The sequence below is a fragment of the Streptomyces sp. SUK 48 genome, assembly GCF_009650765.1.
GTDB lineage: Bacteria > Actinomycetota > Actinomycetes > Streptomycetales > Streptomycetaceae > Streptomyces.
The window spans coordinates 5981114-6038260 of sequence record NZ_CP045740.1 but is presented as its reverse complement, the minus strand read 5'-3'; the positions used below and the strand labels follow the sequence as shown (position 1 = coordinate 6038260).

Below are 57147 nucleotides of genomic sequence, written 5' to 3'. Positions count from 1 at the left end.
CCGGCACCCGGCCGCCCTCGGAGGACGTGATGTGCAGCGCCCAGGGGAGGTGCGTCTCCCTGCCGTACAGCTCCTGGTTGAACCAGTTGCCCCAGCGCCCCATGGCCTGTGCGAGGGCGATACCGGGCGCCACCGCGTCGGCGTACGCGGGCATCGGGATGCCCCGGCGCCGCGCCCCGATCCACGCGCCCAGCGCGCCGAGCGCGATCGCGCCCCAGATGCCCAGACCGCCCTGCCACACCTTGAAGGCGTCCACCCAGTCACGGCCGGGGCTGAAGTACAGCTCGTAGTCCGTGATCACGTGGTAGAGCCGGCCGCCGACCAGGCCGAACGGCACGGCCCACACCGCGATGTCGGCGACCGTGCCGGACTGCCCGCCACGGGCGACCCAGCGCCGGTTGCCGAGCCAGACGGCGATGAAGACGCCGATGATGATGCAGAAGGCATAGCCGCGCAGCGGAATGGGGCCGAGGTACAGCACCCCGCGGGACGGACTGGGAATGTAGGCAAGTTCCATGGCAAGTCCGACGCTACCGTGCCGGGCCCCGGCGACACCAAGCCGCCTGGCTACGGGTGCGTAACAGGGACAGGGGATTCGCCGGCCCGCGGCCCGCTACCCCTGGTCCGCCGACTCCACCATCTGCTTCAGCTTGGCCGGGGACATCGACTGGTCCTGGTAGATGTTCTTGCCGCCGAGCAGCACCGTGGGCGTGCCGCTGAAGCCGCCGCCCTGGAACGCCTTCTGCGAGCGGTCCACCCAGCTGTCGTGCGTCCCCGCCTTCACACACTTCTGGAAGGCCGGGGTGTCCAGGCCGCCGACCTTGCCCGCCAGCGTGATCAGCTTGGCGTTGCTCGCGAAGGCGTCGTCGGTCTCCTTGGGCTGGTTCGCGTACAGCGTGTCGTGGTAGTCGCGGAACTTCCCGGCGTCCTGGGCGCACGCCGCCGCGTTGGCCGCGCGCAGCGAGCCGGTGCCGCCGAGATTGCCGTCGATCAGCCGGACGAGGTGGTACTCGACGCGCAGCTTGCCCGCGTCGACCAGCTCATGGAGGGTGGGCCGGTACGCCACCTCGAACGCCTGGCAGGCGGGGCAGCGGAAGTCCTCCCAGACGGTGAGCGTCGACTTCGCGCCGTCCTTGCCGACCGGGATCGCGAGGCTGTCCTTGCCCAGCGCGCCGGAGGGCGCCACGACCGGGCCCGCGCTGCCGCTCGCCTTGTTCTTGCCCGCGTTCGCGGCGATCACGCCGATCACCGCCGCGAGGGCCAGGACGCAGACGACGCTGGCGCCCACGATCAGCGCCCGCCGCCGCTTCTCCGCGGACTTCTGCTTCTCGCGCTCGACCGCCAGCCGCTGGCGGGCGGTCCGCTTTCCGTCACCGTTCTTCTCGCTCACACCCCCAGAACGAACCGGGGAGGCGCAGCGCGCCTCCCCGACCCGAGGTCCACCCGTTCGAGTGACCGGAATGCCCGATACATGACGACCGGCGCCCGCCGGGCCGCCCTGTGGCGGGCCCGCGCGTCACGCCTGGCCGCGCACGCCCTTCGCCAGATCCCCGGCCAGCTCGCGCACCGCCGCCAGGCCGGACGCGTGGTCCGGGGCGTCCAGCATCCGCTTGACGAAGGCCGAGCCGACGATCACACCGTCGGCGAAGGTGGCGACCTCGGCGGCCTGGACCGCGTTGGAGACGCCGAGACCGACGCAGACGGGCAGCTCGGCACGGGTGACGCGGGTGCGCTGCACCAGGTCCTGGGCCTGCGCGCCGACGGACTCCCGGGTGCCGGTGACGCCCATGAGCGAGGCGGCGTAGACGAAGCCGCTGCCCACCGCGGTGATCTCGGCGAGCCGGGCGTCCCTGCTGCTCGGCGCCACCACGAAGACCGTGGCGAGGCCGTGCTTGTCGGCGTGCTCCCGCCACAGCGCGGACTCCTGCACCGGCAGGTCGGGCAGGATGCAGCCCGCGCCGCCCGCCTCGGCCAGCTCGGCGGTGAACCGCTCGACGCCGTAGCGGTCGATGGGGTTCCAGTACGTCATCACGAGCACCGGCTTGCCGGTGGCCGCGTGCGCCTCGCGCACCGTGCGCATCACGTCCGCGATCTTGACGCCGCCGCGCAGGGCGATGTCGTCGGCGGTCTGGATGACCGGGCCGTCCAGGACCGGGTCGCTGTGCGGCAGGCCCACCTCGACCACGTCGGCGCCGCCGTCGAACACGTTCTTGATCGCCTCGATGCCGCCGTCCACGGTCGGGAACCCGGCCGGGAGGTAGGCGATGAGCGCGGCCCGGCCCTCGGCCTTGGCGGCGGCGAGGGTGTCCGTCAACAGCCGGATGTTCCCGCTCACTTGGCGTCCCCCTCGATCTCGGCGGTGGCGGCGGCGTCCGCGGCCACCTCGGCGTCGGTGTCGTACAGCCCGAAGTAGCGGGCCGCGGTGTCCATGTCCTTGTCGCCGCGACCGGAGAGGTTGACGACGATCAGCCCGTCCGGGCCCAGCTCCTTGCCGACCTCCAGGGCGCCCGCGAGGGCGTGGGCGCTCTCGATGGCCGGGATGATGCCCTCGGTGCGCGACAGCAGGCGCAGGGCCTGCATGGCGGCGTCGTCGGTGACCGCGCGGTACTCGCCGCGGCCCGAGTCCTTGAGGTAGGCGTGCTCGGGTCCGATGCCCGGGTAGTCCAGACCGGCCGAGATCGAGTACGGCTCGGTGATCTGGCCCTCCTCGTCCTGGAGGACGTAGGAGCGGGAGCCGTGCAGGATGCCGGGCTCGCCCGCGGTCAGGGTGGCCGCGTGCTCACCGGTGTCGATGCCGTGGCCCGCCGGCTCGCAGCCGATGAGGCGGACGCCCTCGTCCGGGACGAAGGCGTGGAAGAGGCCGATGGCGTTGGAGCCGCCGCCGACGCAGGCGACGGCCGCGTCGGGCAGGCGGCCCGCGCGCTCCAGGATCTGGCGGCGGGCCTCGACGCCGATGACCCGGTGGAAGTCGCGGACCATGGCCGGGAAGGGGTGGGGACCCGCGACGGTGCCGAACAGGTAGTGGGTGCGGTCGACGTTGGCGACCCAGTCCCGGAACGCCTCGTTGATGGCGTCCTTGAGGGTGCGGCTGCCGGACTTCACGGCGACCACCTCGGCGCCGAGCATGCGCATCCGGGCCACGTTCAGGGCCTGGCGCTCGGTGTCGATCTCGCCCATGTAGATGGTGCAGTCGAGGCCGAACAGCGCGCAGGCGGTGGCGGTGGCCACGCCGTGCTGGCCCGCGCCGGTCTCGGCGATGACCCGGGTCTTGCCCATGCGCTTGGTGAGCAGCGCCTGGCCGAGCACGTTGTTGATCTTGTGCGAGCCGGTGTGGTTCAGGTCCTCGCGCTTGAGGAACACCCGTGCGCCACCGGCGTGTTCGGCGAACCGGGGCACCTCGGTGAGCGCCGAGGGGCGGCCGGTGTAGTGGACCATCAGGTCGTCCAGTTCGCGGGCGAACTCGGGGTCCTGCTTGGCCTTGTCGTACTCGACGGCGACCTCGTCCACGGCGGCGACGAGGGCCTCCGGGATGAACTTGCCGCCGAACGCCCCGAAGTAGCCCTCGGAGCTGGGGACCTGACCCTCCGGGTCGGGGAAGAAGTAGTTGCTGGGCATGCCGGTACCTCACGGTGAGTGCGTGTGAAAAGACACGGTGCGCCGTGGGGCGGCGGGTCGGCTGTCAGCTGTCGGCCGTCAGTGGCCGCTCGCGCAGCCCCCCGCGCCCCTTCGGACGCGGTGCCATCGCATGCCGTTGACCTGACCCGGTTCGTCCCCGATGACGTAGCGGACCCGGCGGCCGTGGACGCGGCGCGCGGGCGCGCGGCAGCCGCGGGGGCGGCAGCCGCGGGCGAGGCGCGCGTAGCGGTCCGCGGTCGTCAGGGTCGCAGTCATCGGGGTCAGCCTAGCGGGAGCTCAGTCGCGGCCGTGGCGCAGCGCGGGGTGCTCGCCCGCGGCCACCATGTCGGAGACGGCGGTGCGCGGGTCGCGGCCGGTGACCAGGGACTCGCCCACCAGGACGGCGTCGGCGCCGGCGTTGGCGTAGGCGATCAGGTCGTGCGGGCCGCGGACGCCGGACTCGGCGACCTTGACGATGCCCTCGGGAATCTCGGGGGCGATCCGCTCGAAGGTGCCGCGGTCGACCTCGAGGGTCTTGAGGTTGCGCGCGTTGACGCCGATGATCCGGGCGCCCGCGGCCACGGCGCGCTCGGCCTCGTCCTCGTCGTGCACCTCGACCAGCGGGGTGAGACCGATGGAGACGGCGCGCTCGATCAGGGACTCCAGGGCCGGCTGCTCCAGGGCGGCCACGATCAGCAGGGCGAGGTCGGCGCCGTACGCGCGGGCCTCCCACAGCTGGTACGAGGTGACGATGAAGTCCTTGCGCAGCACCGGGATGTCCACGCGGGCGCGGACGGCCTCGAGGTCGGCGAGGGAGCCGCCGAAGCGGCGCTGTTCGGTGAGGACGGAGATGACGGCGGCACCGCCCGCCTCGTAGTCGGCGGCGAGGCCCGCCGGGTCGGCGATCGCGGCCAGCGCGCCCTTGGAGGGGCTGGAGCGCTTGACCTCGCAGATCACCTTGACGCCGTCGCCCCGGAGCGCGGCCACCCCGTCCTTGGCGGCGGGTGCTTTGGCCGCGCGCTCCTTGAGCTCGTCGAGGCTGACGCGTGCCTGCCGCTCCGCGAGGTCGGCACGGACTCCGTCGATGATCTCGTCGAGCACACTCACGCGAGCGGCCCCCTTTCAGACGGTTGGTTCCTTCAGGTTCCTTCAGGTCGTGAAAACCCTTGGTCACTCGATGGTATCCGGAGCAGGGCAATGGCCTCGCATCCGGTGGATGCCGGTTTCACTCCTTGGACGTCGGCGCCGCAGGTCAGGGGTGCAGCCAGGCGCCGAACGGCAGATTGCGGACCACGGTGAACACCAGCAGCAGCGCGCCGACGACCCACATCTGGGCGTTGCCGAGCGCGAGCCGCATGGGGCGGCCGCGCCAGGCTCGGGCGGCCCAGACCGCCCACAGCACCGCGAAGAGGAGGTAGCCGGCCACGGCGGGCGCGTTGTCGTGCAGCGCCGCCGCCAGGTCCCCGTGCGCGAACGCGTGGGCGCTGCGCAGCCCGCCGCAGCCCGGGCAGTACAGGCCGGTGAACCGGTAGAGGGGGCAGACCGGGTAGTGACCGGGGTGGTTCGGGTCGACGATCCCGACGTAGGTGAAGGCACCGGCGACGGCCGCGAGCACACCGGCGGGGGTGGCGAGGCGCCGCCACCGGGGGGCCGGCGGGGCGGCGGGGGCTCCGGACCAGGAGAGGGACCCGGACCAGGGAGGGGCGGCGGGGAAGGACGCGGCGGGCGGGGCCGGTCGGTCGGCGGCGGTCACGTCAGGCATTCTCGCCGACGCGGCGGCCGTGCGCGCGGGAAGGCGGCCCTGCCGGGACCCCGGGGGACGCCGAAGGGCGGCCCGGGTCCGTCAGGGACACCGGGCCGCCCTTCGCGCAGAGGTGCCGTGCTCGGCGGCTCAGCTCTCCACCGCGACGGGCTCGCGCGCGGCGATGGGAGCGCCGCCGACCATCGCGAGGGGCTTCTGGTGGTCGCCGAGGCCCATGGCCTTCATGATGCCGCCGACGATCGCGCCGCCGATGATGAGGGCCATGCCGACCCAGAAGCCGATGGTGTTGGCCATCACCATGAAGGCGCCGGCGACCAGGAAGCCGACGAAGGAAATGATGACGCCGGTCCAGGCGGCCGGGGTGTGACCGTGGCCGTGGCTGCTGCCCGCCATGTCTGTGCTCCTCGTTGCTGTGTACGTGTCCCAGAAGAGCGACGTACGTGTCGTACGGCTCCGAGCCCGCCCGTCAAGCCGGACGCTCGCCGTCCATTGTCCCGTACGCGCACACGCGCCGGACGCGGGGGTGGCGTCTGGTTCGCCACATCCGCGCGGGGTCAGGCGCCGGTGGGGTCCTCGCCCCGGTCCAGGGCCTTCCAGATCTCCTCGGGCCGCTCCGGATCGAGGGGCCTGGCGGCCTTGCGGGGGCGGTCGGTGCCGCGCTCGTAGCGCCCGGACATGGCGGGCCAGCCGCTGCCGAAGCGCAGCGCGAGCAGCCCCGCGAGCAGGATCAGCAGGCCGCCGGCGGCCGCCACGTACGGCCAGCCGGTATGGCTCAGCGCCGCGACCGTGGCGGTGGTGTCACCGCTGGCCTGGGCGGCCTTCTCGTCCAGCGCGCTGCTGTCGGTGGCGGCGACCAGGGCGGCGGCGATGATGCCCGCGCCGGACAGCGCGAGCAGCCCGGAGACGAGGAAGCGGCCGGCCCGGCGGACGGCGAAGACGGCGACGAGCGCGGCGAGACCCACTATGGCGAGGGCCGCGGGCACGCCCGTGACATCGCTGCCCTTCGCGGTGAGCGGGAACGCGCCGCCGGCCACCGACGCGGTGCCCTCCGCCCAGCGCTGCCGGCTGGCGAGCAGCGCCACGGCCGCGCCGAGCGCGCCGAACAGGAGGGCCACGGCGAGGCTCCGGCGGCCGGACCGTGAGGGCGCGGCGGCTTCGGAACGGGGGTGAGGAACGGCAGTCACGTACTCCACTATCGCCTGAACCCCGGGCGAACCGTCACCCGGGGTTCCGTGAGAAGCGCCCTATGCGCCGAGCCGGTTGGCCGTGTGCACCGCGCGCAGCACCGCCGCGGCCTTGTTGCGGCACTCCTGGTCCTCGGCGACCGGATCGGAGTCGGCGACGATGCCCGCTCCGGCCTGCACATATGCCGTGCCGTCGCGCAGCAGGGCGGTACGGATGGCGATCGCGGTGTCGGAGTCGCCCGCGAAGTCGAGGTAGCCGACGCAGCCGCCGTACAGACCGCGCCGGGACGGTTCGAGTTCGTCGATGATCTGCATCGCGCGGGGCTTGGGGGCGCCGGAGAGGGTGCCGGCCGGGAAGCAGGCGGTGAGCACGTCGAAGGCGGTGCGGCCGTCGGCGACCCGTCCGGTGACGGTGGAGACGATGTGCATCACGTGCGAGTAGCGCTCGACGGACATGAAGTCGACCACCTCGACCGAGCCGGGCCGGCAGACCCGCCCGAGGTCGTTGCGCCCGAGGTCGACCAGCATGAGGTGCTCGGCGCGCTCCTTGGGGTCGGCGAGCAGTTCCTCGGCGAGCGCCTGGTCCTCCTGCGGGGTGGCGCCGCGGTGCCGGGTGCCGGCGATGGGGTGCACCATGGCCCGGCCGTCCTCGACCTTGACCAGGGCCTCGGGGGACGAGCCGACGACGTCGAACACGCCTGCGTCCCCGTCGGGGAACCGGAACAGGTACATGTACGGCGAGGGGTTGGTGGCCCGCAGCACCCGGTAGACGTCCAGGGCGCTCGCCGTGCACGGCGTCTCGAAGCGCTGGGAGGGCACGACCTGGAACGCCTCGCCTGCGCGGATGCGCTCCTTGACGTCCTCGACGGCGCGCCGGAAGTCGGGGCCGCCCCACAGCGCGGTGTACTCGGGCAGTTCGGAGGGCGGCAGCACGGCCGGGGGCTGGGCCACGGCGCGACTGAGGTCGGCCTCCATCGCGTCGAGGCGGGCCACCGCGTCGTGGTACGCCTCGTCCACGCCGGTGTCCAGGTCGTTGTGGTTGATCGCGTTGGCGATCAGCAGGACCGAACCCTCCCAGTGGTCCATCACGGCGAGGTCGCTGGTCAGGAGCATGGTCAGCTCGGGCAGCCGCAGATCGTCGCGCTCGCCGGGGCCGATCTTCTCCAGGCGGCGCACGATGTCGTAGCCGAGGTAGCCGACCATGCCGCCGGTGAAGGGGGCAGGCCCTCGGTGTGCGGGGTGTGCAGGGTCTCGAGGGTGGCGCGCAGGGCCTGGAGGGGGTCGCCGTCGACGGGGACGCCGACCGGCGGGGTGCCGAGCCAGTGGGCCGCGCCGTCGCGGGCGGTGAGGGTGGCGGCGCTGCGCACGCCCACGAAGGAGTAGCGGGACCAGGAGCGGCCGTTCTCCGCGGACTCCAGCAGGAAGGTGCCGGGGCGTTCGCCGGCCAGCTTGCGGTAGAGGGCCACCGGGGTGTCGCCGTCGGCGAGCAGCTTGCGGGTGACCGGGATGACACGCCGGTCGGCGGCGAGCTTGCGGAAGGTCTCCAGGTCCATGGCGGCGGGCCTCACTGGTCCGCGCCGGACGGGAGACCGGCGTCCTTGAGCAGCACGTCCTCGTCGAAGCAGGTGCGCGCGCCGGTGTGGCAGGCGGCGCCCTCCTGGTCGACCTGGACCAGCACGGTGTCCGCGTCGCAGTCCAGCGCGACCGACTTCACCCACTGGACGTGGCCGGAGGTGTCGCCCTTGACCCAGTACTCCTGGCGGCTGCGCGACCAGTAGGTGCAGCGGCCGGTGGTCAGGGTCCGGTGCAGCGCCTCGTCGTCCATCCAGCCGAGCATGAGCACCTCTCCGGTGTCGTGCTGCTGGGCGATGGCGGGCAGGAGGCCGTCGGCGCCGCGCTTGAGGCGGGCGGCGATCTCCGGGTCGAGGCTGCTGGGCCGGGGGGTGCCGGGCGTACTGGTCATGGGTGCCATTGTGCCGCGCGCCACGGACGACACCGGGCGGGTGTCCACTGCGCGGACCGGCGGCGGGCCGTAGGCTGACCCCATGTCGACCTTCGCCAAGCGTGAACGGCTCCTGTTCGCCGACCTCTTGGAAACCGTGGGCCCGGACGCGCCGACTCTGTGCGAGGGCTGGCGGACCCGGGATCTGGCCGCGCATGTGATCGTGCGCGAGCGCCGCCCGGACGCGGCCGGGGGCGCGCTGGTCAAGCGGCTCGCCCCGCGCCTGGAGAAGGTGATGGCGGAGTACACCGCGAGGCCGTACGAGGAGCTGATCCGGCTGATCCGCACGGGTCCGCCGCGGTTCTCGCCGTTCCAGGTCAAGCAGGTGGACGAGGCCGCGAACACGGTGGAGTTCTACGTGCACACCGAGGACGTGCGCCGGGCGCAGCGGGACTGGAGCGCGCGGGAGCTGGACCCGGTGTTCCAGGACGCGCTGTGGTCGCGCCTGGAGCGCACGGCGCGGCTGCTGGGGCGCGGGGTGCCGACGGGGCTGGTGCTGCGCCGGCCCGACGGGCAGACCGTGGTGGCGCACAAGGGCGCCCCGGTGGTCACGGCGACCGGCGAGCCGTCCGAACTGCTGCTGTTCGCGTTCGGCCGGGACCGGGCGGCGCGGGTGGAGCTTGAGGGCGAGGCGGACGCGATCGACAAGCTGCACTCCTCCAAGCAGCTGGGGTTCTGACCAGGGAGGCCGTCCGTGATCAAGGTCGCGATGACCGGGGTGTACGTGGACGACGTGGTGCGGGCGCACGCCTTCTACACGGAGGTCCTCGGCTTCGAGACGCGCACCCGTATGGATCTCGGGGACGGCGTCCTGTTCGTCACGGTCGGCGCGCCCGGGGGCGCCCAGCCGGACCTCCAGCTCCTCCTGGAACCCGGCGAGGGCCCCATCGCGGAGTCCTACCGCCGCGCGCTGTACGAGGCGGGCATCCCCTGCATCGTCTTCTCCGTGGACGACCTCGCCGCCGAGCACCGGCGGCTGCGCGGCCTGGGTGTCCGCTTCCCGCACGGTCCGCGGGAGCAGGGCCCGGTGCTGGCGGCGGTGTTCGACGACACGTGCGGCAATCTGGTGCAGCTGGTTCAGCCGAAGGGATGAACGCCGGGGGGCGTGGACCCCGGGCGGCCGGTCAGGGGCCTCGGGCGGGCCGTCCTGGGCGTCAGGCGGGCAGTTCGGCGCGCCGCAGGGCCGGTACGACGAGGGCGACGACCCCGCCGAGGGCGCACACGAAGGCGCTGACCAGGTAGACCGGGCCGAGTCCCCAGACGCCGATCGCGGCGGCGGCGAGGGGCATGCTCAGCGGGGTGAAGCCGAGGCTGATCAGGCTGGAGACGGCGGTGACCCGGCCGAGGTAGGCGGGGTCGGCCTGGGTCTGGAGCAGGGCGCCGCACATGGCGCCGCTGAGCCCGGTCAGCAGGCCGACGAGCAGGGCGGTGCCGACGGCCGTCCAGAGTCCTGGCGCGTAGGCGAGGGCGCCGACGGCCAGGGAGCCGACGACGATGGTGACCCCGGCGACCAGTCCGGCGCGCGGCAGCCGGCCCCGCAGGGTGAGCAGCAGCGAGGCGGCGCCGGCGCCCACGCCGAACCCGGCGAGCACCCAGCCCATCCCGGAGGCTCCCCAGCCGCGGTGGTCCGCGAGCAGGGTCAGACCGACGTTGAGCGGGCCGACGAAGCCCAGGTCGCCGAGGGCGATGGCGAGCATCAGCGGGGCGAGGACGCGATGGCCGCGGATGTAGCGCAGCCCGGCCGCGAGGTCGGCCCGGGCGGTGGCGCGGGGGCCGGCCGCCCGGTCGCCGGGCAGCTCCCGTATCCGCACGCAGAGCAGCAGCGGCACGGACACGGCGATCAGCAGACCGGCGAGGGCGAAGGCCGCGGAGGCGCCGCCGACGGCCACGCCGAGTCCGCCGAGCGGGGCGCCGACGACGCTCGCGAAGCGGATGGCCAGGCCGCGCATGCCCTGGACGCGGGCCAGCTGGTCCTTGCCGGTGACCCGGGCGGGCAGGGCGCCCACGGCGGGCACGAACACGGCGTCCACGGTGCCGAAGACCAGCGCGAGCAGGGCGAGCGGCCACAGTCCGGGGCTGGTGAGGTACAGCAGGGCGGCCACCGCGAGGACGGCCGCGCAGCGCAGCGCGTCGCTGCCGATCACGACCCGCCGGGGCCCGAGCCGGTCGGCGATCACTCCCCCGCCGAGCATCAGCACGGCCCGGGGCAGCGCGCTCGCCGACATCACCAGACCGGCCTGCGCCGCGGTCCCGGCCCGTACGGCCGCCCAGGACAGCGCCAGGTAGTACACGCTGTCGCCGAGCATGGAGCACGTGTAGGCGCTCAGCCAGCGCCGCACGTTGGGGTCCCGGTGGGCCGGTACGGCGGCCGGGGTGAGGAGGGTCGAGCTCAAGGCGGGCTCCTTGCGAGGCCGGGGCGGAGGGGCGGGGAGGCGTCGGCGGGGCTCAGGCACGGAAGGGGAAGGCGTAGGTGTGCACCGCGACGTTCTCGCGGCCCTCGCTCTCCCCCCGCGGCCTCCGCCGCCCGCCCGCGCTCGTCGTACCGGCGCACGAGGGCGCGCATCTCCCCGGTCAGCTCGGTGAGTTCGGCGGGCGTGAGCCGCAGCATGGCCTCTGCGGAGACCGCGCGGCTTCTCTTTCGTATCCGGGGCGTGCGAAGGCCCCGGCGGCTCAGCCACCGGGGCCCGGGGAACGCGCGCGTCAGCGGACGGGGTGTCCCGCCTCCCGCAGGGTCTCCTTCACCTCGCCGATCCGCAGGTCGCCGAAGTGGAAGACGGAGGCCGCGAGGACCGCGTCCGCGCCGGCGGTGACGGCCGGCGGGAAGTGGGCCAGGCTGCCCGCGCCGCCGGAGGCGATCACCGGCACCGAGACGTGCCCCCGGACGGCCGCGATCATCTCCAGGTCGTAGCCGTCCTTGGTGCCGTCGGCGTCCATGGAGTTCAGCAGGATCTCGCCCGCGCCCAGTTCGGCGGCCCGGTGTGCCCACTCGACGGCGTCGATGCCGGTGCCCCGGCGGCCGCCGTGCGTGGTCACCTCGAAGGACCCCGACTCCGTGCGCCGGGCGTCCACCGACAGGACCAGCACCTGCCGGCCGAAGCGCTCGGCGATCTCGCGGATCAGCTCGGGCCGGGCGATCGCCGCGGTGTTGACGCCCACCTTGTCGGCGCCGGCCCGCAGCAGCTTGTCCACGTCCTCGGCCGTGCGCACGCCGCCGCCGACGGTGAGCGGGATGAACACCTGCTCGGCGGTGCGGCGCACCACGTCGTACGTCGTCTCCCGGTCGCCCGAGGACGCGGTGATGTCCAGGAACGTCAGCTCGTCGGCGCCCTCGGCGTCGTACACCTTGGCCATCTCGACGGGGTCCCCCGCGTCCCGCAGGTTCTGGAAGTTGACGCCCTTGACGACCCGGCCGTTGTCCACGTCCAGGCAGGGGATGACTCGGACCGCCAGGGTCATGACTGCTCAGGCTCCTCTGAATGCTTCAAGCTCTACTTCGACCAGGATGCGCGGGTCCACGAAGCCCTCGACCACCAGCAGGGTCGAGGCGGGACGCACGGAGTCGAACAGCTCCTTGTGGGCCCGCCCGGCCTCGTCGACGTCGCGCACATGGCTCAGGTACATACGGGTGCGGATCACGGACTCGACGCCGAGCCCGAACTCCTTGAGCGCCTCCAGGGCGTTGCCGAAGGCGACCCTGGTCTGCTCGTACGGATCGCCCTCGCCGTACAGGACCGTGCCCTTGAAGGACGTGGTGCCGCCCACCGACACCCGGTCCCCCGCCGCGACGGCGCGCGCGAAACCGAAGCTCTCCTCCCAGGGACTCCCGCTCTGCACCCGCCGTACGGATTCCGATGTCATGACGCCACAGCCTCCAGGGCCTCTTCCAGGGTGAACGCCTTCGCGTAGAGGGCCTTCCCGACGATGGAGCCTTCGACACCGAGCGGCACCAGTTCGGCGATGGCGCGCAGGTCGTCCAGGGACGACACGCCGCCGGACGCCACGACCGGCCGGTCGGTGGCCGCGCACACATTGCGCAGCAGCTCCAGGTTGGGGCCCTGGAGGGTGCCGTCCTTGGCGATGTCGGTGACGACGTAGCGCGCGCAGCCCTCCTTGTCCAGGCGGTCCAGGGTCTCGTAGAGGTCGCCGCCGTCGCGGGTCCAGCCGCGGCCGCGCAGGGTGGTGCCGCGCACGTCCAGGCCCACCGCGATCTGGTCGCCGTGCTCGGCGATCACCCGGGCCACCCACTCGGGGGTCTCCAGGGCGGCGGTGCCGAGGTTGACGCGGGTGCAGCCGGTGGCGAGGGCGGCGGCGAGGGTGTCGTCGTCGCGGATGCCGCCGGACAGCTCCACCTTGATGTCCATGGCCTTGGCCACCTCGGCGATCAGCGCGCGGTTGTCACCGGTGCCGAAGGCCGCGTCCAGGTCGACCAGGTGCAGCCACTCGGCGCCGGACCGCTGCCAGGCGAGGGCGGCCTCCAACGGGGAGCCGTAGGAGGTCTCGGTCCCGGACTCGCCGTGGACGAGGCGGACGGCCTGGCCGTCGCGGACGTCGACGGCGGGGAGGAGTTCGAGCTTGGCCATGGTCTACAGGGTTCCGATCCAGTTGGTGAGGAGCTGGGCGCCGGCGTCGCCGGACTTCTCGGGGTGGAACTGGGTGGCCCACAGGGCGCCGTTCTCCACCGCCGCGACGAAGGGCTTGCCGTGCGTGGCCCAGGTGACCTTGGGCGCGGCGATCAGCGGGTTGTGGGTCTCCTGCGTCCAGTCGTGGACGGCGTAGGAGTGCACGAAGTAGAAGCGGGCGTCGGCGTCCAGGTGCGCGAACAGCTCGGAGTCGGCCGGGGCGTCCACGGTGTTCCAGCCCATGTGGGGCACGACATCGGCCTCCAGGGGGCCGACGGTGCCGGGCCATTCCTCCAGGCCCTCGGCCTCGACGCCGTGCTCGATGCCGCGCGAGAACAGGACCTGCATGCCGACGCAGATGCCCATCACCGGGCGCCCGCCGGACAGCCGCCGGTCGATGACCCAGTCACCGCGGGCGCCGAGCAGGCCCCGCATGCAGGCGGCGAAGGCGCCGACGCCCGGCACCAGCAGGCCGTCCGCGTTCATCGCCGCGTCGAAGTCGCGGGTGATCTCCACCTCGGCGCCGACGCGCGCGAGGGCGCGCTCGGCCGAGCGGACGTTGCCGAAGCCGTAGTCGAAGACGACGACCTTCTTGGCGGCCGCGGTCAACTCCACACCGCCAGTCGCATGACGCCGGCGACCAGGCACATCCCGGCCGCGATGGAGAGCAGCACGATCAGGCTCGTGGGCATCTTCTGCTTGACGAAGGAGATGATGCCGCCGACCAGGAAGAGGCCGACGACGATCAGGATGGTCGACAGACCGGTCATGGGTTACAGCGCGCCCTTCGTCGACGGGAGGATGCCGGCCGCGCGCGGGTCGCGCTCGGAGGCGTAACGCAGCGCCCTGGCGAGCGCCTTGAACTGGCACTCCACGATGTGGTGGGCGTTGCGTCCGTACGGTACGTGAACGTGCAGCGCGATCTGCGCCTGGGCCACGAAGGACTCCAGGATGTGCCGGGTCATCGTGGTGTCGTACTCGCCGATCATCGGCGCCATGCGCTCGGGCTCGGTGTGCACGAGGTAGGGGCGGCCGGACAGGTCGACGGTGACCTGGGCGAGCGACTCGTCCAGCGGGACCGTGCAGTTGCCGAAGCGGTAGATGCCCACCTTGTCGCCGAGCGCCTGCTTGAAGGCGGCGCCGAGCGCGAGGGCGGTGTCCTCGATGGTGTGGTGGGAGTCGATGTGCAGATCGCCGTCGGTCTTCACGGTCAGGTCGAACAGACCGTGCCGGCCGAGCTGGTCGAGCATGTGGTCGTAGAAGCCGACGCCGGTGGCGATGTCGGTCCGCCCGGTGCCGTCGAGGTCTATCTCGACCAGGACCGAGGTCTCCTTGGTGGTGCGCTCGACGCGCCCTACGCGGCTCATGCCTCAAGCTCCTTCTTGACTTCACGTGCGGCGTCGAGGAACGCGTCGTTCTCCTCGGGCGTGCCCGCGGAGACCCGCAGCCATCCCGGTACGCCGTTGTCCCGGACCAGGACGCCCCGGTCGAGGATCTTCTGCCAGGCCCCGTGGGCGTCGGCGAACCGGCCGAACTGCACGAAGTTGGCGTCGGACTCGACGACGTCGTAGCCGATCGCGCGCAGCTCGGCGACCAGCCGGTCGCGCTCGGACTTCAGCTGCTCGACATAGCCGAGCAGGGTGGCGGTGTGCTCCAGCGCGGCCAGCGCGGTCGCCTGGGTGATCGCCGACAGGTGGTACGGCAGCCGGACCAGCTGTACGGCGTCCACCACGGCCGGGTCGGCCGCGAGGTAGCCGAGGCGCAGGCCCGCCGCGCCGAACGCCTTGGACATGGTGCGCGAGATCACCAGGTGCGGGCGGCCTTCGAGCAGCGGCAGCAGCGAGGCGCCGTGGCTGAACTCGACGTACGCCTCGTCCACGACCACCATCGACGGCTTGGCCACCTGCGCCGCGTCGTACAGCGCGCGGACCGTCTCGGGCGGCACCGCGTTGCCCGTGGGGTTGTTGGGGGTGGTGAGGAAGACGACGTCCGGCCGGTGCTCGGCGATGGCACGCGCGGCGGAGTCCGGGTCGATCGTGAAGTCCGCCGCGCGCGGACCGGGGATCCAGCCGGTGCCGGTGCCGCGGGCGATGAGCGCGTGCATCGAGTACGACGGCTCGAAGCCGATCGCGGTACGGCCGGGCCCGCCGAAGGTCTGGAGCAGCTGCTGGATGACCTCGTTGGAGCCGTTGGCCGCCCAGACGTTCTCCCGGGCCAGCGGGAGCCCGCCGGTGTCGGTGAGGTACTTGGCCAGCTCGGTGCGCAGCTGGACCGCGTCCCGGTCGGGGTAGCGGTTCAGGTCGCGGGCGGCCTGCCGGACCCGCTCCGCGATCCGCTCGACCAGCGGCTCGGGCAGCGGGTACGGGTTCTCGTTGGTGTTCAGCCGGACCGGCACGTCCAACTGGGGCGCGCCGTAGGGGGACTTGCCGCGCAGCTCGTCCCGGATGGGGAGGTCGTCGATCCTTACGTCGCTCACTTGCTCTCCGGTACCTTCCAGCCGAACCTCGCCTTGACCGCCGCGCCGTGCGCCGGCAGGTCCTCCGCCTCCGCCAGCGTCACCACGTGGTGCGCGACCTCGGCCAGCGCGTCCTCGGTGTAGTCGACGATGTGGATGCCGCGCAGGAAGGACTGCACGGACAGGCCCGAGGAGTGGCAGGCGCAGCCGCCGGTGGGCAGCACGTGGTTGGATCCGGCGGCGTAGTCGCCGAGGGAGACGGGGGCCCAGGGGCCGATGAAGATCGCGCCCGCGTTGCGCACCCGGTCGGCCACGGCGGCGGCGTCGGCGGTCTGGATCTCCAGGTGCTCGGCGCCGTACGCGTCGACCACCCGCAGGCCCTCCTCGACGCCGTCCACCAGGACGATCGCGGACTGCCTGCCCGCGAGGGCCGGGCGGATCCGGTCCTCGACGTGCTTGGTGGCCGCGACCTGCGGCTCCAGCTCCTTCTCCACCGCGTCCGCGAGGTCCGGGGAGTCGGTGACGAGGACGGCGGCCGCGAGCGGGTCGTGCTCGGCCTGGCTGATCAGGTCGGCGGCCACGTGCGCCGGGTCGGCGGTGTCGTCGGCGAGGATCGCGATCTCGGTGGGTCCGGCCTCGGTGTCGATGCCGATCCGGCCGGTGAAGTAGCGCTTGGCGGCGGCCACCCAGATGTTGCCGGGCCCGGTGACCATGTTGGCGGGCGGGCAGGACTCGGTGCCGTACGCGAACATCGCGACGGCGGTGGCGCCGCCGGCCGCGTACACCTCGTCCACGCCGAGCAGGGCGCAGGCGGCCAGGATCGTCGGGTGCGGGAGGCCCCCGAACTCGGCCTGCGGCGGGGAGGCGAGCGCGATGGACTCGACGCCGGCCTCCTGGGCCGGGACCGCGTTCATGATCACGGAGGAGGGGTAGACCGAGCGGCCGCCCGGCGCGTACAGCCCGACGCGCTCGACCGGAACCCATTTCTCGGTCACCGCGCCGCCCGGGACGACCTGGGTGGTGTGGGCGGTGCGGCGCTGGGCGCGGTGCACCAGGCGGGCGCGCCGGATGGACTCCTCCAGGGCGGCGCGCACCTCCGCGTCGAGGCCGGCCAGCGCGTCGGCGAGCGCCTGGGCCGGGACACGGACGGATTCCAGCCGTACTCCGTCGAACCTCTCCGCGAAGTCGATCAGCGCCGCGTCGCCACGATGATGCACGTCCTCGCAGATCGGACGCACCTTCTCGAGGGCGGCCTGAACGTCGAAGTCGGCTCGGGGCAGCAGGTCACGCAGGGCGGGTCCCTCGGGGAGGGCGTCGCCGCGCAGATCGATTCGGGAAATCACGGTTCCAATTCTCTCAGACCGCCGTCCGTAGTCGTCCGCACGTATCAATGGCTGATACAGGCCGTGGACCAATGTCTGGTACAGACGCTGGCCGGAACGCGGAAGATCCCCTTCACCCCGGGTGTTCCAGGCGTCACTCAGCGGGCATCAACCGCAGGACGAACCACCCGAACAGCGGAGAAAGCCCGATCAGCGGAGAAAGAAGGAACAGCGGTGACCGAGGGGACCGGCTTCGCCGCCGGGGACCTGCCGGACGACCTGACCGCGGCCGAGGCGGGCATGTGGCAGGCATTCCGCAACGGCAGTGTGTACGACCTGAGCAGCGGCGACTCCGTCGTGGACGATCCGCACGGCGGCCACCCCTGGGGGCCCGAGCGGTCCGTGCGGGCGCGCATCATCGCCTGGCTGCTGCTGGACGGACCGCCGGCGCTCGCCGGGCGGGTGTCCGCGCTCAAGCTCGCCGGGGTGCGGGTGACGGGCGCGCTGGACCTGGCGGGCGGGACCGTGCGGCCGTACGTGGAGCTGCGCGACTGCCGCTTCGACGAGCAGGTGCTGGTGCCGGAGGCACGGTTCAGCACGCTGCGCCTGGTGAACTGCTCGGCGCCGCGCCTGGAGGCGGCCCGGCTGCACACCGAGGGCGATCTGCATCTGCCGCGCTGCCGCTTCCAGAACGGGGTCCGGCTGACCGACGCGCACATCGGCACCGATCTGCTGCTCAACCAGGCGATCGTCTACCGGGACCGCGGCGGGCGCTCGATCTCCGCGGACGGGCTCAATGTCGGCCAGGACCTCCAGGCGGAGCTGCTGGAGTCGCACGGCGAGCTGCGGCTGCGCGGCGCCCAGATCGGGGTCTCGCTGAGCCTGCGCGGGGCGCGCCTGTCCAACCCGTACTCCCGGCTGGCCCTGAACGCGCCCCAGCTCAGCGTGGAGCGCACCCTGTACCTGACCCCGGCCGGGGTGGGGAACCCGCTGCTCAGCGGGACCACACCGGCGCGCGGGACCCGGATCCAGCGGTTCGAGTGCCAGGGCGGGATGCGCCTGGACGACGGGCGGTTCGGGGACGCGGTGGACCTGGAGCGGGCCCGGTTCACCCTCACCGACGACCAGGAGCTGTCGCTGCGCCGGGTGCACGCGCCCGAGCTGCGCTTCCTCGGGGACGGTCCGCAGCGCGGCCGGGTGGTGCTGTCGGGGGCGCAGACCATGAACCTGGTGGACCGCGCGGGCGCCTGGCCGGGCGCCGGGCGGCTGCACATGGGCGGCTTCACCTACGAGAACCTGGTGCCGCAGGGCCCGTTCCCGCTGGAGCGGCGCCTGGACTGGGTCGCCGCGGCCACCGCCGAGTACGCCCCGGAGCCGTACGAACGCCTGGCCTCGGTGCTGCGGGAGGCCGGGGAGGACGAGGACGCCCGGGAGGTGCTGCTCGCCAAGCAGCGCAGGCGCCGGGAGACCCTGCCGCTGGCCGGCAAGCTCTGGGGCTACGTACAGGACCTGACGGTCGCGTACGGCTACCGGCCCGGCCGCGCCGCGGTGTGGATGGCGGTGCTCTGGGCGGCCGGCACCCTGGCCTTCTCGCATGCCGCGCATCCCCCGACGAACCACGACGAGCACCCGTACTGGAGCCCGGCCCTGTTCACCCTGGACCTGCTGCTGCCGGTGATCGACCTCGGGCAGGTCGGCGAGTGGCAGCTGCGCGGCCCCTGGGTGTGGCTGTCGGCCGCGATGATCATGCTGGGCTGGATCCTGGCGACGACGGTGGCGGCGGGGGCGACCCGGCTGCTGCGGCGCAGCTGAGTGCGCGGACCCAACGCGGACACGGACCGGGTGCGCGGTCATGTGCGGGCATGTGTGGTCATGTGCGTAAAGACCGCCCTTGGGCCTCGCGTCGTACAAAAGTCGAACAGTCGCCCTTTACTGCTCCTTGACCCTCGGCCGTACAACCTTCCATGACTTCCCCCCAGCCTCTGGCGCAGCCCCGACCTGCGGACTTTCAATGGTCCGCACCATGGTTCCGCTGCCCTCGTTCATCCGCCGCCCCTGGATGTCCCGACGTTCCGCGCTCCCGGCCGGGGGAATTCCCGCCGGGGACGAGGCCGTGCTCGACGCGCCCGACGACCGGCTCTCGCCCGCGCTGGTCGCCGCCGGGCGGGGCGAGTACCGGGCCGCGGCCGAGCTGCTGACCGGCACCCGGGCCGCGGCCGAGTGGGAGAGCCACGACCGGTACGCCCGGCGGCTGGCCGCGTTCGCCCGGATGCGCTCCGAGTGGTTCGAGGACTGGCGGGCGGCCGAGCCGGACGACCCCGGCGCCCTGCTGGTCGCGGCCCAGCTGGCGGTGGACCGGGTGTGGTCCTCGCCGGCCCGCGCCGAGCTGCTGCGCGAGGTCAGCCCGCTGATCACGGCCGCCGCGCGGGCCGACGACCGGGACCCGGTGCCCTGGCGGATCGCGCTGGACCACGCGCGCGGCTCGCGGGCCGGGCACCGCTACTTCGAGGAGCTGTGGGAGGCGGCGCTGCGCCGCGCCCCGCACCACTACGGCTGCCATGTGGCCGCCCTGCGCTATCTGGGCGCGTTCTGCTGCGTCCGCTTTGGGGACACCCCGCACGTGCCGAGCGCCGCGGACCGCGCGTGCTTCGACTTCGCCGAGCTGGCCGCGCAGGACGCGCCGGCCGGCTCGCTGGTGCAGGCGCTGCCCGCGTGGGCCGCGTACGGCTATCTGACCGAGGGCGGCGGGCCCGGGGTGCCCCGGCAGCGGCTGGACTCGGCGGCCGACCGCGCGATAGCCCTGTCCGCGCGGTTCGCGGCGGCCGATCCAGGGCCCGCCGCGGTGCGCAACAAGCTGCTCTACGTGCTGCTGCGCCTGGACCGCCCCGAGGACGCCCGCGCCCTGGTGCGGCTGATCGGCCCCTATGTGACCTCCTGCCCCTGGGACCGCTTCTCGGACGACCCGCTCGGCCACTTCCTGCGGCTGCGCGAGCACCTGCTGTCGGGGGGCGGCGCACCCGCTCCGGCCGGGCTGCTGCCGGCGCCGGAGGACCTTCTGCCCGGGCACCGCGGACACGCGCGCCCCGCCGACCATTAGGCTGGGGCGCCGTGACCACCGTCCGTCTGCCGCTCTTCCCGCTGAACACGGTCCTCTTCCCAGGACTCGTGCTGCCGCTGAACGTCTTCGAGGAGCGTTATCGCGCCATGATGCGCGAACTGCTGAAGACTCCCGAGGAGGAGCCGCGGCGGTTCGCCGTCGTGGCCATCCGCGACGGGTACGAGGTGGCGCCCAGCGCCCCCGGAATGCCCGACCCCACGGCGGAGCCCGAGCGGGGCCCGGCCGCGGGCTTCGGCCCGGACCCGCTCAAAGCCTTCCACCAGATGGGCTGTATCGCGGACGCGGCGACGATCCGCGAACGCACCGGCGGCACCTTCGAGGTGCTCGCGACGGGTACGACCCGGGTGCGGCTGCTGTCCGTGGACGCCTCGGGGCCCTTCCTGACGGCCGAGCTGGAGGAGCTGCCGGAGGAGCCGGGCGAGGAGGCCGGGGCGCTCGCCGAGGGCGTGCTGCGGGCCTTCCGGCAGTACCAGAAGCGGCTGGCCGGGGCGCGGGAGCGGTCGCTCGCCACGAGCGCGGAGCTGCCGGACGACCCGAGCGTGGTGTCGTACCTGGTGGCGGCCGCGATGGTGCACGACACGCCGACCAAGCAGCGGCTGCTCCAGGCGCCGGACACCGCGTCCCGGCTGCGCGACGAGCTGAAGCTGCTGCGCGGCGAGACCGCCATCATCCGTAACCTGCCGTCGCTGCCCGCGTTCGAGCTGACGCGGACCCCGACCAGTCTGAACTGAGTCCACCTCCCCATGGCGAAGAAGTCCAAGAAGCAGCAGCAGTCCGGGGGCACCCCGGCGACCGTGGCGCTGAGCGCTGCGAGCGTGGAGTTCACGGTCCACGCCTACGACCACGACCCCTCCCACCCCTCCTACGGCGAGGAGGCGGCGCAGGCGATGGGCGTCTGCCCGGAGCGCGTCTTCAAGACCCTGGTGGCCGACGTGGACGGCAAGCTCGTCGTCGGGGTCGTCCCGGTCGCGGGCACCCTCGATCTGAAGGCCCTGGCCTCGGCGGTGGGCGGCAAGCGCGCCGCCATGGCGGACCCGGCGCTGGCCGAGCGCACCACCGGCTACGTCCGCGGCGGGATCTCCCCGCTCGGCCAGCGCAAGCGGCTCCCCACCGTCCTGGACGACTCGGCCCTCGGCCACGCCACGATCTGCGTGTCGGCGGGGCGGCGGGGCCTGGAGGTGGAGCTGGCACCGGGCGACCTGGCGGAGCTGACGGGCGCGGTGTCGGCGCCCATCGGGCGGGGCTGAGGAAAGCCCCCGGGGGCCGCCCGCGTGCCTACTGGACCGGGGTGAGCGGCGCCTCGCCCGGGTGCTCGGGCTCGGGGTCGCGGGGGCCGAACAGCGCGGTCAGGCCGAGATGGACCAGCACCGCGGCGAACGGCCAGGACAGCAGCGCCGCCTTCGCGCCGAGGCGCAGCGGGGCCGGGAAGGTGACCCCCTGGCCGACCGCCCGGGCGTGGGCGATGACATCGGACGTGGGGCCGAGCCACACGCCGAGCCGCCAGGCCAGCAGGGAGCCGAGCAGGGCGCCGAGCGCCAGGCCGGCGACCAGCGGTACGCCGCCGCGCCTGCGCCACAGGAACACCGCTATCCCGCTCACCGCGCCGAACGCGAGCGCCAGCAGGGTGAACGTGCCGTCCACGCCGACCGCCTGCTCCCCCTCGGTGTCCTTGAGATAGACCACCCAGCTGTTGCCCGACTGGTCGCCGACCAGCGGCACATGGGGCGCCAGCCGCCACCACAGCAGCCCGAGCAGCGCGCCGCACACCGCCACCAGCACGGTGATCACGGCGGCCTCGCGCGCTTCGGTCTTCATCCCGGGGCCGTCCTCTTCGTAGGCGCCCGCCATCGGCACCCCGGCGGGCGGTGCCTGCCGGACCTGGTGCGCGGAGTGGTCGTGCGGGGGCGGGGGCGGATTCAGCGGTGCGGTCACCCTGCCATCGTGCCAGGTCGGCCTGTGCGCCGCGTCACCGGACGGCGGCCCTGCGGTACGCCCACGCGGCCACGGCCAGCGAGATCACCCCGACCCCCGCGCACACCCCCAGGTCAGCGAGGACGACGGCCCAGTCCGGGTGCGCGCCGAAGGTGCGGGCGTACGCCTCCACGCCGTAGGTGGAGGGCAGCAGGTCCCGTGCCAGCCGGACGGGCTCCGGCATCCGGTCGGGCGGCAGCACCCCGAGCAGCAGCGCCGCCGACATGCCCAGCTGCCCGAGCAGGGTGGCCAGCTCGGGGCGGGGCGCCAGCAGGCCGAGCGCCGCGCCGAGCCCGGACAGCGCGGCCCCGGCGAGCGGTACGACGGCCAGCAGCACCCACAGGTTGGCCAGCGGCAGCCCGAACAGCACACAGCCGAAGACCGCGGTCACCAGCGTCCCGGGGAGCGTGAAGGAGGCGTACGCCGCCGCCGTGCCCAGCACCACCGCGGCGGGCGGCACCGGCAGCGTGGCGTAGTGGTCGAGGCCGCCGCCGGCCCGCAGCTGCCCGAAGTACTGGGCGAGCAGATTGAGCGCGACGAACGCGACGACCAGCACGGACGAGCCGGCCACCACGGACCGCGCCTCGAAGCCGTTGCCGACGACGCCGCGCATCATCACGGTGATGCCGATGGACTGGAAGGTCGCCACGAACAGCAGCGGGATCCGCGCCACCCGGGCCCGGGACAGCTGCGCCCGGTACACGGCCGCCAGCGACGGCCACAGCCGCGCCGCGGGGGCGAGCTCGGCCGCGACCGGCCCCGCCTCCGGCACGCCCCGGGCTGTGTCCGGCAGAACCTGCGCGGGTACGACACTCACGACGAGCTGCTCCTCTTCCCTGCGGCAGTCGTATTCCCTACGGCAGTCGTACCGGCCCGGCCGCGTGCGGCGGCCGGTACGCTCATGGCGGCGTGTGCGCTCATGGCGGCCTGTGCCCTCGTGACGGCCTGTGCGCTCATGCCCTCGGCCGTCATGCCTTCACCAGCCCCTGCCGGGCGGCGCCGCCGAGGGCCAGATAGACGTCCTCCAGGCTCGGCGTGGCCAGGGTGAAGTCGTCCAGGGCGGCGAAGGCGGCGCCGCCGGTCACGGTGGCGACGGCGGCACGGGCCTCCTCGGGCGCGAGCCGCAGCGTCCAGCGCCGGCCGGCCTCCACCGCGCGCTCGCGCAGCACGGCGACCTCGGGCACGTCCAGCGGCGCCCGCTCCCGCCACACCAGCTCCACCCGGACCTCGCCCGCGACCCGCTCCTTCAGCCCGGCGGGGGTGTCACAGGCGATCACCCGGCCCCGGTCGAGCACGGCGACCCGGTCGAGGACGGTCTCGGCCTCGATGACGTTGTGGGTGACGAGGAGGACGGTGGCGCCGTGTTCGGCGCGCCGCCGGTCCACGGCCGACCAGACCGCGCGCCGGGCCACCGGGTCCATGCCGGTGGTCGGCTCGTCCAGGACCAGCAGCGGGCGCTCGCCGACGAGGACGGCGGCGAAGGTGGCGAGCCGGCGCTGCCCGCCGGACAGCTTCTTCAGGGGCCGCCCGGCGATCGGGGTGAGCCCCAGCTCCTCCAGTACGGCGTCCCGCTCGGCCCGCGCCCGCGTCGCGTCCAGGCCGCGCAGGCGTCCGGTGGTCTCGGCGGCGAGGGAGACGGTCAGCTCGTCCAGGGCGGTGGACTCCTGGCCGAGGTAGGCGAGCAGGCGGGCGGCCCGCTCGGGGTGGCGCACGATGTCGTGGCCGAGGATCTCGACGCTGCCCCGGTCGGGGCGCAGCAGCCCGGTGAGCTGGCGTACGAGGGTGGACTTGCCGGCGCCGTTGGGGCCGAGCAGCCCGAAGATCTCCCCGCGCCGCACCGTCAGCTCCAGGACGTCGGTGGCCCGCACCTCGGGGGTGCCGGGTGCGCCGCGGCGGCCCTTGACGGCCGGATAGGTCTTGGCGAGCCCGCGTACGCGGACGACCTCGTCCTGCCGAAGTGCCTGCCCCACGCGCGTACTCACAAGGGAAGAGGGTACGGGGTCGGGCCCTTTACCCGTCCTTGGGGCCACCCGGACACGCGCCGGCCGGCCGCCTCACCCCGCCCTCCCGCCACCCCTCGGTCCCGTCCGGCCCCCGGCTTCGCACCCGCGCGCTCCGGAGTCCCGGCTCCCCTCGTCGCTCCCGCGCGTCCGCCGTCTCACTCCCCCGCGCTCGCGTGCTCCGCGGCGGCCGGGATGTCGAACTCCCGCCAGAAGCCCGCCCGGATGGCGTAACGGTCGTGCTCGTCGATCTGGTCGTCCTTGTGCGCGAGCAGCCCGAAGCGCGCGGCGTAGCGCAGCAGCTCCCCGTCGATGCGGTGCGGGATGCGCGGGTACATCTGGGACAGCCGCTGGAGGTGGCTCTGGTCGCCGAGCCGGGAGATCCAGCGGCGGGCGAAGACCTGCCCCACCTCGTACGGATCGCCGCCGACGGTGGTGATGTCCTCCTCGCGGTCCGCCCAGCGCTGCTCGGCCGTGGTGAGCTGGGCGAGCGTCGGCATGGCGGCGGCCTCGGCCGGTTCGGCCACCGCGCCGGGCCGGTCCACCCACCCCTTGTCGGAGGACCAGCGCAGGGTGGCGGTGGTCGGGTGCTGGGCGGGCTGGACGGTGCCGGGGGCGCGCAGCGCGGCGAGGTCCTTGGGGGTGGGCACGCCCTTGGCCGCGGGCACCCGCTCCTGGCCGCCGTTCTCGGCGGTGCCGGCCGGCGGGCGCGGCTCCTGCTCGGGGGGCCGCTCGGCGGCCGCGGCGAGCGCGGACTCGGGCAGCGGGGCGGAGAGGATCGCGGCGATCTCGGGGCGGGGCACCGGCGGCGGGGCGCACACACCGGTCAGCTCCTTGGCGCGGACGGCCTGGGTGATCCAGGCCCGGTCCAGCACGCGCCGTTCGTCGGCCTCGGCGACCAGGTCCTCGGACTGGTTGTAGTCCCCGTCGGCGGCCTGCACGGCCCACAGGTGTACGGCGACACCGTGCTCCTTGGCCGCCATCATGCCCGGCAGCAGATCGCCGTCACCGGTGACGAGGACGACGTCGGAGCAGGCCCGGTTGCGGGCCAGCTCGGTCAGCTCGGCGTGCATGGCCGCGTCCACGCCCTTCTGCGCCCAGCGTCCGTCGCTGCGGGTGAGGGCGCCGAGGCGGACGGTGACCCGGGGCATCACCCGCAGCCGGCGGTGCTCGGGCTGGGGAACCCGGTCGGGGGCGCCGTCGAACCAGTAGATGCGCAGCAGGGGCCGCTCGGTGTCGGACTCGGCGCGGTCGCGCAGCGCCTGGATCAGCGCGGGGTGGTCGACGGTGATCCGGGACCGCGAGGGCTCGCCCGCGAGAAGGCTGGCGGCCGCGCCCAGCAGATACCCGGCGTCCACCAGGACGATGCAGCGGTCCACGCGACTCACCCTCTTCCCGGGAGGTTTTGCTTCGGACTTCCTTCGAGTCTGCCCGACCGCGCGGGGGTTAACGGCCCGAACTCGATCTTCGGCGTGGCGTTTGCGGCTGTTACGCGCCAACCTACCCTGTCACACAGGGTAATTGTCCGACATGCGATTGATGTCAGCGTATGTGAATCTGAATCCGGCCCTGGCCCCTAGATCCCCCGCAGGAGGCAGATCACCATGGCCAAGAACAAGAACCGTAAGCAGGGTGGCTCGCAGAACCGCGCCGCGCAGCACGCCGGTCAGGCTCACGAGCAGGCGCAGCACACCACGGAGTCCCACGAGTCTCCCGTGACGCACATCCAGGGCAGTTCCGGTGATACCGGGCGCGGCAAGAAGCAGAAGAGCTTCGGCCACAACTAATGGGCGTTTGAAGCCTGTTGCGTAAGAAAAGAGGGGCGCACCCATGACGGGTGCGCCCCTCTCACGCTGCCGGGAGCCGGCTCAGCCCGCGAGGCAGGACGGGCCGAGCAGCACCTTCAGGTCGCCGAAGAGCGCCGGATCGGGCTTGACCCGGTGCCGGTCCAGGCGTAGCACCGTGGTCTTGCGCGGCCCCTGGAGCTTGATCCGCACCTCGCTGTCGCCCTTGTGGTGACTGAGGATCTCGCCGAGGCGGCTGACCATGGGCGGGGTGACCCGGGTCGCCGGGATGGTGAGGACCACCGGCGCGTTGGCGCCCGCGTTGGACAGGTCCGGCACCATCAGCTCCATGGCGACGAGCCGGGGCACGTCCTCGCGCTTGTCGAGGCGGCCCTTGACGAACACCACGGCGTCCTCGACCAGTTGGGTCGACACCAGCTGGTAGGTGGCCGGGAAGAACATGCACTCGATGGAGCCCGCGAGGTCCTCGACGGTGGCGATCGCCCAGGCGTTGCCCTGCTTGGTCATCTTGCGCTGGAGGCCCGAGATGATGCCGCCGATGGTCACCACCGCGCCGTCCGCGTGCTCGCCGCCGGTGAGCTGGGAGATGCCCGCGTCGGCCTTGTCGGACAGCACGTGTTCGAGGCCGAACAGCGGGTGGTCGGAGACGTACAGACCGAGCATCTCCCGCTCCTGGGCGAGCAGATAGGTCTTGTCCCACTCGTCCTCGGCGAACTGCACGTCGAGGCCGAAGCCGGGCTCGTCCGCGCTGTCCTCGCCCATGCCGCCGAAGAGGTCGAACTGGCCCTCGGCCTCCTTGCGCTTGACCGCGACCACGTTGTCGATCATCGGTTCGTACTGCGCGGTGAGGCCCTTGCGGGTGTGCCCCATGGTGTCGAACGCGCCGGCCTTGATCAGCGATTCGGTGGTGCGCTTGTTGCAGACGACCGCCTCGACCTTGTCGAGGTAGTCGGGGAACGTGGCGTACTTCCCCTTGGCCTTGCGGCACCTGATGATCGACTCGACCACGTTGGTGCCCACGTTGCGCACCGCGGAGAGGCCGAAGAGGATCACGTCGTCACCCTGGGCGGCGAAGTTGGACTCCGACTCGTTGACGTTCGGCGGGAGCACCCGGATGCCCATGCGGCGGCACTCGTTGAGGTAGACCGCCGACTTGTCCTTGTCGTCCTTGACGGAGGTCAGCAGGCCCGCCATGTACTCGGCGGGGTGGTTGGCCTTGAGGTAGGCGGTCCAGTACGACACCAGGCCGTACGCGGCCGAGTGGGCCTTGTTGAACGCGTAGCCGGCGAACGGGACCAGCACGTCCCACAGCGCCTGGATGGCCTCGTCGCTGAAGTCCTTCTTGCGGGCGCCCTCCTGGAAGAGGACGAAGTTCTTCGCCAGCTCCTCGGGCTTCTTCTTGCCCATCACACGGCGCAGGATGTCGGCCTCGCCGAGCGAGTAGCCGGCGATGATCTGCGCGGCCTTCTGCACCTGCTCCTGGTAGACGATCAGGCCGTGGGTGACGTCCAGGACCTCCCTGAGCGGCTCCTCCAGCTCGGGGTGGATCGGCGTGATCTCCTGCTGCCCGTTCTTGCGCAGGGCGTAGTTCGTGTGGGAGTTCATGCCCATCGGGCCCGGCCGGTACAGGGCCGACACGGCGGAGATGTCTTCGAAGTTGTCGGGCTTCATCAGGCGCAGCAGCGAGCGCATCGGGCCGCCGTCGAACTGGAAGACGCCGAGGGTGTCGCCGCGCTGGAGCAGTTCGAAGGTCTTGGGGTCGTCCAGCGGCAGGGACAGCAGGTCGATGTCGAGGCCCTTGTTGGCCTTCACCATCTTGACCGCGTCGTCCATGATCGTGAGGTTGCGCAGGCCCAGGAAGTCCATCTTCAGCAGGCCGAGCGACTCGCAGCTCGGGTAGTCCCACTGCGTGATGGTCACGCCGTCGGTGTGCCGGACCCAGACCGGGACGTGGTCGGTGATGGTCTCGCTGGACATGATCACGCCGGCCGCGTGCACACCCATCTGCCGGACCAGGCCCTCCACGCCGCGCGCGGTGTCGATGACCTTCTTCACGTCCGGTTCGTTCTCGTACATCCCCCGGACCTCGCCCGCCTCCGAGTAGCGGGGGTGCTGCGGGTCGGTGATGCCGGAGAGCGGGATGCCCTTGCCGAGGACGTCGGCGGGCATGGCCTTGGTGATGCGGTCGCCCATCGCGTACGGGTAACCCAGCACGCGCGCCGAGTCCTTGATCGCGTTCTTGGCCTTGATGGTGCCGTAGGTGCCGATCATGGCGACCTTGTCGGCGCCGTACTTCTCGGTGACGTACCGGATCACCTCGACGCGCCGGCGCTCGTCGAAGTCGATGTCGACATCGGGCATCGAGATGCGCTCGGGGTTGAGGAACCGCTCGAAGATCAGGCCGTGCGGGATCGGGTCGAGGTCGGTGATGCCCATGGCGTAGGCGACGATCGAACCGGCCGCGGAGCCTCGGCCGGGGCCGACCGCGATGCCGTTGTTCTTGGCCCACATGATGAAGTCGGCGACCACGAGGAAGTAGCCGGGGAAGCCCATCGAGATGATGACGTCCATCTCGTAGTCGGCCTGCTTCTGGCGGTCCTCGGGGATGCCGCCGGGGAAGCGGCGGTCCATGCCCCGGCGGACCTCCTCCTTGAACCAGGTGACCTCGGTGTAGCCCTCGGGGATGTCGAACTTCGGCATCAGGTCGCGCTTCTCGAACATGCCGGTGGTGTCGACCATCTCGGCCACCAGGAGCGTGTTGGCGCAGCCCTCCTGCCAGGCGTCCGAGGAGTCGATGGCGTACATCTCGTCCGTGGACTTCAGGTAGTAGCCGGTGCCGTCGAACTTGAAGCGGTCCGGGTCGGAGAGGTTCTTGCCGGTCTGGATGCACAGCAGCGCGTCGTGGGCGGTCGCCTCGTGGGCGTACGTGTAGTGCGAGTCGTTGGTGACCAGCGGGGGGATGCCGAGCTTCTTGCCGATCTCCAGGAGGCCGTCGCGGACCCGGTGCTCGATGTCGATGCCGTGGTCCATCAGCTCCAGGAAGTACTTGTCCTTGCCGAAGATGTCCTGGTACTCGCTGGCGGCCTTGAGGGCCTCGTCGAACTGGCCGAGGCGCAGCCGGGTCTGCAGCTCGCCGGAGGGGCAGCCGGTGGAGGCGACGATGCCCTCGGACCACTGGGAGATGGTCTCCTTGTCCATCCGGGGCCACTTCTGGAGCCAGCCCTCGGCGTACGCGTCGGAGGACAGCCGGAAGAGGTTGTGCAGGCCGGTCCGGTTCACCGCCCACATCGTCTTGTGGGTGTAACCGCCGGAACCGGAGACGTCGTCGCGCTTCTGGTGCGGCTGGCCCCACTGGATCTTGCGCTTGTTGCGCCGGGATTCGGGGGCGACATATGCCTCGATCCCGATGATCGGCGTGATCCCGGACTTCTGGGCGGTGTGGAAGAAGTCGTACGCCCCGTGCAGGTTGCCGTGGTCGGACATGGCGATGTGCGTCATGCCCATTTCATTGCAGGCGTTGAACATGTCCTTCAGCCGCGCGGCACCGTCCAGCAGCGAGTACTGGGTGTGGACGTGCAGGTGCGTGAACGGCGGCTTTGACACGGTTTGGCCTCCAACGGGGAACGTCAGGCGACGGGCGGGCGGACACTCGGGGGGACAGCGTCGAATCCTATGCCCTGGCACTGACAGGCGGAGTGGATCCCCGCGTACGTCCGGGCGGGAACCGGGCACTCCCGCGCGGCGTCGCCCGTTGGAGACGGCGAAAGCGCTGTCGCACACATGAACGCACAGTGACGCACCACTCCCGCACCAGGAGGCATCCCGCGATGTCGGTCCCACAGCTCAGCGCCGAGCAGCGCGGCGAGGAGATCCTCGCCGTGTTCGACACCGCCTTCGGCAGGCTCCTGGCCGCCGACCCGGCCGCGTTCCGGGTGAAGTTCCGGAAGATGGCGGCCTCGGCCTTCGCCTTCTACCGGGGCACGGCGTGCCTCTTCTACCACGACCTCGACGCCGAGCGCCGGGGCGGCCCCTACCTGGACGACCGCACCTCGCGCGTGTGGATCCACGGCGACCTGCACGCCGAGAACTTCGGCACGTACATGGACTCGTACGGCCGCCTGGTGTTCAACGTCAACGACTTCGACGAGGCGTACGTCGGCCCCTTCACCTGGGACCTGAAGCGCTTCTCCGCCTCGGTCGCGCTCCTCGGGTACGCCAAGGCGCTGAGCGACGAGCAGATCACCGAGCTGGTGACGGTCTACGCGGACGCGTACCGGGAGCGGATCCACGCCCTGGCCACCGGCGCCAAGAGCGACGAGGTGCCGCCGTTCACCCTGGACACCGCCGAGGGCCCGCTGCTCGGCGCGCTGCGCGCGGCCCGCTCGCTCACCCGGTTCGAGCTGCTGGACTCGATGACCGAGATCCGTGACTTCGAACGCCGGTTCGCCTCGGGCCCCGGCACCGTGGAGCTGGACGCGGCCGACCGCTACAAGATCCTCGCGGCCTTCGACGGCTACCTGGAGACGCTGCCGGACTCCTCCCTGGCCCGCCCGGACTCCTACCGGGTCAAGGACGTCGTGGGCCGCCGGGGCGTGGGCATCGGCTCGGCCGGGCTGCCGTCGTACAACATCCTCCTGGAGGGCCACAGCGACGCCCTGGAGAACGATGTCGTGATCTACATCAAGCAGGCCCAGACCCCGGCCGTCTCCCGGCACCTCACCGATCCCGCCGTCGCCGGGTACTTCCAGCACGAGGGCCACCGCACGGTGATCTCCCAGCGCGCCCTCCAGGCGCACGCCGACCCGTGGCTCGGCTGGACCGAGCTGGACGGCGCGGGCCAGCTGGTCGCCGAGGTCTCGCCGTACGCGGTCGACCTGGACTGGAGCGACCTCGACGACCCGGAGGAGATCGCGCTGGTCGTGGCCGACCTGGGCCGGGCCACGGCGACCATGCACGCGGCGGCGGACGACACCTCCGGCGAGTCCCTGGTGCCCTTCTCCACCGAGCGGGCCATCGACGCGGCGATCGCGGCCGACGAGGAGGGCTTCGCACCCCTGCTGGTCGACTTCGCGCACACCTACGGCGCCCGCGCCCGCGCGGACCACCACCTCTTCGTGGAACTGTTCCGCAACGGCCGTATCCCGGGCCTGTAGGACGTACCGCCGAAGCGGTGGCGTGCGCGTACTCACAGGCCCCCTTTAGGGGTCCCTTACTCCGGTTCGTGACAGACTCTGCTCTCGCTATGGACATATCCGGGACCCACCTCAGAGCCGTACGCGCGGTGCTGTTCACGGCCTTCGTCGTGACCCTCGGCACCGCGTCGCACGTGCTGCTGTCCCGGACCCCGCTGCCGGGCGCGACCGTGGCCGCGGTCGCCGCCGGTGTCTTCGCCGGGGCGTACGCGCTGGCGGGCCGCGAGCGCGGCTTCGGCCGGATCGCGGCCCTGCTGGTCCCGCTGGAACTGGCCGCGGACACGGTGTTCACCACCGGCCAGCAGACCTGTTACGGCCGGGCGGGCGGCCCGGTCGCCGGCCCCCTGCACGCCTTCGGCTTCGACCTGCTGTGCCACGGCGGCGCGGTGGGCACCCCGCTGGCCCAGGTGGGCCGCGGGCAGGCCGCCGGAGTGCTGGCGAACGCCTCCCCGGCCACCGCCTGGCTGCTGCTCGCCGCGCACATCGGCGTGAGCCTGCTGGCCGCCGCCTGGCTGCGCCGGGGCGAGCGGGCCCTGGTGCAGCTGCTGCGCGCGGTGGCCGCCGCCTCCTTCCGGCCGCTGCTCCTCGCGGTGGCCGCGGTCTGCGGACGACTCCTGCCGGAGGGGCGCCCGCCGCGCCCGGTCCGGCGCCCCTGCGCCGCGCGCGACCGGCTGCTCGCCCACTCCCTGGGACGGCGTGGACCGCCGTGCTCCGCCCCGCTCACCACCTGGTGAGCGGCCCCGAGCACGCCACCCGTATTCCGCGCACGACAGCTGCGCGACCCCCAGGGAGAACACCGACATGAGCAAGCGGAACAGCCAGGCGTCGAAGAACGCGGCCCGGGAGCGGCTGCGCGTGGAGCGCGAGCGCCAGGCCAAGCGGGACAAGGCCAAGCGCCAGGCGTTCGTGGCCGGCGGCGTCGTGGTCGCGCTGGCGGCCGCGGGCGGCATCGGCTACGCCGTCGTCCAGGCCAACAAGCCCAGCTACTGGGAGGGCCTGAAGGACGCGAAGGTCGTCGCCCCGGCCCACACCGAGGGCGCCAAGGGCACCACGGTCGTCATCGGCAAGGCGAGCGCCAAGAAGACCCTCAAGATGTACGAGGACCCGCGCTGCCCGGTCTGCGCCCAGTTCGAGCAGACGGTCGGCTCGACGCTGCACAAGGACATCGACGACGGCAAGTTCAAGTACCAGTACGTGGGCGCCACGTTCCTGGACGCCCACGACAACGGTGTGGGCTCCAAGAACGCGCTGAGCGCGCTGGGCGCCGCCCTGAACGTCAGCCCCCAGGCGTTCCTGGACTACAAGTCCGCGCTTTACTCCACGAAGTGGCACCCGGACGAGAACGACGACAAGTTCAAGGACGACAACTACCTCATCAAGATCGCCGACACCGTTCCGGCGCTCAAGGGCAACGCCACCTTCCAGAACGCCGTCAAGAAGGGCACCTACGACGCCTGGGCGGTGAACATGTCGAAGCAGTTCGACCACAACAAGGACGGCGTGACCGGCACCCCGGCGTTCGTCATGGACGGCAAGCAGCTCAACGGCGGCAACATGATCACGTCGGTGGACGAGTTCAACAAGGTCATCGACGCGGCCATCAAGGGCTGAATACCCCATAGGTCCCATCCGGCCGGCGAACGCCAGGGGCTGACGCCCCGTCGAAAACCGACGGCTCGGTGAAGAGCGGGCGAACATTCCCTGTTCGCCCGTTCTTTTGTTCTACCGATCGGTAACCTGATCGGCCGTGACCAGTCGAAACAGATCGCTGCCGGCCTCCCAGGGCCTCAACTCCCTCTCCCCCCGCCGCCGTACGGTCGTCAAGGCCGTGGCGGCGACCGCTGTGCTGGCCGGGCCGCTCGCCGCCGCCCTCCCGGCCCGCGCCTCCGGCCAGGCCCCCGCGTTCCTGCACGGCGTGGCCTCCGGCGACCCGCTGCCCGACGGCATCCTGCTGTGGACCCGCGTCACCCCGACCCCGGACGCCACCCCCGGCTCCGGCGTCGGCCCGGACACCGCGGTGAGCTGGGTCGTCGCCACCGACAAGGCGCTCACCCAGGTCGTCAGCAAGGGCTCCACCACCGCGACGGCCGCCTCGGACCACACGGTGAAGGCGGACATCCGCGGCCTCCAGCCGGCCACCGACTACTGGTTCCGTTTCTCCTCCGGCGGCACCGACTCCCCCGTCGCGCGCACCCGCACCGCCCCGGCCGCCACCGCGGACATCTCCGGGCTCCGGTTCGGCGTGGTCACCTGCGCCAACTGGGAGGCCGGCTACTTCTCCTCGTACCGCCACCTCGCGGCGCGCAGCGACCTCGACGCCTGGCTGCACCTCGGCGACTACATCTACGAGTACAAGACCGGCGAGTACGCGGCCCGCGGCAAGGTGATCCGGCAGCACGCCCCCGCCAACGAGATCATCACCCTCGCCGACTACCGCACCCGGCACGGCAAGTACAAGACCGACGCCGACCTCCAGGCCCTGCACCTGAAGGCGCCGGTCATCGCGATCTGGGACGACCACGAGTTCGCCGACAACGCGTGGTCGGGCGGCGCGGTCAACCACACCGAGGGCGCCGAGGGCACCTGGACCGCCCGCAAGGCCGCCGCCAAGCAGGCGTACTTCGAGTGGATGCCGGTGCGCCCGGCGATCGAGGGCACCACCTACCGGCGGCTGCGCTTCGGCAAGCTCGCCGACCTGTCCCTGCTGGACCTGCGCTCCTTCCGCTCCCAGCAGGTGTCCGGCACCAGCGGCTCGGTGGACGACGCCGGCCGCACCATCACCGGCCGGGCCCAGCTCGACTGGCTGAAGGCGGGCCTGACCGCGTCCGACACCAAGTGGCGCCTGGTCGGCAACTCGGTGATGATCGCGCCGTTCGTCATCGGCTCCCTCACCGCGGACCTGCTGGGGCCGCTCGCCCAGCTGCTCGACCTGCCGCAGGGCGGCATAGGCATCAACACCGACCAGTGGGACGGCTACACCCACGACCGCCGGGAACTCCTCGACCACCTGACGTCGAACAACATCGGCAACACCGTCTTCCTGACCGGCGACATCCACATGTCCTGGGCCAACGACGTGCCGGTGGACGCGGGCACCTACCCGCTGTCCCGGTCGGCCGCCACCGAGTTCGTCATCACCTCGATGACCTCCGACAACCTCGACGACATCGTCAAGGTCCCCGAGGGCGTGGTCTCCGCGGTCGCCGCGCCGCTCATCGAGGCCGCCAACCGGCACGTCCACTGGGTGGACACCGACCGGCACGGCTTCGGTGTGCTGGACATCACCGCCGACCGCGCGCAGATGGACTACTACGTCCTCTCCGACCGCACCGACCAGAACGCCACCGCCAAGTGGGAGCGCTCGTACCGCACCCGCACCGGCACGCAGAAGGTCGAGCGCACCTACGACCCGGTCTAGGACCTCTCGTGTGGATCTTGCCGGGCTCGCGGGGTCTGGCACCGCTCCCTGATCCGGCCTGATCCGAACGAAAGACCCTGGGGCCGCACGAGAGGTCCTAGGCGGTCCGCAGGCCGTCGAGGAAGCCGAGCGCCACGCGCCAGGTCGCCTCGGCGGCCTGCGCGTCGTAGTCCGGCAGGTCGGGGTCGGTGTAGAGGTGCCCGGCCCCGGCGTACCGGTAGACCTCCACATCGGCGCCCGCCCGGCCCATCTGGAGGTACCAGGCGCTGAGCCAGTCGTCCGTCTCGAACGGGTCCGGCTCGGCCACGTGCAGCTGCACCGGCAGCTCGTCCACGGACGCGTTCGGCGCGATGTCCGAGGTGCCGTGCAGAAGCAGCAGCCCGCGCGCCTTGTCGTCGCCGAGGGCCAGGGTCTGCGCCACGGAGGCGCCGAGCGAGAACCCGGCGTAGACCAGCCCACGCTCCGAGTAGGGCGCCGCCGCCAGCACGGCCCGCTTCAGCAGCTCCTCCTTGCCGATCCCGTCGCCGAACTCCATGCCCTCCTCGACGGTGCCGAACGTCCGCCCCTCGAAGAGGTCCGGCGTCCACACCTCGTGGCCGGCCGCGCGCAGCCGGTCGGCGGCGTCGCGCACCGCGGGCCCGAGCCCGTAGGTCGAGTGAAAGAGCATGATGTTCATGAGCCCATGGTGCCAGCCGCGGGGCCGGGGCCCCGCCGGGCCCGGAGCGGCTCAAGTCACAGGTTCACGATCGCCGTGTGCGGTTACGTTCGAAGGCATGGAGACCGTACTGCGCCCTGTGATCGTGGTCGGCGCGTCCGTGTTCCTGACCGTCCTCATCGGCTGGGCCACCGACGTGCTGCTGCGTAAAGCGGACGAACGCCACTCCGAGACCCCCCTGTGGGACCGGCTGCGGCGCGCCCGCGTTCCGTATCAGCTGGTCCTGTGCGCCGCCCTGCTCAGAGGCTCGTACGACCAGGCGGAGCTGTTCGAGGAGCACCGGGTCGGGGTCGGCCGGACCCTGACCCTGGTACTGATCGGGGCCGCGGCCTGGCTGGTGATCCGGATCGCGAGCGCCGTGGTCGAGACGACGTACAGCCGCTACGCCCGCGTCCACCACGACGCGGCGCGGGTTCGGCGGGTGCGCACCCAGGTCACGCTGATCATGCGCGTGGTCTCGGCGATCGTCGGTGTGGTCGCGGTGGCCTCGATGCTGCTGACCTTCCCGGCGATGCGGGCCGCGGGCGCCTCCCTGCTGGCCTCGGCCGGTGTCCTCGGCATCGTGGCCGGTGTCGCCGCGCAGTCCACGCTGTCGAACCTGTTCGCCGGGCTCCAGATCGCCTTCGGTGACATGGTGCGCATCGGGGACACCGTGGTCGTGGACGGCGAGTGGGGCGCGGTCGAGGAGATCACCCTGACCTTTCTGACGGTACGGACCTGGGACGAGCGCCGGATCACCATGCCGGTGTCGTACTTCACCTCCAAGCCGTTCGAGAACTGGTCGCGGGGCACCCCGCAGATGACCGGGATCGTGTTCTGGCAGCTCGACCACAGCGCGCCCCTGGAGGCGATGCGCGAGAAGCTGCGCGACATCCTGCGCCAGTGCGCGGCCTGGGACGGCCGCGCCTCCAACCTGGTGGTCACCGACTCCACCGCCAACACCATGGAGGTGCGGGCGCTGGTGACCGCGAAGGACTCCGACGACATATGGACGGTGCGGGTCGCGGTCCGCGAGCAGATGATCACCTGGCTCTCCGCGGAGCACCCCTACGCGCTGCCCCGGGTCAACACCTCGGAGGCGGTGCTGCCGCCCTACCGCGTGCCCTCCCCGGACCGGCACTCGCTGCGCAAGGCGTACGAGTTCCCGCGCACCGGCCGGAGCTGACCGGGCGGTACCGGTGGCGCCTAGGCGCGGCTCAATGCCCGCGTTCCGCGCCTCCGTTGACCTGGATGATCTGTGAGGTGATGTGCCCGGCGGCGGGCGAGGCCAGCCAGTGCAGGGTGGACGCCACGTCGCCCGGCTCGCCCGCCCGGCCGGTGGAGGTCTCGGCCACGAGCTGTCCGCGCCGCTCCTCGGGCAGGCCGTCGCCGAAGAAGTCGGTGTCCTCGATGTAACCGGGCGCGACCACGTTCACCGTGATGCCCCGGTGGCCCAGGCGGCGGGCCAGGTCGTGGGCGTAGGGGTGCAGCGCGGCCTTGGACGCCGCGTAGGCGCCGGTGCCCGAGCCCCGGTAGGCGGCGATGGAGCTGAGGAAGAGCACCCGCCCGCCGGGCTCGGCGAGCCGCTCCTGGAGGGCCTCGGTGAGCAGCACTGCGGTGAGGGTGTTGAGTCCGAAGGCGACGGTCCAGGCATGGGCCACCCGGTCGAGGGGGTCCTCGCCGCCGGCCGGCGGCTCCAGGCCGCCGGAGCCCCCGGCGCTGTGCACGAGCACGTCGACGGTGCCGAACTCCCGGGCGACGAGCCGGGCGGTCTCCCGCACGTCGGCGGGCTCGGTGAGATCGGCCGCGTGGGTGAGCGCCCCCGGCACCCCGGCCTTCTCCAGCACCTCCGCGCGCCGCCCGAGGAGCAGCACCCGGTCCCCGTCCGCGGCGAAGGCGCGCGCCGTCGCCAGCCCGATGCCCGTGCCGCCTCCACTGATCACGATGTTGCGAGTCATGATCCGAGAGTAGGAGTACGGGGCGGACGGCGCTTCCGGTTATCCACAGACCCCATACATACGTATGACCGGATATACACAGCTAGCCGATCCACGCGGCTCGCTGATCCACACGGCCGGCTGATCTGCGCGGCCGGCTGATCTACGCGGCCCGCCGAGCGTCCGGCCGAGCCTCCCTAACGCAGGCTGCGCACATCGAGGTGCCGCAGAACCCGGTCCACGATCTCCGGGTCCACCCCCGGCTCGCTGCGCGCGGCGAGCACCTCGTGCCGGGCCGCGCTGAGCATCTCGCCCTGGATGCGCCGGATCCGCTTCAGCCGCTTGGCCCGCTGGTGCTGTGCCTCGCGGCGCTCCTCCTCGCCCATGTCGGGGCTGATCCGGATGCCGATGTCGAACGCCTGCCGCAGCATCTGCTCGGACAGCTCCTCGGGCAGTTCCTCCACCTGCTCGATCTCGCGCAGCCGGCGCTTGGCCGCCTTGGCCGCGCGCACCGCGAGCTCCTTCTCGTACTCCTTCTCCCGCTCGGCGTCCGCCCGCACCCGCAGCCGTTTGACCAGCCACGGCAGGGTCAGCCCCTGGATCACCAGGGTCGCGACGATCACCCCGAAGGCGATGAAGACGATCTCGTCCCGGTCCGGGAAGGGTTTCCCGGCGTCGGTCTCCAGCGGGATGGCCAGCGCCAGCGCGACCGAGGCCACCCCGCGCATCCCGGACCACCACATCACGACCGTCTCCCGCCAGCTCGCCGGGATCTCCTCCTCCACGTCGCGCCGGGCGTGCAGCCGTTTGGTCAGCCAGGTCGCCGGGAGCAGCCACAGCAGCCGTACGACGATCACCACACCGGCGACGGCGGCCGCCCAGCCGAGCAGCTCGCCCCACCGCCCGCTGGCCGTGCGGATCGCGTTGTGCAGCTCCAGGCCGATCAGGCCGAAGGCGACGCCTGTGACGAGGGTGTCGATGATGTCCCAGAAGGTGTGCCCGGCCAGCCGGGTCATCACGTCGTCGGCGCCGGTGGCGTACTCGGAGAGGTAGAGGGCCGTGGTGAGCACGGCGAGCACGCCGGAGCCCTGGAGCTTCTCCGCGAGCACGTAGGAGGCGTACGGCACCAGCAGGGTCAGGCCGATCTGGAGCGTCGGGTCCCCCAGCAGGTCCATCACCCGGTTGGCGCCCCAGCCGAGCAGCAGCCCGACGGCCACCGCGACCACGGCGGACAGCACCAGCGCGAGCCCGGCCCGCCAGGGCGAGAACAGGCCGCTCACGGCGGCGGCGATCGCCACGTGGTAGAGCACGATGGCCGTGACGTCGTTGAACAGCCCCTCGCCCTCCAGGATCGACACCAGGCGGCGCGGCAGCCCGAGTTGTCCGGCGACGCTGGTCGCGGCGACCGGGTCGGGCGGGGCGATCAGGGCGCCGAGCGCCACGGCGGCGGCGACCGAGAGGCCGGGCACGATCGCGTGGGCGACGAAGGCGACGCACACCGTGGTGACGAACACCAGGGCGACGGCCAGGGTCAGGATCGGGCGCTTGTTGGTCGTGAACTGCCGCCAGGAGGTGCGTCGTACGGCCGCGTAGAGCAGCGGGGGCAGCAGTCCGGGCAGGATCAGCTCGGGCGGGATGTTCACGTTGGGCACGAAGTCGGCCACCGCGAGGACCCCGCCGAACAGCGTCATCAGCACCGGGGCCGGCACCCCGAGGCGGTCCCCCACCGGGACGCTCACCAGGGCCCCGAGCAGCAGGGCGAACAACAGAGCCAACTGATCCAAGGCCGGCACTCCGGGGTCGACATGGCACACGAGGCTTCAAGCCTGCCATGCCGACCGGCCGGCGGCCGTTTCAGGGCATCGCCCCGGGGCCTGCCCCCGCACCCCGTTCACCGGCTCTTCCGGCGGTGGTCACAGGGCGCGGCGCATCGCCCGGTGGGGCATGTCGGCGTCCAGGAACTCCGGTCCGTAGGCCGCGTAGCCGAGCCGCTCGTAGAAGCCCAGCGCCTGGGTCTGCGCGTGCAGGTCCACGGCGGCCAGACCGCGGGCGCGGGCCGCGTCCTCGATGGCCCGCACCAGGGCGGCGCCGATACCGAGCCCGCGGGCCTCACGGGAGACCGCGAGCCGCCCGAGGGAGCCGACGGAGGCGTCCGCGCCGGTCTTGGCGACGGCCGCCTCGCCGGTCAGCAGCCGGCCGGTGCCCAGCGGGGTGCCGTCCGCGCGCAGGGCCAGCACATGCACCGCGCCGGCGTCGTACGCGTCGTACTCGATGGCTTCGTCCACGCCCTGCTCACGGACGAAGACGTCCTTGCGGACCGCGAAGCACGCCTCCAGGTCGGCGGGGTCCCCGGCGACGCGGACGGTGGGCGCCCCGGTCATCCGTAGGTCTCCTCGCGGACCAGGTCGAGGGCCTGCTCAAGGTCCTCGGGGTAGTCGGAGGAGAACTCCACCCACTGGCCGTCACCCGGGTGTTCGAAGCCGAGGCGCACCGCGTGCAGCCACTGGCGGGTGATGCGCAGCCGCTTGGCGAGGGTGGGGTCCGCGCCGTAGGTGAGGTCGCCGACGCACGGGTGGCGGTGGGCGGCCATGTGGACGCGGATCTGGTGGGTGCGGCCGGTCTCCAGCTTCACATCGAGCAGCGAGGCGGCGCGGAAAGCCTCGATGAGGTCGTAGTGCGTCACCGAGGGCTTGCCGTCGGCGGTGACCGCCCACTTGTAGTCGTGGTTCGGGTGGCGGCCGATCGGGGCGTCGATGGTGCCGCTCGTCGGGTCCGGGTGGCCCTGGACCAGGGTGTGGTAGCGCTTGTCGACCGTGCGCTCCTTGAACTGGCGCTTGAGCGAGGTGTACGCGTACTCCGACTTGGCGACCACCATCAGGCCGGAGGTGCCCACGTCCAGGCGGTGCACGATGCCCTGGCGCTCGGCGGCGCCGGAGGTGGAGATGCGGTAGCCGGCGGCGGCGAGACCGCCGATGACGGTCGGCCCGGTCCAGCCCGGGGAGGGGTGCGCGGCCACGCCGACCGGCTTGACGATGACGACCACGTCGTCGTCGTCGTGCACGATCTCCATGCCCTCGACGGGTTCGGCGACCACCTGCACCGGGGCGGGCGCCTGCGGCATCTCGACCTCCAGCCAGGCGCCGCCGTGCACCCGCTCGGACTTGCCGACGACCGCGCCGTCGACCTGCACCTTGCCGGACGCGGCCAGCTCGGCCGCCTTCGTGCGGGAGAAGCCGAACATGCGGGAGATGGCGGCGTCGACGCGCTCGCCCTCCAGGCCGTCGGGCACGGGCAGGGTACGGATCTCGGGAATCGTGCTCACCCGTCGAGTATGCCGGACGGGCACGGCGGCCCTGACCGGGCCTGTGGAAAACCGGGCCCGGACCCGGTCCGCCGGGGCCGTGCCGTCAGTCCTTGTGGACCGTGCCGTCCGGGTCCAGACCGCGGAAGGACAGCAGCACGATCAGGATGCCGCCGCACACGATCGCCGAGTCGGCGAGGTTGAAGATCGCGAAGCCCTTGGGCGCGATGAAGTCCACGACCTGGCCCTCGAACACCCCGGGGGCGCGGAAGATCCGGTCGGTGAGGTTGCCGAGCGCGCCGCCGAGCAGCAGGCCGAGCGCGACGGCCCAGGGGAAGCTGTAGAGCTTGCGGGCCAGCCGCATGATCACGACGATCACCGCGGCGGCGATCACCGTGAAGATCACGGTGAAGGCCGCGCCGAAGCCGAAGGCGGCGCCCGGGTTGCGGATGGCGTTCAGTTCCAGCAGGTTCCCGACGAGCTTGATCGGAGCGTGGCCCTCCAGCTTGGCCACCACCAGCGTCTTGCTGATCAGGTCGAGCGCGTAGGCGAACGCGGCCACGGCGAACAGCACGGCGATCCGGCGGCCACGGCCGGTCCGCTCCTGCGCCGGGGCGTGCTCCGGGGTCCGATGTGCGCCGTCCTCCGGGGTGTCCGGCGTATTGATGATGCGCTCCGCCTCTGCCACGTGCGTCCCTCGACCTAGGTACCTGACTGGGGACGAGACTACGGCACGCTTCGGCGGCCCCACACGCTCAGGAGCGGCGTTCCTGCTTCTGCTTGCACTCCACGCAGAGGGTGGCCCGCGGGAACGCCTGCATCCGGGCCTTGCCGATGGGATTGCCGCAGTTGTCGCACAGGCCGTAGGTGCCCGCGTCCAGCCGTTCGAGCGCGCGTTCGGTCTGGGTGAGCATCTCGCGCGCGTTGGCGGCCAGCGCCAGCTCGTGCTCGCGGGTGATGTTCTTGGTCCCGGTGTCGGCCTGGTCGTCGCCCGCACCGTCCCCGGAGTCGCGCATCAGGCCGACCAGAGACTCCTCGGACGAGCTGATCTCCCGCCGCAGCCGCTCCATCTCGGACTGGAGCTCCGCACGCGCCTCGGCGACCTCCTGCCCGGTCCAGGGGTCCTCGCCGGGGCGCACCGCCAGCTCGCCGGGGTCCGCCGCGGCGAGGCGCGCCTTGGGAACGGCGGTGTCGTCCGCCGTGGCCGTGCCAGGGGTCTTCTTCGCAACCACCTTCGTGGCTCCTGTCTGCTTCGCGGCCCGTGCCGCGCCCGCCTTCTTGGCCGTGCTCTTCTCGTCCGGCTCCGCCGTGCGGGCCGCGCTCTTCGCGGCCTTCCCGGCGGCGGTTCCCGCCGCGGTGGCGTGCTTGGCCGCCGTACCGCCGGCCGCCGCGTCCCCGGTCGCCGTGTCCTTGGCCGCCGTCTCCTTGGCGGCGCTCTTCGTGGCGGGCGTCTTCTTCGCCGCCTTCCTGGCCGCCGGTTTCCCGGCCGCCGACTTCTCCGCCGCGGCCGTCCCATGCGCGGCCGCCGCGGTCTTCCCGGCCGCCGCCCTCTTCTCCGGCGTCCGCCTGGCGGCCGTCTTCCTCGCCACCGGGTGGGCGGCGGCCTCGTCGGCCGCGCCCGTCTGCTCCAGGACCGGCTTCACGGTGGCTCCCTTCTCGGCGGCGGCCTTTCTGGCCACCGCCTTCCCGTCCCCCTCCTCGGCCGCCTTCTTCGCCGCCGCCCTGTCGGCGCCGGTCCTGTCGGCGGTGGTTCTCTCGGTACCCGTCCTCCCGGCCACGGCCTTCTTCGCGCTCTCTCTCGCCACCATGGCCGCGGCCCCTTCACCTAGGGTGAGCTTGCTCGCGAATCGTGCTGGGACGATAAATCGACTTGCCTCCCGCGGCAACGGGGCACACCGCCTGATTCGCCCGGCCGCACCCCCGCGCGACGGGCCTGCATCCGTTGTGCCCAGCTCCCCGCCGGGTAATCCGCCCCGCCGGGCATCACCCCCCTGCCCTCGCCATTCGGGGCATCGGGCGCCCGCGCCGGGCCCCCGCCGGCCGCCGCCCCGAAAAGCGGTCGGCCGCTGTCCGCGGGGCGCCGTACACTGGGCGCAGCGAGAAGCATGGATGGGGACGAGTAGCGCCGTACGCAGCCCAGAGCGACCCGGGGTCGGTGGAAGCCCGGGGGCGAGCGCGACGTGAAGATCACCCCGGAGCCGCCGGAAGAAAGCCGCAGCCGCAGGGCCAGGCCAGTAGAACCGGTTTCGCGAACCCAATGAGGGGGCTCACCGACGCCCGAGGCGCGGCGGCGGGCCAAGGAGGGTGGTACCGCGGGAGCGCGCCGCACACGGCGTGAGGAATCGAAGCTCTCGTCCCTCCGACGGAAGGCAGAAAGTCCGTTGGAGGATGCTCGCAGATGACAGCGCCGACGTACCGCCAGGTGCCCGCACAGGTCGACCTGCCCGCGCTTGAGCACGCCGTGCTCGACTTCTGGCGCGAGCAGAAGATCTTCGCCAAGACCCTGGAGCAGTCCGAGGGCCGCCCCGAATGGGTGTTCTACGAGGGGCCGCCCACCGCCAACGGCATGCCCGGCGCCCACCACATCGAGGCGCGTGTCTTCAAGGACGTCTTCCCGCGCTTCCGCACCATGCGCGGCTACCACGTGGGCCGCAAGGCCGGCTGGGACTGCCACGGCCTGCCCGTGGAGCTGGCCGTGGAGAAGGAGCTGGGCTTCTCCGGCAAGAAGGACATCGAGGCGTACGGCATCGCCGAGTTCAACGACAAGTGCCGCGAGTCCGTGACCCGGCACACCGACGCCTTCGCCGCGCTGACCACCCGCATGGGCTACTGGGTCGACCTGGACGACGCCTACCGGACCATGGACCCGGAGTACGTGGAGTCGGTCTGGTGGTCGCTGAAGGAGATCTTCGGCAAGGGCCTGCTGGTCCAGGACCACCGCGTCGCCCCCTGGTGCCCGCGCTGCGGCACCGGCCTGTCCGACCACGAGCTCGCGCAGGGCTACGAGACGGTCGTCGACCCCTCGGTGTACGTCCGCTTCCCGCTGACCTCCGGACCGCTGGCCGGCGAGGCGGCGCTCCTGGTGTGGACGACGACCCCCTGGACCCTGGTCTCCAACACGGCGGTCGCCGCGCACCCCGAGGTCACCTACGTCGTCGCGACGAACGGCGAGGAGAAGGTCGTCGTCGCCGAGCCGCTGCTCGCCAAGGCGCTCGGCGAGGGCTGGGAGCCCACCGGGCAGAGCTTCACCGGCGCCGAGATGGAGCGCTGGACGTATCAGCGCCCGTTCGAGCTCGTCGAGTTCCCCGAGCCGGCCCACTACGTGGTGAACGCCGACTACGTGACCACCGAGGACGGTACGGGTCTGGTCCACCAGTCCCCCGCCTTCGGTGAGGACGACCTCAAGGTCTGCCGCGCCTACGGTCTGCCCGTGGTCAACCCGGTGCGCCCCGACGGCACCTTCGAGGAGGACGTGCCGCTGGTCGGCGGCGTCTTCTTCAAGAAGGCGGACGAGCGGCTCACCGAGGACCTGGGGCAGCGCGGTCTGCTCTTCCGGCACCTGCCGTACGAGCACAGCTACCCGCACTGCTGGCGCTGTCACACCGCGCTGCTCTACTACGCGCAGCCCTCCTGGTACATCCGTACGACGGCCGTCAAGGACCGTCTGGTCCAGGAGAACGAGAAGACCAACTGGTTCCCGGAGACGGTCAAGCACGGCCGCTTCGGCGACTGGCTGAGCAACAACATCGACTGGGCGCTCTCCCGCAACCGCTACTGGGGCACCCCGCTGCCGATCTGGCGCTGCGAGGAGGACCACCTCACCTGCGTCGGCTCCCGCGCGGAGCTGTCCGAGCTGTCCGGCACCGACCAGTCGGAGCTCGACCCGCACCGCCCGTACATCGACGCGATCACCTTCGCCTGCCCCCACGAGGGCTGCGGGAGCACGGCCATCCGCGTGCCGGAGGTCATCGACGCCTGGTACGACTCGGGTTCCATGCCGTTCGCGCAGTGGGGCTACCCGCACAAGAACAAGGAGCTGTTCGAGAGCCGTTACCCGGCGCAGTTCATCTCCGAGGCGATCGACCAGACCCGCGGCTGGTTCTACACGCTGATGGCCGTCGGCACCCTGGTGTTCGACAAGTCGTCGTACGAGAACGTGGTGTGCCTCGGCCACATCCTCGCCGAGGACGGCCGCAAGATGTCCAAGCACCTGGGCAACACCCTGGAGCCGATCCCGCTGATGGACCAGCACGGCGCGGACGCGGTGCGCTGGTTCATGGCGGCCGGCGGTTCCCCGTGGGCGGCCCGCCGGGTCGGCCACGGCACCATCCAGGAGGTCGTCCGCAAGACGCTGCTGACGTACTGGAACACGGTCGCCTTCCAGGCGCTGTACGCCCGTACGTCGGACTGGGCGCCGAGCGCGGCCGACCCGGCCCCGGCCGACCGCCCGCTGATCGACCGCTGGCTGCTGTCCGAACTGCACGCGCTCACCGACCAGGTGACGCAGGCGCTGGAGGGCTACGACACCCAGCGCGCCGGCAAGCTGCTGTCCGCGTTCGTCGACGATCTGTCCAACTGGTACGTCCGCCGTTCGCGCCGCCGCTTCTGGGGCGGCGACAAGGCCGCGCTGCGCACGCTGCACGAGGTCCTGGAGACGGTCACCAAGCTGATGGCGCCGATCACCCCGTTCATCGCGGAGCGGGTGTGGCAGGACCTGATCGTGCCGGTCACCCCGGGCGCGCCGGAGTCGGTGCACCTGGCGTCCTGGCCCGAGCCGGACCTCGGTGCGATCGACCCGGAGCTGTCGCGGCAGATGGTTTTGGTGCGCCGGCTGGTGGAGCTGGGCCGTGCCACGCGCGCCGAGTCGGGCGTCAAGACGCGTCAGCCGCTGTCCCGCGCGCTGATCGCGGCGAGCGGTTTCGAGACCCTGGACCGCGAACTTCACGCGCAGATCACGGAGGAGCTGAACGTCTCCTCGCTGGCGTCGCTGTCCGAGGTCGGCGGCTCCCTGGTGGACACCACCGCCAAGGCCAACTTCCGTGCGCTGGGCAAGCGGTTCGGCAAGCGGGTGCAGGACGTGGCCAAGGCGGTCGCCGCCGCCGACGCCGCCGCGCTGTCGCTGGCGCTGCGTCAGGGCACGGCCTCGGTGGAGGTCGACGGTGAGACGGTCACCCTGGCGCCGGACGAGGTGATCATCACCGAGACGCCGCGCGAGGGGTGGTCGGTGGCGTCCGACTCCGGTGCCACGGTGGCGCTGGACCTGGAGATCACCGAGGAGCTGCGCCGGGCGGGACTCGCCCGGGACGCGATCCGGCTCATCCAGGAGGCGCGCAAGAACAGCGGCCTGGACGTCGCGGACCGGATCGCGCTGCGGTGGACGTCCACGGACCCGGCGGTGATCGCCGCCCTCGGTGAGCACGCCGAGCTGATCGCGGAAGAGGTCCTGGCGACGGACTTCGCCCAGGGCGAGGCCGACGACAGTTACGGCGACGCCTTCACCGACGAGGGTCTGAGCCTGGTGTTCCGGCTGCGCAAGGCGTAGGCGCCGGCAGTCACATGAGAAGGGCCCGCCCTCCGGTTCGGAGGGCGGGCCCTTCTTCGTAGGCGGAAAAGCACACCGCACACAGAAGAACGCGGCCCCGGACCGGAGTCCGGGGCCGCGTTCTCAGCGCTGCCGACGCTATGGCGTACTACTCACCGTCGCCGGCGCTCAGTTGTCGTCCTCATCGATCAGGAACCCGCGCATCGGCGAGGGAGCCTGGCCCATCGGGGACGGGCCCTGCGGACGGACCGGAGCCATCGGCTGGGTCATGGCGGGCGTCATCTGCTGCTGACCGCCGTAGGACGGGCCGGACGTCTGGGCGGGCGAACCACCCATCGCCTGGCCGCCGCCGTAGGACGGGGCGCTCGCGCCGGCCGGAGCCATGGAAGGCGCCGGGGACGGCGGCAGGGACGCGGCGGCCGGGGTACGCGGCGGGGCCAGCGAGTCGTCGGCCTGGGTCTCCAGCTGGCGCAGCTGCGACTCCAGGTACGACTTCAGGCGCGTGCGGTACTCGCGTTCGAAGCCGCGCAGGTCCTCGACCTTGCGCTCCAGCGTGGCGCGAGCGGACTCCAGGGAGCCCATCGCGACGCGGTGCTTCTCCTGCGCGTCCCGCTCCAGGGCGTCGGCCTTGGCACGGGCGTCACGCTCCAGACCCTCGGCGCGGCTGCGGGCCTCGCCGACGATCTTGTTGGCCTCGGAGCGGGCCTCGGCGATCGCCTGGTCGGCGGTCTGCTGGGCCAGCGAGAGGACACGAGCGGCGCTGTCGCCACCGGGGCCCTGACCGGGACCGCCCATGGGACCGCCCATCGGGCCACCCATGGGACCGCCCATGGGGCCACCCATCTGCTGCTGCATGGGCGGCTGACCGCCCATCGGGCCCTGTCCCATGGAGCCCTGGCCCATGGAACCCTGCCCCATGCCGCCTTGGCCCATGGAGCCCTGTCCCATCGGGCCCTGTCCCATCGAACCCTGTCCCATCGGACCCTGGCCCATCGGACCCTGGCCCATCGGACCGGGACCCTGAGGACCGCCCTGCCCGCTGGGACCGGCGGGCAACTGCGGGGCACCGCTCGGCAGCTGGGGCGGACCGCCCATGGGGCCACCCATCTGCTGCTGCGGCGGGCCCGATATGCCGGCGGGTACCGGAGAGCCGGGACCTCGCATGCCCTGCTGCTGCTGTTCCTGCTCCGGAGGCTTGCGGGAGTTCTGCTGGTTCTGCGCCGCGGCACGCGTGGCGGCGGCCAGCTTCGCGCGCAGGTCCTCGTTCTCCCGGAGCAGACGGGTCAGTTCGGCTTCGACCTCATCGAGGAAGGCATCGACCTCGTCCTCGTCATAGCCTTCTCGGAGGCGGACGGTCGTGAACTGCTTGTTCCGCACGTCCTCGGGGGTCAACGGCATCTCTTCACCTCAACGTAGTCATCGGCAGTCGGCAAGACCGGATCGTCCACACGCTCATCTCACGAAGTTCTGCACGATGGCGATGAGAATGTAGACGATGATCATCAGTACGAAGAAGGACAGGTCGAGCGCCACGCCCCCGAGACGCAGCGGCGGAATGAACCGCCGCAGAAGCTTCAGCGGTGGATCGGTGACAGTGTAGGTGGCCTCCAGTACGACCACCATCGCCTTGCCGGGTTGCCACGAGCGGGCGAACTGGAAGACGTAGTCCATGACCAGCCGGAAGATGAGCACGACGAGAAACACCATCAGCGCGATGTAGATCACCTGCGCGAACACGCCCATGGCCTGTGTTTCCCTCTCCCCTGTTCCGAGCTCTTGCGTACTGCGGTCCGGTCTGCGTCTCAGCTCTGGTTGAAGAACCCGCCCTCTGCGATGCGGGCCTTGTCCTCCGCCGTGACATCGACGTTAGCAGGAGACAACAGGAACACCTTCTGCGTCACCCGCTCGATACTGCCGTGAAGACCAAACACCAAACCGGCCGCAAAGTCGACAAGTCGCTTGGCGTCTGTGTCATCCATCTCAGTCAGATTCATGATCACCGGGGTGCCCTCACGGAAGTGTTCCCCGATGGTACGGGCCTCGTTGTAGGTCCGCGGGTGCAATGTCGTGATCCGGTAAGGCTCTCGTTCCGACACGACCTTGGGCATGATCACCGGCGCGTTCTTCTCCAGGGACTGACGTTCTTGTGTGATGGACGCCACGGGCGCGATCCGCGCCGGGCGACCGGATTCCGCGGGTAGCGAAGCCGCCCTGGACACCGGTTCGCGGGGTGCCGGAGGCTGCACCACTCGCACCGATTCATCCCTTTGGGGCTGATGTGCCTCATGCGGTTGATGCAGCGGCTCGTGCCGCCGGTGGTCCCGCTCGGGCTCCGGGTCCAACTCGGGCTCGAAATCGTCATCGGGGTCGAATCCGCGGCCGTCGTACCCATCGTCCTCCACGAGGCCGAGGTAGACCGCCATCTTGCGCATCGCGCCGGCCATGCTCTGAGTCCTCCGCTCTGTGGTGGATCGGCTGACCTGCCAAGTGCCCGCGATCCACGCGGTCGTTGTGTCCGTTTCGCGAACACTGACCATATTTTCTGCTGTGGTCCGACTTCTTGGCGACGTTACCCGAGCCGGGGACGGACACCGAGTACCGCAGTGCCGACGCGCACATGTGTCGCCCCGGCCGCCACGGCCTGCTCGAGGTCCGCACTCATCCCTGCCGACACCATGGTTGCAGTCGGATGGGCTCGGCGCAGGTCGGTCGACAAATCCATGAGGCGCCCGAACGCCGCCTGTTCGCGTCCCGCGTACTCGCCGGTGAGCGGAGCCACGGTCATCAGACCGTCGAGCCGCAGTCCCGGCGAGCCGGCGACGAGGTCGGCCAACTCTTCGATTCCTTCGGGGGCCACGCCCCCGCGCTCACCTCGTCCGCCCGCGTCCGCGTCGAGCGCGACCTGGACCACGCACCCCACCTCGCGCCCCGCGCGCACCGCCTCCTTGGACAGCGCGGTGACGAGCCGCGCGCGGTCGATCGACTGCACGACATCGGCGTAACCGACCACGGAGCGCACCTTGTTGGTCTGCAACTGGCCGACAAAATGCCACTTCAGGGGCAGATCCGCACAAGCCGCCGCCTTGGGCGCGGCGTCCTGGTCGCGGTTCTCGGCGACATGGCGCACCCCGAGCTCCGCCAGGAACCGCACATCGCTCGCCGGGTAGGTCTTGGTGACCACGATCAGGGTCACCTCCTCCCGCCGCCGGCCCGCGGCCGCACAGGCGCGGGCGATGCGCTGCTCCACATGCGCCAGATTCCCGGCGAGTTCGGTCTTACGCTCCGTCATGCCCCATCAGTCCAGCCAGACATAGGCCGCGAGCCGACCGGTGGTGCGGTCGCGACGGTATGAGAAGTGGTCCCCCGACTCCAGCGTGCACACCGGCGAATGCGCCCGGTCGCACACCCCGAGCCGGTCGAGCTGCGCGTGCACTCCGGCGCTCACGTCGACCGCCGGAGTGCCCCAGCTGGTTTCGGCGTGCGCCGTCGGCTCCACCGCGGTCACCTCGGCCCGCAGCGTCTCCGGTACTTCGTAGCACCGGCCGCAGACGGCCGGTCCGGTCCGGGCGACGATCCGCTCGGGCGCGGCGCCCAGTTCGACCATGGCCCGTACGGCGGCGGGGACGACTCCCCCGACCATGCCGGGCCGGCCCGCGTGGGCCGCGGCGGCGATGCCCGCGACCGGGTCGGCGAGCAGCACCGGCACACAGTCGGCGGTCAGCACGGCGAGGGCGAGTCCGCGCCGCGCGGTGACGAGGGCGTCGACCTCCGGCACCGGACGGGTGCCCCAGGGCTCGTCCACCACGGCCACCTCGGCGCCGTGCACCTGGTTCATCCACACCACGCGGGTGGGGTCCAGGCCGAGCGACGTGGCGGCCAGTTCCCGGTTGGCCGTGACCGCCTCGGGCGTGTCGCCGACCGCGCCGCCGAGGTTCAGCTCCTCATACGGAGCGGCGCTCACCCCGCCCCACCTGTCGGTGAAGGCGAAGTGCGCGCCGCTCACGCTCTCGCGCCGTCCTATCACTTCAGGAAGTCCGGGACGTCCAGTTCCTCGGCCGCGCTGTCCGAGTAGGCGGGACGCTGCGCCGGGGTGATCGGCGGGGCGACCGGGATGTCGGCCACCGGCTCGGGGGCCGGCTCCGGCTCCTCCTTCGGCTTCACGCTGCCGAGCGAGCCGAAGGACGGACGGCTCTCGGACTGCCGTACAGGCGCGGGCTCCTCGCGGCGGGCGGGGGCCGAAGTGGAGGCCGAGCTCAGGGCGCTGTCCCGGCGGGCCGGCGGCTGGCCGCCGTCGAAGCCGGCCGCGATCACGGTGACCCGGACCTCGTCGCCGAGGGCGTCGTCGATGACCGCGCCGAAGATGATGTTGGCCTCGGGGTGGGCCGCCTCGCTGACCAGCTGGGCCGCCTCGTTGATCTCGAAGAGGCCGAGGTCGGAGCCGCCGGAGATGGAGAGCAGCACGCCGCGGGCGCCGTCGATGGACGCCTCCAGCAGCGGCGAGGAGATCGCCATCTCGGCCGCGGCCACCGCGCGGTCGTCGCCGCGGGCCGAGCCGATGCCCATGAGGGCCGAACCGGCCTCGGACATGACCGACTTCACGTCGGCGAAGTCCAGGTTGATCAGGCCCGGGGTGGTGATGAGGTCGGTGATGCCCTGGACACCGGAGAGCAGGACCTGGTCGGCCGACTTGAAGGCGTCCAGGACCGAGACCTGGCGGTCCGAGATGGACAGCAGCCGGTCGTTCGGGATCACGATGAGGGTGTCGACCTCTTCGCGCAGCTCTGCGATGCCGTCCTCGGCCTGGTTCGCGCGGCGCCGTCCCTCGAAGGTGAACGGGCGCGTGACCACGCCGATGGTGAGCGCGCCCAGCGAGCGCGCGATGTTGGCCACGACGGGCGCGCCGCCGGTGCCGGTGCCGCCGCCTTCACCGGCGGTCACGAAGACCATGTCGGCCCCCTTGAGGACCTCCTCGATCTCCTCGCGGTGGTCCTCGGCGGCCTTGCGGCCGACGGCCGGGTTGGCGCCGGCGCCGAGTCCGCGGGTGAGTTCCCTGCCGACGTCCAGCTTGACGTCGGCGTCGCTCATCAACAGCGCCTGCGCGTCGGTGTTGATGGCGATGAACTCGACACCCTTGAGACCGACCTCGATCATCCGGTTGATGGCATTGACACCACCGCCGCCGACACCGATGACCTTGATGACTGCGAGGTAGTTCTGCGGTGCTGCCACGTCGAAGGCCTCTCGCCTCGAATTACGTCGCCGCCGCGGGCGGTTGCCCGCGCCGTGACGACAGATGCCGAATGGGACGGTCCGTAGCGCCGACCCGAACCCTAAGCCTGAAGTTTAGGGTTACCAGTGTGTGTGTTCCCTGGAGTCTTCTGAACAGGACACTAAGTCGACAAGTGGCGCCCGTTCAACGAACACGCCGAACCTCCCGTTTTTCTTTTCACCCTATGTGATCAGCCATAGGGGTGCCCAACCAGGGTGCTGGCCTGCACTGATGCGCGTCAACTCGCCGATGACGCAGGGGCGGTGGGGACGCTGACGTCGAAGTGGCGTGCGCCGGAAGCTGCTTTCATGAGTGCGGTGAGGGTCCGTGCCTTGGCGCGGCCGTTCTCCGCGCTCCCCCAGGCGACGGTGCGGCCGTCGGCCAACTCGAGCCGGATGTCGTCGTAGGAGTGCACGTCGACGGTGCCGGTGAGGCGCCTGACGGGGCCCGGCAGTTCGCCGGCGACCAGGACCGCCTCGCGCACCAGCCGGTCGGTGCCGAAGCGCCGCAGGCTCGCGGCGGACGAGCCAGGCGAGGACACGGACATCCGCAGCAGCGGTGAGCCCTTGGGGGCCTGCGCGACCGTGGCGAACCGGACCCCCTTGTGGTCGACTTCGACGAAATTCTTCCCCTTCCGCACCAGGAGGACCGGGGTTCGCTCGGTCACCTTCAGCTCGATGCCGTGCGGCCAGGAGCGGGAGACGTCGACCGTGTCAATTCGTGGCAGTTTGTGGCGCATTCGGGCCGCGATGGCATCGGTGTCGACCGACACCAAAGGCGCCCCCACCGGTACGGCGGCGGCGTCACGCACCTCGGCGGGCGTCAGCACCCGGGTACCCGAGACCGGTACCCGTTCCACGCGCAGCCATGAGGAGCCGTACAACACCCAAACGGAACCGGCTGCCAGGAGCACCACGGCCACGGCCAGGATGACGATCGTACGAAGACGTAGTCGCCTTATCCTTCGGACGAGCGGCGGACCGGACGACTCCTGCTGGCGTTCTCCGCGTTCACGAGTCGTCGGTCCAGCCACCCTCACTACCCTTTCGTCATACGGTCCTAACGGCGCGAGGCGATGGCCTCGTACACCATGCCGACGAGCAGCTCGTCGGCGTCCCGGCGGCCGAACTCGCTTGCGGCGCGCGACATCTCGTAGAGCCGGTGCGGGTCCGCGAGCACGGGCAGCACATGGTGCTGCACCCACTCGGGCGTCAGTTCCGCGTCGTCCACGAGGAGTCCGCCACCCGCCTTGACCACCGGCTGGGCGTTCAGCCGCTGTTCACCGTTGCCGATGGGCAGCGGTACGTAGGCGGCCGGCAGTCCGACGGCGGAGAGTTCGGCGACGGTCATCGCGCCCGCGCGGCAGAGCATCATGTCGGCCGCGGCGTACGCGAGGTCCATCCGGTCCAGATAACTTACCGGGATGTAGGGGGGCATCCCCGGCATCTGCTGGACATGCGGCAGTTCGTTCTTCGGACCGACCGCGTGCAGGATCTGGATACCGGCCTGCTGGAGCCACGGGGCGACCTGCTGGACCACCTCGTTGAGCCGGCGCGCGCCCTGCGAGCCGCCGGAGACCAGCAGCGTGGGCAGGTTGGGGTCGAGGCCGAAGCGGTGCCGGGCCTCGGGACGCGCGGCCGCGCGGTCCAGCGTGGCGATGGAGCGGCGCAGCGGGATGCCGATGTACCGGGAGCCGCGCAGCTTGCTGTCCGGCATCGAGACGGCGACCTGCGCCGCGTACCGGGACCCGATCTTGTTGGCCAGGCCCGGGCGGGCGTTGGCCTCGTGGATCACGATGGGCACGCCGAGCCGCTTGGCGGCGAGGTAGGCGGGCAGCGCGACATAGCCGCCGAAGCCGGCCACGGCGTCCGCCTTGGTGCGTTCGAGGATCTGCTCGGCGGCCTTGATGGTGCCGCGCAGCCGCCCGGGGACGGTGATCAGCTCGGGGGTGGGCTTGCGTGGCAGCGGCACCGCGGGGATCAGCGCCAGCTCGTAGCCGCGCTCCGGGACGAGCCGGGTCTCCAGGCCGCGTTCCGTGCCCAGGGCCGTGATCCCCACGCTCGGGTCCTGCCTGCGCAGGGCGTCCGCGAGGGCGAGCGCGGGCTCGATGTGGCCGGCGGTCCCCCCACCGGCGAGTACGACATGCACCGAAATTCACCGCTCTCCGGACGAACGCGCCGCCGAGGCACGCCGTCGCATCGTGTTCCATCTCCGAGACCCGCGATCCGCGCCGGAGCCTCCCGCCCGCTTTCTACCAAAGCGAGGTTGCCGCAACGCAAGCGCCGTCCGCGCAGCGGGGTCGTCGCGCGCGAACGCGATCAGCAGCCCGATGGCGAACATGGTCGGCAGCAGGGCGGATCCTCCGTAGGAGAACAGCGGGAGCGGTACACCGGCGATCGGCAGCAGACCGAGCACCGCACCGATGTTGATCACCGCCTGAGCGATGATCCAGGTGGTCACGCCTCCCGCGGCGTACCTCACGAAGGGGTCTTTCGTGCGTCCGGCCACGCGGATACCTGCATAGCCTAGAGCCGCGAACAGCGCGAGCACCGACAGTGTCCCCGCGAGACCCAGTTCCTCACCGGTGACCGCGAAGATGAAGTCGGTGTGCGCTTCCGGCAGTTGACCCCATTTTTCCACACTCGCGCCGAGCCCGGAGCCGAAGAATCCGCCGGAGGCGAGCGCGTAGATGCCGTGCACGGCCTGCCAGCAGTCGGCGCCCTGGGCGCGGGGCTCGGTGGCGCCGATGCAGGCGAGGCGGGCCATCCGGTTGGGGCTGGTCTCGATCAGGATCACCCCGATCACGACCGCGACCGAGAGCACGCCCGAGAACAGCCGGGTCGGGGCGCCCGCGAGCCACAGCAGCCCGAACAGGATCGCTGTGAGAATGATCGCGGTTCCCATGTCGCCGCCGAGCATGATCAGTCCGAGCAGCAGGAAGGCGGCCGGCACCAGGGGCACCAGCATGTGCTTCCACTGGGTCAGCAGTTTCCGCTCCTGTTTGCGGGCGATCAGGTCGGCGCCCCACAGCACCAGGGCGAGCTTGCCGAACTCGCTGGGCTGGATCTGGAAGGAGCCGCCGAGGGAGATCCAGTTCTGGTTGCCGTTGACCGACATCCCTATCCCGGGTACCTGCACCAGGGCCATCATGAAGACGGCGCCGGCGAGGATCGGGTAGGCCAGGGCCCGGTGCAGTCTCACCGGCATCCGGGAGGCCGCGAACAGCAGGATGCCGCCGATCACCGCGGCCAGCAGCTGCTTGCGGAAGAAGTACGAGCCCGGCAGCGACATCTGGAGCGCGGTGACCTGGGAGGCCGAGTAGACCATCACCAGGCCGAGCACCGTGATCAGCACGCTGCCGCCGACGATCAGGTAATAGGCGGTCAGCGGCCGGTCCCAGGCCCGCCGGGCGCGCGTGACGAACCGCCGTACGGGGTTCTCGCGCGCGGAGCCGGGGACGACGGGACGCCGGGACGCCCGCTGCACAGGGGGCTTTCCGGTACGGCTACTGGGCATCGGCGCCTCCACTGGACGTCGGCCGCCCCGCGCGTCCCTCCCAGGATCCGCCCGGCGGGCGGCCGGGGTCAGGCGCGGAGTTCGCCGACCGCCGTCGCGAACGCGTCACCGCGCTGGTTGTAGTTGGTGAACATGTCCATGGAGGCGCAGGCCGGCGCGAGGAGCACCGTGTCCCCGGCGACCGCGAGCCGCTTGGCCTCCGTCACCGCCTGGAGCATCGCCCCAGTGTCGGTCCGGTCGAGGTCGACCACGGGTACTTCCGGGGCGTGTCGCGCAAGGGCCTCCCGGATCAGCGCCCGGTCGGCGCCGATCAGGACGACGGCGCGCAGGTGCTCGGCCGAGGCGGCGACCAGTTCGTCGAAGGTCGCGCCCTTGGCGAGGCCGCCTGCGATCCACACGATCGAGTCGTACGCCGCCAACGATGCCTGCGCGGCATGGGTGTTGGTGGCCTTGGAGTCGTCCACGTAGGCCACGCCGTCGAGGTCGGCGACGTGCTCGATGCGGTGGGCGTCCGGCCGGAAGGCGCGCAGTCCGTCCCGTACGGCCTGGGCGGGCACCCCGAAGGCGCGCGCGAGGGCCGCCGCCGCGAGGGCGTTGGCGATGTTGTGCGGGGCCGGCGGCCGGACGTCGGAGACCTCGGCCAGCTCCTGCGCGTTCTTCTGCCGGTTCTCCACGAAGGCGCGGTCGACCAGGATGCCGTCCACGACGCCGAGTTGGGAGGGTCCGGGGGTGCCGAGGGTGAACCCGATGGCCCGGCAGCCCTCCTCGACGTCGGCCTCGCGCACCAGGTCCTCGGTGGCCCGGTCGGCCACGTTGTAGACGCAGGCGACCCGGTTGCCCTCGTAGATACGGCCCTTGTCGGCGGCGTACGCCGCCATGGAGCCGTGCCAGTCGAGGTGGTCGGGCGCGAGGTTGAGGACGACGGCGGAGTGGGCGCGCAGCGAGGGCGCCCAGTGCAGCTGGTAGCTGGACAGCTCCACGGCGAGGACGTCGTACGTCTCCTCCCCGAGGACGGCGTCCAGCAGCGAGACCCCGATGTTGCCGACGGCCGCCGTGCGCAGGCCCGCCGCCTTCAGGATGGAGGCGAGCATCTGCACGGTGGTGGTCTTGCCGTTGGTGCCGGTGACGGCCAGCCAGGGGACCGCGTCGGGCCCCCGCAGCCGCCAGGCCAGCTCCACATCGCCCCAGACCGGCACGTCCGCCTCGGCGGCCGCCTGGAAGAGCGGCTTGCCGGGCTGCCAGCCGGGGGCGGTGACGATCAGCTCGGTGCCCTCCGGGAGGGTCGCGCCGTCACCGAGGCGCACGGTGACGCCGAGCGCCTCCAGGCCCTCGGCCTGCTCGCGGGCGCGGGCGTCGTCGCCGTCGTTGACGACGGTGACGATCGCGCCGCGCGCGTGCAGTGCCCTGGCCGCCGGGACACCGGAGACGCCGAGTCCCGCGACGGTGACGTGCTTGCCCTGGAAGTCGAAGGGCGCCGAGCCGGTGGTCACTTTTCCGCTGCCCATCCCGCGTAGAAGAGGCCCAGTCCGACGATCACACAGATGCCTTGGATGATCCAGAAGCGGACCACGACCAAGACCTCGGACCAGCCCTTGAGTTCGAAGTGGTGCTGGAGTGGCGCCATCCGGAAGACGCGTTTTCCGGTGAGCCGGAAGGAGCCGACCTGGATGACGACCGACATGGTGATGAGGACGAACAGGCCGCCCATGATGGCCACCAGCAGCTCCGTGCGGGAGAGGATGGCCAGGCCGGTGAGGACACCGCCGAGGGCGAGCGAGCCGGTGTCGCCCATGAAGATCTTCGCCGGGGACGTGTTCCACCACAGGAAGCCCAGGCAGGCGCCCATCAGCGCGGAGGCGACCACGGCGAGGTCGAGCGGATCGCGCACCTCGTAGCAGGCGGCCGGGTTGGTCAGGGTCTGCGCGTTGGCGCAGGACTCCTGGTACTGCCAGACGCCGATGAACGTGTAGGCGCCGAAGACCAGGACGGAGGCGCCGGTGGCGAGGCCGTCCAGACCGTCGGTCAGGTTCACGCCGTTCGACATCGCGAGGATCATGAACAGCGCCCAGATCACGAACAGCACCGGGCCGATCGACCAGCCGAAGTCCGTGATGAACGACAGCTTGGTGGAGGCCGGGGTGTTGCCGCGGGAGTCGGGGAACATCAGCGCCAGGACGGCGAAGGAGATGCCGACGATCAGCTGGCCGGCCATCTTCGCCTTGGCGCGCAGACCCAGCGAGCGCCGCTTGACGATCTTGATGTAGTCGTCCAGGAAGCCGACCAGGCCCATGCCCACCATCAGGCCGAGCACCAGCAGGCCGGAGAAGGACGGCGGCTTGCCCGCGATCACCTTGGACAGAAAGTACGCGGCGACCGTGGCGAAGATGAAGGCGATACCACCCATGGTCGGCGTACCGCGCTTGCT

General features: G+C 71.9%; 55 protein-coding genes and 2 pseudogenes (2 of these 57 only partly in view). 13 read left to right on the top strand and 44 right to left on the bottom strand.

Annotated elements, in window-relative coordinates; genetic code table 11:
* From lgt to hisI, 11 genes and pseudogenes are all read right to left on the bottom strand, one after another.
* A protein-coding gene (lgt, locus tag GHR20_RS26685; protein ID WP_194858998.1) for a prolipoprotein diacylglyceryl transferase crosses the window boundary here: on the bottom strand, positions 1-517 show its 5' portion. It extends 479 nt beyond the left edge of the window; the window shows 517 of its 996 coding nt (coding positions 1-517); the start codon lies at positions 515-517; the stop codon falls past the left edge of the window.
* 96 nt (positions 518-613) lie between these two features.
* Positions 614-1390, bottom strand: coding sequence for a thioredoxin domain-containing protein (locus tag GHR20_RS26680; RefSeq protein WP_153814600.1), 777 nt, complete (start codon positions 1388-1390; stop codon positions 614-616).
* 126 nt (positions 1391-1516) lie between these two features.
* Positions 1517-2335: a tryptophan synthase subunit alpha gene (gene trpA / locus GHR20_RS26675; RefSeq protein ID WP_153814599.1), complete on the bottom strand. Its 819-nt coding sequence runs from the start codon at positions 2333-2335 to the stop codon at positions 1517-1519.
* Positions 2332-3615, bottom strand: a complete 1284-nt coding sequence (gene trpB / locus GHR20_RS26670; RefSeq protein WP_111582440.1) for a tryptophan synthase subunit beta — start codon at positions 3613-3615, stop codon at positions 2332-2334. Before trpB ends, trpA begins: the two co-directional genes overlap by 4 nt.
* Positions 3616-3693: 78 nt before the next feature.
* Positions 3694-3891 carry a tryptophan synthase subunit(beta) gene (locus GHR20_RS26665; protein ID WP_148027342.1) on the bottom strand — a complete coding sequence of 66 codons (198 nt, stop codon included), beginning with the start codon at positions 3889-3891 and terminating at the stop codon, positions 3694-3696.
* A gap of 21 nt (positions 3892-3912) precedes the next feature.
* Positions 3913-4722, bottom strand: coding sequence for an indole-3-glycerol phosphate synthase TrpC (gene trpC / locus GHR20_RS26660; RefSeq protein WP_111582438.1), 810 nt, complete (start codon positions 4720-4722; stop codon positions 3913-3915).
* 145 nt (positions 4723-4867) lie between these two features.
* On the bottom strand, positions 4868-5368 hold the full coding sequence (locus GHR20_RS26655; protein ID WP_243878138.1) for a DUF2752 domain-containing protein: 501 nt from the start codon (positions 5366-5368) through the stop codon (positions 4868-4870).
* A gap of 138 nt (positions 5369-5506) precedes the next feature.
* The gene (locus tag GHR20_RS26650) at positions 5507-5770 is read right to left on the bottom strand and encodes an HGxxPAAW family protein (RefSeq protein WP_111582437.1); all 264 of its coding nucleotides are present in this window, start codon (positions 5768-5770) and stop codon (positions 5507-5509) included.
* A gap of 161 nt (positions 5771-5931) precedes the next feature.
* Positions 5932-6570 (bottom strand): TIGR02234 family membrane protein, encoded by a 639-nt coding sequence (locus GHR20_RS26645; protein ID WP_187279375.1) that lies wholly within the window; start codon positions 6568-6570, stop codon positions 5932-5934.
* A 51-nt stretch (positions 6571-6621) separates the two neighbouring features.
* A pseudogene (locus GHR20_RS26640) lies at positions 6622-8114 on the bottom strand (anthranilate synthase component I).
* 11 nt (positions 8115-8125) lie between these two features.
* A complete protein-coding gene (gene hisI / locus GHR20_RS26635) occupies positions 8126-8524 on the bottom strand; it encodes a phosphoribosyl-AMP cyclohydrolase (RefSeq protein ID WP_153814597.1) in 399 nt (132 codons plus the stop codon).
* An 82-nt stretch (positions 8525-8606) separates the two neighbouring features.
* On the opposite strand from hisI, the gene GHR20_RS26630 reads away from it, so the two are divergent.
* Together GHR20_RS26630 and GHR20_RS26625 are read left to right on the top strand one after the other, a co-directional pair.
* Positions 8607-9242: a TIGR03085 family metal-binding protein gene (locus GHR20_RS26630; protein ID WP_148027347.1), complete on the top strand. Its 636-nt coding sequence runs from the start codon at positions 8607-8609 to the stop codon at positions 9240-9242.
* A gap of 15 nt (positions 9243-9257) precedes the next feature.
* Positions 9258-9656, top strand: coding sequence for a VOC family protein (locus tag GHR20_RS26625; protein WP_111582433.1), 399 nt, complete (start codon positions 9258-9260; stop codon positions 9654-9656).
* A 61-nt stretch (positions 9657-9717) separates the two neighbouring features.
* Here GHR20_RS26625 and GHR20_RS26620 read toward each other — a convergent pair whose 3' ends face one another.
* The 10 genes and pseudogenes from GHR20_RS26620 to hisD all read right to left on the bottom strand — a co-directional run bounded on the left by GHR20_RS26620 (position 9718) and on the right by hisD (position 16980).
* Positions 9718-10956, bottom strand: a complete 1239-nt coding sequence (locus GHR20_RS26620; protein ID WP_153814596.1) for an MFS transporter — start codon at positions 10954-10956, stop codon at positions 9718-9720.
* A gap of 52 nt (positions 10957-11008) precedes the next feature.
* Positions 11009-11189 (bottom strand): annotated as a pseudogene (locus tag GHR20_RS37725) (transcriptional regulator); the annotation flags it as partial.
* Between the two features lie 74 nt (positions 11190-11263).
* Complete coding sequence (hisF, locus tag GHR20_RS26615) at positions 11264-12019, bottom strand: imidazole glycerol phosphate synthase subunit HisF (RefSeq protein ID WP_153814595.1); 756 nt, start codon at positions 12017-12019, stop codon at positions 11264-11266.
* Between the two features lie 6 nt (positions 12020-12025).
* A complete protein-coding gene (locus GHR20_RS26610; RefSeq protein WP_153814594.1) occupies positions 12026-12421 on the bottom strand; it encodes a RidA family protein in 396 nt (131 codons plus the stop codon).
* Positions 12418-13143: a bifunctional 1-(5-phosphoribosyl)-5-((5-phosphoribosylamino)methylideneamino)imidazole-4-carboxamide isomerase/phosphoribosylanthranilate isomerase PriA gene (gene priA / locus GHR20_RS26605; RefSeq protein WP_148027349.1), complete on the bottom strand. Its 726-nt coding sequence runs from the start codon at positions 13141-13143 to the stop codon at positions 12418-12420. Before priA ends, GHR20_RS26610 begins: the two co-directional genes overlap by 4 nt.
* Before the next feature lie 3 nt (positions 13144-13146).
* Positions 13147-13791: an imidazole glycerol phosphate synthase subunit HisH gene (hisH, locus tag GHR20_RS26600; RefSeq protein WP_194859142.1), complete on the bottom strand. Its 645-nt coding sequence runs from the start codon at positions 13789-13791 to the stop codon at positions 13147-13149.
* Entirely contained in the window at positions 13788-13952 is a 165-nt protein-coding gene (locus GHR20_RS36905; RefSeq protein ID WP_181516107.1) for a hypothetical protein, read from the bottom strand. The genes hisH and GHR20_RS36905 overlap by 4 nt, the downstream gene beginning before the upstream one ends.
* A gap of 3 nt (positions 13953-13955) precedes the next feature.
* Entirely contained in the window at positions 13956-14549 is a 594-nt protein-coding gene (hisB, locus tag GHR20_RS26595; protein WP_085564273.1) for an imidazoleglycerol-phosphate dehydratase HisB, read from the bottom strand.
* Positions 14546-15658 (bottom strand): histidinol-phosphate transaminase, encoded by a 1113-nt coding sequence (locus GHR20_RS26590; RefSeq protein ID WP_153814592.1) that lies wholly within the window; start codon positions 15656-15658, stop codon positions 14546-14548. Before GHR20_RS26590 ends, hisB begins: the two co-directional genes overlap by 4 nt.
* Positions 15655-16980: a histidinol dehydrogenase gene (gene hisD, locus GHR20_RS26585; RefSeq protein WP_153814591.1), complete on the bottom strand. Its 1326-nt coding sequence runs from the start codon at positions 16978-16980 to the stop codon at positions 15655-15657. The genes GHR20_RS26590 and hisD overlap by 4 nt, the downstream gene beginning before the upstream one ends.
* A 213-nt stretch (positions 16981-17193) precedes the next feature.
* Between hisD and GHR20_RS26580 the strand changes: the two genes are divergently transcribed.
* From GHR20_RS26580 to ybaK, 4 genes are all read left to right on the top strand, one after another.
* A complete protein-coding gene (locus GHR20_RS26580) occupies positions 17194-18771 on the top strand; it encodes an oxidoreductase (RefSeq protein ID WP_111582425.1) in 1578 nt (525 codons plus the stop codon).
* 199 nt (positions 18772-18970) lie between these two features.
* Positions 18971-20056, top strand: coding sequence for a hypothetical protein (locus GHR20_RS26575; RefSeq protein WP_243878137.1), 1086 nt, complete (start codon positions 18971-18973; stop codon positions 20054-20056).
* 11 nt (positions 20057-20067) lie between these two features.
* Positions 20068-20808, top strand: a complete 741-nt coding sequence (locus tag GHR20_RS26570) for an LON peptidase substrate-binding domain-containing protein (RefSeq protein ID WP_111582424.1) — start codon at positions 20068-20070, stop codon at positions 20806-20808.
* A 12-nt stretch (positions 20809-20820) separates the two neighbouring features.
* Positions 20821-21324, top strand: a complete 504-nt coding sequence (ybaK, locus tag GHR20_RS26565; protein WP_153814589.1) for a Cys-tRNA(Pro) deacylase — start codon at positions 20821-20823, stop codon at positions 21322-21324.
* 28 nt (positions 21325-21352) lie between these two features.
* Here ybaK and GHR20_RS26560 read toward each other — a convergent pair whose 3' ends face one another.
* From GHR20_RS26560 to GHR20_RS26545, 4 genes are all read right to left on the bottom strand, one after another.
* The gene (locus tag GHR20_RS26560; protein WP_153814588.1) at positions 21353-22009 is read right to left on the bottom strand and encodes an AAA family ATPase; all 657 of its coding nucleotides are present in this window, start codon (positions 22007-22009) and stop codon (positions 21353-21355) included.
* Between the two features lie 34 nt (positions 22010-22043).
* Positions 22044-22865 carry an ABC transporter permease gene (locus tag GHR20_RS26555; protein ID WP_153814587.1) on the bottom strand — a complete coding sequence of 274 codons (822 nt, stop codon included), beginning with the start codon at positions 22863-22865 and terminating at the stop codon, positions 22044-22046.
* 151 nt (positions 22866-23016) lie between these two features.
* A complete protein-coding gene (locus tag GHR20_RS26550; RefSeq protein ID WP_153814586.1) occupies positions 23017-24030 on the bottom strand; it encodes an ABC transporter ATP-binding protein in 1014 nt (337 codons plus the stop codon).
* 176 nt (positions 24031-24206) lie between these two features.
* A complete protein-coding gene (locus tag GHR20_RS26545; protein ID WP_111582419.1) occupies positions 24207-25427 on the bottom strand; it encodes an NYN domain-containing protein in 1221 nt (406 codons plus the stop codon).
* A gap of 225 nt (positions 25428-25652) precedes the next feature.
* Between GHR20_RS26545 and GHR20_RS26540 the strand changes: the two genes are divergently transcribed.
* A complete protein-coding gene (locus tag GHR20_RS26540; protein ID WP_111582577.1) occupies positions 25653-25835 on the top strand; it encodes a hypothetical protein in 183 nt (60 codons plus the stop codon).
* Between the two features lie 81 nt (positions 25836-25916).
* On the opposite strand, the gene dnaE is transcribed toward GHR20_RS26540, so the two are convergent.
* A complete protein-coding gene (gene dnaE / locus GHR20_RS26535; protein ID WP_153814585.1) occupies positions 25917-29456 on the bottom strand; it encodes a DNA polymerase III subunit alpha in 3540 nt (1179 codons plus the stop codon).
* Between the two features lie 224 nt (positions 29457-29680).
* Between dnaE and GHR20_RS26530 the strand changes: the two genes are divergently transcribed.
* The 4 genes from GHR20_RS26530 (at position 29681) to GHR20_RS26515 (ending at position 34463) form a co-directional block, all read left to right on the top strand.
* Positions 29681-31006, top strand: coding sequence for a DUF2252 domain-containing protein (locus GHR20_RS26530; protein WP_153814584.1), 1326 nt, complete (start codon positions 29681-29683; stop codon positions 31004-31006).
* 89 nt (positions 31007-31095) lie between these two features.
* Entirely contained in the window at positions 31096-31779 is a 684-nt protein-coding gene (locus GHR20_RS26525) for a hypothetical protein (RefSeq protein ID WP_153814583.1), read from the top strand.
* 67 nt (positions 31780-31846) lie between these two features.
* Positions 31847-32656 (top strand): thioredoxin domain-containing protein, encoded by an 810-nt coding sequence (locus GHR20_RS26520; protein ID WP_111582415.1) that lies wholly within the window; start codon positions 31847-31849, stop codon positions 32654-32656.
* 136 nt (positions 32657-32792) lie between these two features.
* On the top strand, positions 32793-34463 hold the full coding sequence (locus GHR20_RS26515; protein ID WP_153814582.1) for an alkaline phosphatase D family protein: 1671 nt from the start codon (positions 32793-32795) through the stop codon (positions 34461-34463).
* Between the two features lie 97 nt (positions 34464-34560).
* On the opposite strand, the gene GHR20_RS26510 is transcribed toward GHR20_RS26515, so the two are convergent.
* Positions 34561-35139, bottom strand: a complete 579-nt coding sequence (locus GHR20_RS26510; RefSeq protein ID WP_153814581.1) for a dienelactone hydrolase family protein — start codon at positions 35137-35139, stop codon at positions 34561-34563.
* Between the two features lie 97 nt (positions 35140-35236).
* Between GHR20_RS26510 and GHR20_RS26505 the strand changes: the two genes are divergently transcribed.
* Positions 35237-36343: a mechanosensitive ion channel domain-containing protein gene (locus GHR20_RS26505; protein ID WP_153814580.1), complete on the top strand. Its 1107-nt coding sequence runs from the start codon at positions 35237-35239 to the stop codon at positions 36341-36343.
* Positions 36344-36374: 31 nt separating this feature from the next.
* On the opposite strand, the gene GHR20_RS26500 is transcribed toward GHR20_RS26505, so the two are convergent.
* From GHR20_RS26500 to GHR20_RS26475, 6 genes are all read right to left on the bottom strand, one after another.
* Positions 36375-37115 carry an SDR family oxidoreductase gene (locus GHR20_RS26500; RefSeq protein ID WP_111582411.1) on the bottom strand — a complete coding sequence of 247 codons (741 nt, stop codon included), beginning with the start codon at positions 37113-37115 and terminating at the stop codon, positions 36375-36377.
* Between the two features lie 176 nt (positions 37116-37291).
* The gene (locus GHR20_RS26495) at positions 37292-38878 is read right to left on the bottom strand and encodes a Na+/H+ antiporter (RefSeq protein WP_111582410.1); all 1587 of its coding nucleotides are present in this window, start codon (positions 38876-38878) and stop codon (positions 37292-37294) included.
* A gap of 129 nt (positions 38879-39007) precedes the next feature.
* Positions 39008-39475: a GNAT family N-acetyltransferase gene (locus tag GHR20_RS26490; RefSeq protein WP_111582409.1), complete on the bottom strand. Its 468-nt coding sequence runs from the start codon at positions 39473-39475 to the stop codon at positions 39008-39010.
* On the bottom strand, positions 39472-40416 hold the full coding sequence (locus GHR20_RS26485) for an RluA family pseudouridine synthase (protein ID WP_153814579.1): 945 nt from the start codon (positions 40414-40416) through the stop codon (positions 39472-39474). Before GHR20_RS26485 ends, GHR20_RS26490 begins: the two co-directional genes overlap by 4 nt.
* 85 nt (positions 40417-40501) lie before the next feature.
* The gene (lspA, locus tag GHR20_RS26480; protein ID WP_153814578.1) at positions 40502-41083 is read right to left on the bottom strand and encodes a signal peptidase II; all 582 of its coding nucleotides are present in this window, start codon (positions 41081-41083) and stop codon (positions 40502-40504) included.
* A 67-nt stretch (positions 41084-41150) separates the two neighbouring features.
* A complete protein-coding gene (locus tag GHR20_RS26475) occupies positions 41151-42203 on the bottom strand; it encodes a TraR/DksA C4-type zinc finger protein (protein WP_153814577.1) in 1053 nt (350 codons plus the stop codon).
* A gap of 590 nt (positions 42204-42793) precedes the next feature.
* Here GHR20_RS26475 and ileS point away from each other — a divergent pair.
* Entirely contained in the window at positions 42794-45937 is a 3144-nt protein-coding gene (gene ileS, locus GHR20_RS26465) for an isoleucine--tRNA ligase (protein WP_153814576.1), read from the top strand.
* Between the two features lie 168 nt (positions 45938-46105).
* On the opposite strand, the gene GHR20_RS26460 is transcribed toward ileS, so the two are convergent.
* The 11 genes from GHR20_RS26460 to mraY form a co-directional block, all read right to left on the bottom strand.
* Positions 46106-47335 (bottom strand): DivIVA domain-containing protein, encoded by a 1230-nt coding sequence (locus GHR20_RS26460; protein ID WP_153814575.1) that lies wholly within the window; start codon positions 47333-47335, stop codon positions 46106-46108.
* Between the two features lie 54 nt (positions 47336-47389).
* Positions 47390-47680, bottom strand: a complete 291-nt coding sequence (locus tag GHR20_RS26455) for a YggT family protein (RefSeq protein ID WP_037653106.1) — start codon at positions 47678-47680, stop codon at positions 47390-47392.
* Positions 47681-47739: 59 nt separating this feature from the next.
* Positions 47740-48381, bottom strand: a complete 642-nt coding sequence (gene sepF, locus GHR20_RS26450; RefSeq protein WP_111582403.1) for a cell division protein SepF — start codon at positions 48379-48381, stop codon at positions 47740-47742.
* 125 nt (positions 48382-48506) lie between these two features.
* Positions 48507-49226, bottom strand: coding sequence for a YggS family pyridoxal phosphate-dependent enzyme (locus GHR20_RS26445; protein ID WP_153814574.1), 720 nt, complete (start codon positions 49224-49226; stop codon positions 48507-48509).
* 6 nt (positions 49227-49232) lie between these two features.
* Complete coding sequence (gene pgeF / locus GHR20_RS26440) at positions 49233-49961, bottom strand: peptidoglycan editing factor PgeF (RefSeq protein WP_153814573.1); 729 nt, start codon at positions 49959-49961, stop codon at positions 49233-49235.
* The gene (ftsZ, locus tag GHR20_RS26435; protein WP_148027371.1) at positions 49958-51166 is read right to left on the bottom strand and encodes a cell division protein FtsZ; all 1209 of its coding nucleotides are present in this window, start codon (positions 51164-51166) and stop codon (positions 49958-49960) included. Before ftsZ ends, pgeF begins: the two co-directional genes overlap by 4 nt.
* Before the next feature lie 278 nt (positions 51167-51444).
* A complete protein-coding gene (locus GHR20_RS26430) occupies positions 51445-52239 on the bottom strand; it encodes an FtsQ-type POTRA domain-containing protein (protein ID WP_153814572.1) in 795 nt (264 codons plus the stop codon).
* Positions 52240-52265: 26 nt separating this feature from the next.
* Positions 52266-53354, bottom strand: coding sequence for an undecaprenyldiphospho-muramoylpentapeptide beta-N-acetylglucosaminyltransferase (gene murG / locus GHR20_RS26425; protein ID WP_111582399.1), 1089 nt, complete (start codon positions 53352-53354; stop codon positions 52266-52268).
* Between the two features lie 6 nt (positions 53355-53360).
* Entirely contained in the window at positions 53361-54722 is a 1362-nt protein-coding gene (gene ftsW / locus GHR20_RS26420; protein WP_111582398.1) for a putative lipid II flippase FtsW, read from the bottom strand.
* A gap of 68 nt (positions 54723-54790) precedes the next feature.
* A complete protein-coding gene (gene murD / locus GHR20_RS26415) occupies positions 54791-56227 on the bottom strand; it encodes a UDP-N-acetylmuramoyl-L-alanine--D-glutamate ligase (protein WP_194858997.1) in 1437 nt (478 codons plus the stop codon).
* Positions 56209-57147, bottom strand: partial view of a phospho-N-acetylmuramoyl-pentapeptide-transferase gene (gene mraY, locus GHR20_RS26410; RefSeq protein WP_085564303.1) — the 3' portion only. The gene runs 135 nt beyond the window's last position; only the last 939 of its 1074 coding nucleotides appear in the window; its start codon lies beyond the right edge, outside the window; it ends in the stop codon at positions 56209-56211. The genes murD and mraY overlap by 19 nt, the downstream gene beginning before the upstream one ends.

Excerpts from the sequence above, each read along its gene's own strand:
- GHR20_RS26665 (WP_148027342.1), bottom strand. The coding sequence starts at position 3,891 with ATGACTGCGACCCTGACGACCGCGGACCGCTACGCGCGCCTCGCCCGC.
- GHR20_RS26505 (WP_153814580.1), top strand. The coding sequence starts at position 35,237 with ATGGAGACCGTACTGCGCCCTGTGATCGTGGTCGGCGCGTCCGTGTTC.
- GHR20_RS26630 (WP_148027347.1), top strand. The coding sequence starts at position 8,607 with ATGTCGACCTTCGCCAAGCGTGAACGGCTCCTGTTCGCCGACCTCTTG.
- ileS (WP_153814576.1), top strand. The coding sequence starts at position 42,794 with ATGACAGCGCCGACGTACCGCCAGGTGCCCGCACAGGTCGACCTGCCC.
- GHR20_RS26530 (WP_153814584.1), top strand. The coding sequence starts at position 29,681 with ATGTCGGTCCCACAGCTCAGCGCCGAGCAGCGCGGCGAGGAGATCCTC.
- GHR20_RS26575 (WP_243878137.1), top strand. The coding sequence starts at position 18,971 with ATGGTCCGCACCATGGTTCCGCTGCCCTCGTTCATCCGCCGCCCCTGG.
- ybaK (WP_153814589.1), top strand. The coding sequence starts at position 20,821 with ATGGCGAAGAAGTCCAAGAAGCAGCAGCAGTCCGGGGGCACCCCGGCG.
- murD (WP_194858997.1), bottom strand. The coding sequence starts at position 56,227 with ATGGGCAGCGGAAAAGTGACCACCGGCTCGGCGCCCTTCGACTTCCAG.
- ftsW (WP_111582398.1), bottom strand. The coding sequence starts at position 54,722 with ATGCCCAGTAGCCGTACCGGAAAGCCCCCTGTGCAGCGGGCGTCCCGG.
- GHR20_RS26520 (WP_111582415.1), top strand. The coding sequence starts at position 31,847 with ATGAGCAAGCGGAACAGCCAGGCGTCGAAGAACGCGGCCCGGGAGCGG.
- priA (WP_148027349.1), bottom strand. The coding sequence starts at position 13,143 with ATGGCCAAGCTCGAACTCCTCCCCGCCGTCGACGTCCGCGACGGCCAG.
- GHR20_RS26540 (WP_111582577.1), top strand. The coding sequence starts at position 25,653 with ATGGCCAAGAACAAGAACCGTAAGCAGGGTGGCTCGCAGAACCGCGCC.
- GHR20_RS26445 (WP_153814574.1), bottom strand. The coding sequence starts at position 49,226 with ATGACGGAGCGTAAGACCGAACTCGCCGGGAATCTGGCGCATGTGGAG.
- hisI (WP_153814597.1), bottom strand. The coding sequence starts at position 8,524 with ATGACCAGTACGCCCGGCACCCCCCGGCCCAGCAGCCTCGACCCGGAG.
- sepF (WP_111582403.1), bottom strand. The coding sequence starts at position 48,381 with ATGGCCGGCGCGATGCGCAAGATGGCGGTCTACCTCGGCCTCGTGGAG.
- GHR20_RS26490 (WP_111582409.1), bottom strand. The coding sequence starts at position 39,475 with ATGACCGGGGCGCCCACCGTCCGCGTCGCCGGGGACCCCGCCGACCTG.
- hisB (WP_085564273.1), bottom strand. The coding sequence starts at position 14,549 with ATGAGCCGCGTAGGGCGCGTCGAGCGCACCACCAAGGAGACCTCGGTC.
- GHR20_RS26460 (WP_153814575.1), bottom strand. The coding sequence starts at position 47,335 with ATGCCGTTGACCCCCGAGGACGTGCGGAACAAGCAGTTCACGACCGTC.
- GHR20_RS26475 (WP_153814577.1), bottom strand. The coding sequence starts at position 42,203 with ATGGTGGCGAGAGAGAGCGCGAAGAAGGCCGTGGCCGGGAGGACGGGT.
- GHR20_RS36905 (WP_181516107.1), bottom strand. The coding sequence starts at position 13,952 with ATGACCGGTCTGTCGACCATCCTGATCGTCGTCGGCCTCTTCCTGGTC.
- GHR20_RS26610 (WP_153814594.1), bottom strand. The coding sequence starts at position 12,421 with ATGACATCGGAATCCGTACGGCGGGTGCAGAGCGGGAGTCCCTGGGAG.
- GHR20_RS26510 (WP_153814581.1), bottom strand. The coding sequence starts at position 35,139 with ATGAACATCATGCTCTTTCACTCGACCTACGGGCTCGGGCCCGCGGTG.
- trpB (WP_111582440.1), bottom strand. The coding sequence starts at position 3,615 with ATGCCCAGCAACTACTTCTTCCCCGACCCGGAGGGTCAGGTCCCCAGC.
- GHR20_RS26650 (WP_111582437.1), bottom strand. The coding sequence starts at position 5,770 with ATGGCGGGCAGCAGCCACGGCCACGGTCACACCCCGGCCGCCTGGACC.
- GHR20_RS26455 (WP_037653106.1), bottom strand. The coding sequence starts at position 47,680 with ATGGGCGTGTTCGCGCAGGTGATCTACATCGCGCTGATGGTGTTTCTC.
- GHR20_RS26500 (WP_111582411.1), bottom strand. The coding sequence starts at position 37,115 with ATGACTCGCAACATCGTGATCAGTGGAGGCGGCACGGGCATCGGGCTG.
- hisF (WP_153814595.1), bottom strand. The coding sequence starts at position 12,019 with ATGACCCTGGCGGTCCGAGTCATCCCCTGCCTGGACGTGGACAACGGC.
- GHR20_RS26525 (WP_153814583.1), top strand. The coding sequence starts at position 31,096 with ATGGACATATCCGGGACCCACCTCAGAGCCGTACGCGCGGTGCTGTTC.